Below are 57671 nucleotides of genomic sequence, written 5' to 3' on the forward strand. Positions count from 1 at the left end.
TTGCGGTTCTCCGGGACACAGTGCCGTAGTAGGCGCTGGTCGGTGTGATCCCAGTCGGGAAGAGGACCCTGGAAGTAGGAGAGGTACCGCTGCGCGTACGCGACCGCCTCGGCGTCGTCCGCTGCCAGGATGTCGATGACGCCGTTGGAGCGCTGGACCTCGGCGGGGCCGACCTCCTCCGGTTCGAACACCCCGAGACCCGCTCCCTCGATCATGGCGGGCCCACCCATGCCGATCGTGGCGTCGCCGGTGGCGATCACGACGTCGGAGCAGCCGAGGAGCGCGGCGTTTCCGGCGAAGCAGCGCCCCGAGGCGATGCCGATCAGCGGAACCGTCCCGCTCAGTGCCGCATAGCGCGCGAACGCTTCGCAGTCGAGACCGGTGAGCCAGCCGCCGTCCGTGTCACCGGGTCGGCCGCCCCCTCCCTCCGCGAAGAGCACGACGGGCAGGCCGGAGCGTTCGGCCAGCGAGAACATGCGGTCCTTCTTGATGTGTCCGCGTGTGCCCTGCGTCCCGGCAAGCACGGTGTAGTCGTAGGACAACGCGACCACACGGGAGCGCTCGGGCCCGAAAGTAGCGCCGTTGACGGAGCCGACACCGGCTACCAGGCCGTCCGCCGGAGTCCTGTCCATCAGTTCCTGTTCGGACCGGCGCGCGCGTTGCGCGGCGAGTGCGAGGCCGCCGTACTCCACGAAACTACCCTCGTCGCACAGGCGCTCGAGATTCTCGCGCGCCGTCGCTCGCCCGGCAGCGTGCCTGCGTGCCACGGCTTCCGGCCTGCCTTCATCCGTGATGCGCTCGCGACGCCGGTACAGTGCCTCCAGATCGGGGCGTACGCGTTCGGGGTCGGCTCGGTCGCCTGCCTGGACGGTGGCCTCGGACGCACGGTCCTGGTCGACGTGCGCGAGAGGTTGCCCGGCACCGACCACCTCACCCGGCCGCACAAGTACCGCGCGTAGTACCCCTCCGGAGTCCGTTGTGACCGGATACTCCATCTTCATTGCTTCGAGTACGACCAGGGTCGTGCCTGCCGGGACCCGCTCGCCCTCGGCGATGCACACCCGGCTGACGGTTCCTTCCACCGGGGCGTTCAGCGCGGCTGAGCCGTCCTGACGGGACTCCGCGTGCGTGCCTGGCTCATCCTCGGCGATCTCGGTGACCAGCTCGTCGACCAGTGTTGTGTAGGTACGTCCCGTCGCGACATCCGGCCGTGCCAGTACGGCCTCCAGCAGGGACCGGTTGGTCCGGACGCCATCGATGCGGAACTCCCGCAACGCCTGCTTCGCGCGGCGCACCGCGGCCTGCGGGTCGCTCGTGGCACCGTGCGCGATCACCTTGGCCAGCAGGGTGTCGTAGCGGGTGCTGACCCGGTACCCGGGGTAACCGCAACCATCCACGCGTACCCCGGGACCGCCGGGTGGGACATAGGCGGTCAGGGTGCCGGACTGCGGGAGCGGCGGTCCGGAGGTGGTCGGCACCTCGGTGTTGATACGGATCTGCACCGCGGAGCCGCGGGCCTCGGGGGCATGGCCGGGACGAAGTCCCAGCCGGCCGAGATCGGCGCCTGCCGCGATGAGCAGCTGTGCCTGAACCAGATCCACACCCGTGACCTCTTCGGTCACCGTGTGCTCGACCTGCAGGCGCGGGTTTGCCTCGAGGAAGTAGTGCGGCGGGGTGCCGGTTCCGCTGGTGTCCAGCAGGAACTCGATGGTGCCGAGGCCCCGGTACCCCACAGCACGCGCGAGCACGCTCGCGGACCGCGCGAGCGCGGCTCGCGTGCCGGCATCCAGATCGGGGGCGGGGGCGATCTCGATCAGCTTCCTCCCGCGGTGTTGCAGGCTGCAGTCCCTGTCGCCGAGCACCGCGACCGCTCCGCGGGCATCCGCGACGATCTGCACCTCGATGTGGCGCGCACGGGGCAGGAACTGCTCGACGAACACCTCCGTCGAGCCGAACGCGGTACGTGCCGCTGCCTGGCAGTGCCGGACTGCTTCGGCCGTCTCGGTGCGATCGCGCACGATCAGCATGCCTGTCCCGCCGCCTCCGGAACGGGGTTTGACGATCGCGGCCGAGCCACGCGGGAAATCCTCGAGCCGCCCATCGGCGTCCTCCGGCGTCGAGATCGCGGTCGTGCCTGCCAGCACAGGCACCCCGGAGCGCTCGGCGAGCTCCTTGGCCCGGGTCTTGTCGCCGAGGACCGCCACCGTCTCCGGCTCCGGTCCGACCCACACCAGCCCCGCGGCCACACAGTCACGAGCGAACTCGGCGTTCTCGGACAGGAAGCCGTATCCGGGGTGTATGGCGTCGCAACCGGCCTGGCGGGCGGTGCGGAGGATCTCCGCACCGTCGAGGTAGGCGGAAGGGCCGCTGCCCGCGAGCGCGACGGCCTCGTCGGCCAGCCACACGTGGTGGGCGCCTGCGTCGTCGGCGGCGTGTACGGCCACAGTGGTGAGTCCGAGCTCACCGGCGGCACGCACGATTCGTGCGGCGATCTCACCCCGGTTGGCAACGAGCACACGCTCCAGCACCACGGGAACGCTCACCTCCGCGGTCGGGCCGCGACGTCACCTGTAGACAACTGCACGAACCGACTAGTTGGTATCACCGAGCCTACGATGCGGGACGGAGCCGTGCAATGCGTATCCGCACCATGGACCCGGCTACGGACGCAGCGCGGACAGCAGCATGTCGGCGAAGTACCGTCCGACGTCGCCCGCGCCGAGCCACCCGTCCTTGCGGTACCAGGTGCTGAGGTGGTGCACAGCACCGAAGTGGTAGTCGACAACGAGGTCGGCGGGCACGTCGGCGCGGAACTCGCCGCTGTCCTGGCCCTCCTGGATCAGCGCCCGGAATCGCTCGTGGTAGTACCGCCGTTCCGCCCGGACCTGGGCCTGCTTGTCGGGGTGCAGCTGGTGCAGGGAGCGCCAGAAGATCTTGGTGTCGTCGAAGTTCGCGATACTGGTCTCGACGACGTCGACCGTTGCAGCGCGGATGCGTTCCGTCACGGGGAGATCGGCTGAGGCGACACGCTCGAGCTGGGCGGTCTGGACCCGGAGCATGCGCCCGTAGATCTCGTAGAGCAGGTCGTCCTTGGAGTCGAAGTAGTGGTACATCGCCCCCTTGGTGACTCCCGCGGCGTCCACGATGGATTGCACCGAGGTGCTTTCGAACCCGTGCTTGGCGAACAGCTCCGTTGCCACGGACACCAGCCGGACCGGCACGTCCCCGCTGCGTGTCGGTGTCCGGTCGCTGCCGGGGTGCTGTGCGTCGTCGGGATCGGAAGGTGTTGCACGGCTCATGGTCTCAGGCTACCGACTAGTCGGTCCCGGCGCCTGCGCGCGGGTGGCCGGAGCCGGCCGCGCGGCCTCAGGTGAACGCGCTGACGCCGGTCAGGGCCCGACCGATGAGGAGTTTCTGGATCTGGCTCGTGCCCTCGTACAGGGTCATCACACGCGCGTCGCGCAAGTACTTGCCCACCGGGTACTCGTCGATGTAGCCGTACCCCCCGAACACCTGGATCGCCTGGTTGGCGGCGTTGACGGCGTTCTCGGTCGCGTGCAGCTTGGCCATCGAGGCGGCCGTGCCGAACGGTTGCTCCCTGTCGATCAGGTCGGCGACACGCCAGACGAGCAGCCGCGCGGCGTCGGTGGCCACAGCCATGTCGGCGAGCATCTCCTGGACGAGCTGGAAGCCGGCGATCGGCTTGCCGAACTGGTCGCGCTCGGTCGCGTAGCGCACGCTCGCGTCGAGCGCAGCACGCGCGAGACCGACGCAGCCTGCCGCGACCGACATGCGCCCCTTGTCCAGCGCAGCCATCGCGATGCGGAACCCCTCACCCTCGGAACCGAGCATGGCCTCGGCCGGAACGCGCACGTTGTCCAGGGTGAGTTCGCCGGTGGATTGCCCGCGCAGCCCCAGCTTGCCCTTGATCTCTGTATGGCTGAATCCCGGCGTGCCGGTGGGGACGAGGAAGGCCGAGACCCCCTTGGGGCCCGTTCCCCCGGTGCGGGCGAAGATCAGTGCCAGATCGGCCCATGTGCCGTTGGTGATGAACATCTTCGAACCGTTGATGACCCAGTCGTCGCCGTCGCGGACCGCCTTGCTGTTGAGGTTGGCCGCATCGGAGCCGGTGTCTGGTTCGGTGAGCCCGAAACAGGCCAGCGACGCCCCGGAGCACAGGCCGGGCAGCCAGGCCTGCTTCTGCTGCTCGGTGCCGAACCTCAGCACGGTCTTGGCCACCAGCCCCAGTGAGACCGAGACGATGCCGCGCACCGAGGAGTCCCCGCGGCCGATCTCCTCCATCATCAGGCAGTAGTCCAGATGGTTCCCGCCCGAACCGCCGTAGCGCTCCGGAACCGTCAGGCCGAGGAAGCCGATATCGCCCAGCTTGCCGACGATTGCTCTGTCCACCGCCTCGGCCCGGTCCCACTCCTGGATGTTCGGGACGATCTCGGCGTCGACGAACTCGCGTGCCGTGTCGCGCAGCGCCTGCTGTTCGGTGGTCAGGGAGAGATCCATGGCGTGCCCCGCTGTCGAAGACTTACACTGTTAGGTATCTTCACCCTAGGGTGCGCGTCTGCGGTTCGGCAAGCGCGCCGCGTGTAGGTCACATCCGCCTGCTCGAGGAGGCCTCATGCCCAGCCCCTCCCGGGTCACGAGGGACACGATCCGCGAAACGGCGCTCGAGTTGATCGACAGGGACGGGCTCGCGGGGCTGTCCATGCGCAAGCTCGCCAGCGAGCTGGGTGTGCAGGCCCCGTCGCTGTACGGCCACGTCGAGACCAAGGACGACCTTCTTCACGACATCGCCGAAGGGATCATGGAGAAGGTCGATGTCAGCGACTTCGCGGGCGGCGACTGGTCCCGCGGCATCCGGACGTGGGCGCGCTCCTACCGGGCAGCGCTCGCCGAGCACCCGAACATGGTGCCGTTCCTGGCGGCCGGGCCCGCGCGCAGGGAGACCGCGCTGGCACGCGCAGATGCCGTACACGGGGGCCTTGTCGGTGCCGGTTGGCCGCCGCGGTACGCCACCATGATCGGTGCGTCGACCAAGTACCTCGTGCTCGGCGCGGCGATGGGGTCGTTCTCCCGGGGTTTCGAGGAGGACGTGCGTGTCTACCTCGAGCGGTACCCGAACCTCAGTCAGGCGCACCGCCTCGCGCGGCACGCCGAGGAGATCGACGCGGGCAGCTTCGAGCTCGCGCTCGACGCGTTCGTGCGGGGACTCGAGGCGGTGTACGCGGAGGTCGCCGGGTGAGGCGGGTGGGGCGAGCCATGGGCCTCCTTCGATACCTGTGTGGTACCCGAGGAGTCCTTCGGCTCGCGCACGCCTGCGGCTAGAGCTGCTGGGTGAGGTCCTCGGCAGCGACGAGCAGGTCGCTCGCCCAGCGCACTCCCGGCTTGCGGCCGATACGCTCCGTGGGGCCCGATATGGACACCGCGGCGACGACCGCGCCGGACGACTCGCGTACCGGTGCCGACACGCTGGCCACGCCGGGCTCGCGCTCGGCAACGCTCTGCGCCCACCCGCGGCGCCGTACTTCGATGAGGGTTCGTTCGCCGAACACCGCCTCATGCGGGACCGGCGGCTGGCTGTGCGGGTCCGCCCACGCTGCGAGAACCTTCGCGCCGGAGCCTGCCGTCATCGGCAGCCGGGCGCCGACGGGAACGGTGTCGCGCAGCCCGCTCAACGGTTCCGCGGTAGCCACGCAGACACGTTGCGTGCCGTCGCGCCGGTAGAGCTGCACGCTCTCCCCCGTGGCATCCCGCAACTTGGGCAGCACGATGCTCGCCGCGTCCAGGAGCGGGTCGGTCGCCGCGCCCGCGAGTTCGGTCAGCGCGGCACCCGGGCGCCACCGGCCGTCCGGGGTGCGACGCAGCAGGCGGTGCGCTTCCAACCCCGCGGCCAACCGATGGGCGGTCGCCCGCGGTAGGCCCGTGCGGCTGCACAGCTCGGCGAGGCCGCAGGGCTCGTTCGCCACCGTTTGCAGTACCGCGACGGCCTTGTCCAAGACACCGATGCCGCTGTACTGGTTCGACGCGCTATCCTGTCCCACAGCGCGATACTACAATCTCGTATATTGAGAAGTCCATATCGCGGGACGCTCACCGGTCGAGGCACGACCGAATCGTCAACAACATTCCCGTGCGAGGAGCCTGAGCATCGTGGCAACCCCAACAACACGGGCCGACGGGCCCGAAGACACAACAACACAGGACGGGCGGTCGAGCGGCGGACGGGGGCGCACGCTCGCGGAGAAGATCTGGGACGCACACGTCGTGCGTCACGGTGAGGGTGCCGAGCCGGACCTGCTCTACATCGATCTGCACCTGGTGCACGAGGTCACCAGCCCGCAGGCGTTCGAAGGTCTGCGACTGGCAGGCAGGAAGGTACGTCGGCCGGACCTCACCATCGCGACCGAGGATCACAACGTCCCGACCGTCGACACGCACCTGCCGATCGCCGACCCCGTCTCGCGCACACAGGTCGACACCCTGCGTTCGAACTGCGAGGAGTTCGGTGTTCGCCTGCACCCGATGGGTGACACGGAGCAGGGCATCGTGCACGTCATCGGCCCGCAGCTCGGTCTGACGCAGCCGGGCATGACCGTGGTGTGCGGCGACAGTCACACCTCGACCCACGGCGCGTTCGGTGCGATGGCGTTCGGTATCGGCACATCCGAGGTCGAGCACGTGCTGGCGACGCAGACCTTGCCGCTGCGGCCGTTCAAGACGATGGCTGTCAACGTCAACGGTGAGCTTCGCCCCGGGGTCACGGCCAAGGACATCATCCTCGCCGTCATCGCCAAGATCGGCACAGGGGGTGGCCAGGGCTACGTGCTCGAGTACCGGGGAAGCGCCATCGAGTCGCTGTCGATGGAAGCGCGGATGACGATCTGCAACATGTCCATCGAGGCAGGCGCCCGTGCGGGAATGATCGCTCCGGACGAGACCACCTTCCGCTATCTGCAGGCGCGCCCGCACGCGCCTGCGGGCGCGCAGTGGGACGACGCCGTCGCGGAGTGGCGTGCGCTGTGCACGGATCCGGATGCGGAGTTCGACGTCGAGGTCGACATCGATGCCAGCCGGCTGACGCCGTTCGTCACCTGGGGCACGAATCCCGGCCAGGGACTGCCGCTGTCCGAGTCGGTGCCGGACCCGGAGCTCATCGCCGACGAGACCGAGCGCTTCGCCGCGGAGAAGGCCTTGTCGTACATGGGTCTGGAGGCGGGCACGCCGCTGCGGGACATCGCCGTCGACACGGTCTTCCTCGGCTCGTGCACCAACGGCCGGATCGAGGACCTGCGTGCGGCCGCGGAGGTGCTGCGGGGGCACAAGGTCGCCGAGAACGTCCAGATGCTCGTCGTTCCGGGTTCGATGCGTGTTCGCGAGGCGGCAGAAGCCGAGGGGCTCGACACGGTGTTCCTCGAGGCAGGCGCACAGTGGCGGCAGGCGGGATGCTCCATGTGCCTCGGGATGAACCCGGATCAGCTGAGCCCGGGTGAACGCAGCGCGTCGACCTCCAACCGCAACTTCGAGGGCAGGCAGGGCGAGGGCGGGCGCACGCACCTCGTGTCACCCCTCGTCGCCGCGGCCACCGCGGTACGCGGGACCTTGGCCAGCCCGGAAGATCTCACCGAGTAAAAGGGGACAGCATGGAAGCATTCACCCAGCACACCGGCATCGGGGTCCCGCTCCGTAGATCCAACGTAGACACGGACCAGATCATCCCCGCGGTGTATCTCAAGCGCGTCTCGCGGACCGGCTTCGAGGACGGCCTGTTCGCCGCGTGGCGCCACGACGAGACGTTCGTGCTGAACCAGGAGGCGTTCCGTCACGGAAGCGTCCTCGTGGCCGGCCCGGACTTCGGTACCGGATCCTCCCGCGAGCACGCCGTGTGGGCCCTGATGAACTACGGCTTCCGGGTGGTCATCTCCGCGCGCTTCGCCGATATCTTCCGGGGTAACGCCGGCAAGCAGGGCCTGCTCACCGCGGAGTGCGAGCAGTCCGATGTAGAGCAGATCTGGAAGATCCTCGAGCACGAGCCGGGCACCGAGGTGGCGGTCGACCTCGCCGATATGACCGTGCGAGCGAAGGACTTCGTCACGACCTTCACCATCGACGACTACACCCGCTGGCGCCTCATGGAAGGACTCGACGACATCGCGCTGACCCTGCGCCACGCGGCGGAGATAGACGCCTTCGAAGGCACTCGGCCTGCCTGGAAACCCACGACCACCGAAGCCCACGCCGGCTGATACCGGCCGTGTTCGCCCCTCCACGCACGTTCTCCGTTCCCTCCAATGGGGGGTAGTTCGCCAAAGTTGCAGGGGATCTAGGGCCGTGTCGTGTGGAATTTGTAGGCTGTTCCTAATACCGTGGCGATTTGAGTCGGCCGGTAGGGCCGTGACAGCAAGGTTCTTCGGAGGACTGGAATGGCGAACAAGACGGATCTGGTTGAAGCGCTCTCCGAGCGCATCGGTGACAAGAAGGTTGCGAGTGAGGCCGTCGACAACCTCGTCGACATCATCATTCGTACCGTGAACAAGGGAGAGAAGGTCAACATCACCGGATTCGGGGCCTTCGAGAAGCGGTCACGCGCGGCTCGCACGGCCAGGAATCCGCAGACGGGCGAGACGGTGCGGGTGAAGAAGACCAACGTGCCTGCGTTCCGCCCTGGTACCGCGTTCAAGGAAGTCGTCAGCGGCAAGCGCAAGTTGCCGCGTGCGAGCACTCAGCGGTCGTCGTCGGCCACCAAGACGGCAGCCGCTCGTTCCTCGGCGACCCGTGCGCCGGCATCGCCGGGAACCAGCACGCGCCCGACCGCCAAGCGTGCTACGGCCGCCGGTGGCACGGCCGCCAAGACGACGGCCAGGTCGGGTCAGAAGGCCGCCGCGACGAAGAGCACGGCGAAGGGTGCGGCACAGACCGCGTCCAAGACCGGGACGAAGTCGAGCACCGCCAAGTCGAGCACCGCCAAGGCAAGCACGACGAAGGCGAGCACCGCGAAGGCGACTACCGGGAAGGCGTCCGGCACGACGGGGAAGAAGAGCTCGACGACGACGGCGGCCAAGGGGCAGTCGAAGTCGGCTCCGAAGGCGACGAGCAAGACGGCGTCCAAGTCGACGGCATCGTCGACGAATGCGTCGCCGAAGTCGACCGCGAAGAGCTCGACCAAGACGGCGACGAAGCAGTCGGCGGCGAAGCGGACGACGACCACGCGGAAGAAGTAGCACGAGCGTTCCCGCGGGGCGTGTGCCGGTCGAGTCGTGACCGTTGCCGCCCGGGAGGCGAAGGCCCCGACGCCGGTCGTGCGTTCTCGACGTCGCACGAGCCTCGGGAACGTCGGCTGGGGCTGATCGCGCAGGAGACGGGAAGACCCCGCTGTGGCGGGCCGGGATGCCACAGCGGGGCTGTTCGCGGGAGCGAGTTCTGCCTCGTTCCGGTCGTCGTCAGCGATCCGGTGCCGGTAGCGGGTTCGGCAGGTGGTGCGCGGAGCGCAGCATCGGTCCCGAACCGTCCGGATGTGGGGTGAACGTCAGCACCCACAACGATCCCTTCTTGGTAGGCGTGCTCCGCAGCGTGTGGCCGTCACGCGCTGCGAGCGTGCTCACCAGGTCCGGAATGACGCCACCCTGGCTGCACACCAGTGGCGTACCACCACCGCTGACCAGTTCGAGCAGGCGCTGCATCCCCTTGTCGGGGTCCTGCGTGTAACCTTCCTCGGACAGCAGCGGTTCGTGGACGACCTCGCACCCGATGTCGTCCGCGATACGGTGCACAGTCTGTACGCAGCGCAGGCGGGGCGCGGAATGGACACGGTCCGGGCCGAACAGCGGTAGCAGCTCCGCCAGCGCCTCGGCCTGGCGCAGGCCCGCGTTGGACAGCGGTCTGAGATCGTCGTCGCCGTCCCAGTTCTCCTTCTTGCCTGCCTTGGCATGCCGGACGAGCAGCAGGGTCGCTGAGCCGGCCGGGATCGAGGTGAACTCGTCGAGGACGCCGATCTCGGTGGAGTAGCTCAGCACGCGCCGCGCCTCGGCGACCTCCATCCAGCGCAGCTCGTCTACTTCGGAGCTGGGGACGAAGGTACCCCCTGTCGCTCTCGCGCTGTAGTAGTTCACCGACTTCGGGACCGTACCCTCGCCGTCTTCTGCCGGGATCGTGTATCCCACCGTCGTCAGGAAGCGTTCGAGGACGCAGGACCGGCCGGTCTCCTCGGCCACCTCGCGCACCGCCGCCGCCGGACTGGTCTCGTGCCGGTCGATCTTTCCTTTCGGCAGGGACCAGTCGTCATAACGCGGGCGATGCACGACCGCGATCTCGGTGCGGTCGTGCTGATCCCGTCGCCAAACGACGGCACCTGCGGCGCGAGTCGTGAGCTGTCTCTCGGGTGAACCCACCTTCTATCCTTCCCGCGGTCCGAATGACCCGTGCACTCGTTCATCGGTCGGGTTGTACTACGACATCCGGTTGCCCGGCCATCGCTTCAGCCCATCGCCTTGTGCTTGTTCAGCAGCTCTGTCTGGTGGTCGCGAACCTGCGAACCGGATGACGGTGAGGGTGTCCATTCCCCGGTGGACGTCAGTACCCAGCATCGCGTCGCCGGGTCGAGTGCGGAGTCGAGTATCTCGTCGAGCTGTTCGGTCAGCTTGGCGTCGATCACGTTGACGAGAACTTCGATACGGCGGTCGAGATTCCGGTGCATCATGTCGGCACTGCCGATCCAGTACTGGCCGGCGCCTGCGAAGTGGAAGATCCGGGAGTGCTCGAGGAACCGGCCGAGCAACGAGCGGATGTGGATGTTCTCGCTCAGTCCTGGCACTCCTGGCTTGAGCGCGCAGATGCCGCGTACGACGACGTCGACGTCGACACCTGCCTGGGAGGCCTCGTAGAGGCCGTCGATGATCTGCTCGTCCACCAGCGCGTTCACCTTGAGCCGGATACCGGCCGAAAGGCCCTGCCTGGCACGTTCGGTCTCGCCCCTGATACAGCCGAGGACGCCGCGCCGGATGCCGTGCGGTGAGGTGAGGATGTTGCGGTACTGGCCCTGTTGCGCGTACCCGGTCAGGACGTTGAACAGGTCGGTGAGGTCGGCTCCGACGCCGTCGTCGGCGGTGAGCAGGCCGAGATCCTCGTACAGGCGAGCTGTCTTGGGGTTGTAGTTGCCTGTGCCGATATGGCAGTACCGGCGGATGCGCGAGCCCTCCTGGCGAACCACGAGGGAGACCTTGCAGTGCGTTTTCAGCCCGACCAGGCCGTACACCACATGCACGCCCGCGCGTTCGAGGGTCCGTGCCCACGAGATGTTGGCTTGCTCGTCGAAGCGCGCCTTGATCTCGACGAGGGCGACGACCTGCTTACCCGCCTCGGCGGCGTTGATGAGGGCGTCGACGATCGGCGAGTCACCGGACGTGCGGTACAGCGTCTGCTTGATAGCCAGCACGCCCGGGTCGCTCGCGGCCTGCTCGATGAACCGTTGGACGCTGGTCGAGAAGGCGTCGTACGGGTGGTTGACGAGGATGTCGCCCTCGCGCAGGGTGGCGAAGACGCTCTTCGGCGTCTCCCGCTCGGCGAACGCGGGGTGGGTGGCCGGAACGAACGGCGGGAACTTCAGCTCCTTGCGGTCGAGCGCGGTGAGCTGTTCGAGACAGGTCATGTCGATCAGCCCCGGCACGGCGACGACGTCGTAGGGGTCGACCTCGAGCTCGCGCAGCAACAGCTCGAGCATGTGCTCGCTCATGTCCTTCTCGACCTCGAGCCGTACGGGACGGCCGAACCGGCGCTGGGCGAGCTCGCGTTCCAGAGCTTGCAGCAGGTCCTCGTCCCGGTCCTCCTCGACCTCGAAGTCGGCGTTGCGGGTCACGCGGAAGACGTGGTGTTCGATGACCTCCATACCGGTGAAGAGCTCGGAGAGATGCGCAGCGATCAGCTCCTCGAGGGGCAGGTAGGTCGTTCCGGGCTCGTCGTCGCCTTCCTCGACGCGGATCAACCGCAGGACGTTGTTCGGGATCTTGACCCTGGCGAAGCGTTCCGTGCCTGCTTCGGGGTCGCGCACGGTCACTGCGAGATTGAGTGACAGGCCGGAGATGTAGGGGAACGGGTGCGCCGGGTCCACCGCGAGCGGGGTCAGCACCGGGAAGATGTGGTCGTTGAAGTAGCTCGACAGCCGGGCGCGTTCGGTGTCGTCGAGCTCGTGCCAGCGGACCATCCGGATACCGACCTCCTCGAGAGCGGGTCGGAGTTGGTCCTCGAACACCGATGTCTGGCGGGAGACCAGGTCCTGGTTGCGCTTCGCGATGTAGGCGAGTTGCTCGCGAGGGGAGAGACCGTCCGCGCTGCGCACGCCCAGACCCATCTCGTGCCTGCGCTTGAGGCCCGCGACGCGGACCATGTAGAACTCATCCAGGTTGGAAGCGAAGATGGCGAGGTACTTCGCGCGTTCCAGCAGTGGCTGTGACTCGTCCTCGGCGAGGGCGAGTACGCGCGCGTTGAAGTCCTGCCACGACAGTTCCCGGTTGAGGTAACGGTCCTCCGGTAACGAGTCGAGCAGCTCGCCGGGCCCGGCGGGCGTCACGGCCGGTGGGGCCGAGGGGACCGAGTGGATGTCACCGGTGTACGGGACGGCATCGGCCCCCGGCTCCGCTGCCGCGGCTGTCTCGGGGCCCGGTTGGTGACCATCGACCTGCTCGGCGCTGTAGCCGGCCGGACCGTGCTCGCGCCGCTGCTCGGCCACCGGTTCCGCGGGTTCGCCCGCGCCGCTGTCTCCCGGCGCGGCCTCGCCGTTGTGTACCTGTGTACGGTCCTCACTGCTACCCACGACCCCAATTGTTCCGCACCAGAGCGCGGTGGGCACATCCCGTGCCGTGTGACGGTGCCCGTACGAGGGCCGCGGCGGGAGACGGGCGTGGCGTGCCTCGATCCGAGCCGCGGGATTCACCCGCGGCTCAGCGGTCAGGGAGGACAATGCAAACTTGACGGGAGCGGGTCGCAACTGCCCGGGCAGTGGTGCGGCCGTGGCAGGTCCGGTCCGTCCTGCGGACCGAGAGGCAGAAACGAGGCAGTCAGTTGGCCAGGCGAGAGAAGGGCGGGTTCTGGGTCGCCTTCACGGCGATGCTGTTCTACCCGTTGAGCGCGGTGGCGGCACGCGAGTACCGCAGGGCGGACCGGGTTCCGCGGCACGGTGCCGCGCTGTTGGTGCTCAACCACGTTTCGCACTTCGACCCCGTGACGGACGCGGTCTTCGTGCACCGGCAGCGGCGGGTGCCCCGATTCATGGCGAAGGCCAGCCTGTTCCGTACCCCGTTGCTCGGCCGGATTCTCCGTGGCTCGGCCGGGATACCCGTCTACCGCGGTACCACGGGGGCAGGTGACGCGCTGCGTGAAGCGCATCGCACGTTGCGCGAGGGAAAGGTCGTCGTGATCTATCCCGAGGGCACGATCAGCAGGGATCCGCACGGATGGCCCAAGCACGCGTTCCCGGGAGTGGCGCGGCTGGCGTTGCACAACGACGTACCGGTGATACCGATCGCGCGATGGGGAACCAACCTCGTGCTCGACGGCTACGCGAAGCGGTTCCGCCCGTTCCCGCGTAAGAAGGTGACATACAACGTGGGTAACCCTGTGGACCTGTCCGGTTATCGTGAGTTGGAAGCCAGTACGGCGACGTTGCGCGAGGTCACAGATCTGCTGATGTCGGAGGTCACCACATTGCTCGCGGAGATTCGTGGTGAGGAGCCTCCGGCGAAGGAGGAGTCAGCACAGGTGGACGATGCCTGAGTTGCCGACGAACGAAACGGTTCCGCAACGGATCACGGTGCTCGGCGCGGGCTCGTGGGGGACGAGTTTCGCCAAGGTGCTTGCCGACGCCGGCCGCGACGTGACCATGTGGGCTCGCCGCGCGGAGCTGGCCGAGGAGATCGCCGAGCGCGGCAGCAACGAACGGTACCTCCCTGGGGTGCGCCTGCCCGACAGCCTGCACGCCACGAGCGACGCCACGCGGGCGCTGGACGGCGCGGATGCGGTGGTTCTCGCCGTGCCGAGCCAGACTCTGCGGGCGAACCTGTCCGGCTGGCTGGAGCTCCTTCCGGACAGCGGGCCGTTGGTCAGCCTGGCCAAGGGGGTCGAGCTGGGCACGCTCAAGCGGATGAGCGAGGTGATCGTCGAGGTCACCGGTGTCGATGAGCGGCGTGTCGTGGTCGTGGCCGGCCCCAACCTGGCTCGCGAGATCGCCAGGGAGCAGCCATCGGCAGCCGTGCTGGCCTGCACCGATCACGAGCGGGCCGTGTCGATCCAGCGGGCCAGCTTCAACGAGTACTTCCGGCCGTACACCCACACCGACGTCATCGGCTGCGAGCTGGGCGGGTCCTGCAAGAACGTCATCGCGATGGCCTGCGGCGTCGCGGCCGGCCTCGGATACGGCACGAACACGATGGCCACGCTGATCACGCGTGGACTCGCCGAGATCGCGCGGTTGGGTGCCAAGCTCGGCGCGGACCCGTTGACGTTCTCCGGTCTCGCCGGGGTCGGCGACCTCGTGGCGACGTGCTCCTCCCCGCTGTCGCGGAACCGCACGTTCGGCGAACGGCTCGGCAAGGGGGAGTCCCTGGATCAGGCACAGCAAGCCACCGGTGGCCAGGTTGCCGAAGGCGTGAAGTCCTGCTCGTCGATCAGGGAGCTGGCCAACGAGCAAGGCGTGGACATGCCGCTGACCGACGCGATGCACCGGCTCTGCCACGACGGGCGCAGCCCTCGTCAGGTCGGCGCCGAGCTGCTCGGTCGCGCCAAGAAGCCGGAGTGGGACTGAGGTACGCGGCAGGGGCCCGGTGCGTGCGAGGTGTCCGCGATGTGGGATCGGCAACTCGGCGGGCCGTCCCGCTTGACGCTGCCGGGCAGGCCTGCGATGCTCCGGAATCGTGTACGAGCGTTTCCCGAACCACAGCGGTCCCGTCTTCCTGCGACGTGTCGCTAGCGCTCTGTGTCTCTGTCCTTGATCACGGCCAACACACGTCCGTACGTCGTGGCGATGCTCCCGCGGTGATCGTCTCACCAGAGCCGCCTTCGACTCCCGCCGTAGAACGAGGATCTCTGCTGTGTTCGCAGTCCCGGACAATACTGTCGTCGAACCCGGAAGCGGCTCGGCGCCGCGCCACCCCGTCCGCGTAGCGATGGACTTCGCCGCCGAACGCGAGCGGTGGCGTGACCTTCTCCGTTACGACCCGTCCGAACGCTTTGCCGTGCTGGTCGAGTCCGGAACGGACCAGGAAGTGTGGCTGATGAGCTGGCTTCCCGGTCAGGGCACGGACATCCACGACCACGGCGACACCAGCGGCGCGTTCACCGTCGTCAACGGCCGGCTGACCGAGGTCGTCGCGCGCAGGCGGCTCACCGACGAACTGGACGTGGACGGCGTGCACACGCACGTGCTCGACGCGGGCCAGTCCCGGGTGTTCGGGCCCGGTTACGCGCACCGGATGCGTAATGACGGTCCCGACCCGGCCGTGAGTATTCACGTCTACCGCTACGGTTCGCGTACCGTCCGCTCGCTGCGGGACTGACCCGGCACGTGCAGGCGGCTCAACCGGGCCGCCGCAGGACGTGCCGAGGAACCGGCACGTCCCCGGCAAGGTCCGTGGCCGGTACAGGGGCGTCGAACTCCCACCGCAGGGGCAGTGTGCCCGCCCAGCGCGTGCCGTCGGCGATGTCGTGGTCCTCGTCGCCCGGCCCCTCGTCGCGCACCTTGGCCGAGGCCTCGTCCAGCGGGACGGCAAGCACGGACACCGAAGCGAGCTCCTTGCGGGTCGTCTCGCGTGCGTAGTCCCAGGACCCCGGCGTGATGTTGTCGGTGATGACCCGCAGGCCCGCCAGCTTGGCGTCGCGGTCATCGACGACGTGCGCGGTTCCGTGCACGATCGCACTGCGATAGTTGAGCGTGTGATGCACGAGGCTTCGCGCGTAGACGATCCCGTCCACGTGCGTCACGGCCACGCACAGCTGCACTCCGGACGCCGCGGCGCGCAGCGAGTGCGCGCCCGTCGAGCCGTGCAGGTAGAGGGTGTCGGCGTCACGCCCGTAGCAGGTGGGCAAGGTCACAGGTGCACCGTCGCGTACCAGGCTCATGTGGCAGAGGAATCCGGCGTCGAGGATGTCGTACAGCGTCTGCCTGTCCGTGCGCGCTCGGTGCGCCGTCCGGCCGGGCGTGCTGCGTTCCGTCGGGGACAGCGGCATGTCTGGCATGTCTGCCACCGTGCGGCACGCACGTGGCATTATTGAATGGCCAGTATCAAACGATATGGGAATGCCACTTTCGTGATCAGCGGGACCGCACCCCGTACGGCCGCGTAAGGAGTCGGGATGCCGTTACTCGATACCGTGCTCCCTGTCACGCTCGACCGTGCGGCCGGTGTGCCGCTGGCCGTGCAGCTCGCGGACGCGCTGCGGGTCGCTGCGACCACCGGGCACCTGCGCAGCGGAGACCGGTTGCCGTCGACCCGGGCGTTGGCCAAGCGCCTCGGCGTGAGCCGTACCGTCACGGCGGCAGCCTACGAGCAGCTGCATGCCGAAGGATGGATCGCCGGCAGGCACGGGTCGGGAACCTACGTGACGACCACACCGTCACAGGGCGGGACCGACCCGACAGTCCAGAGTGTTGAGTCCGGTGAGGACGATGAGCTTCTCGAGCTGATCCCCGGAATGCCGTGGGCGGAAGGTATAGATCGTGCGGCGTGGCGCCGCGCCTGGCGCGCCGCTGCGGACACGCCGCCGTCGCAGTACACCCACCGGGCAGGCATCGCGGGCTACCGCGCGGCTATCGCCGAGCACCTTCTGCGTCACAGGGGGCTGCGTGCCGACACGGCGAGCGTGCTCGCGACCGCGGGCACGACGAGCGCCCTCGCCGAGCTGGCCGCGAGCGTGTTCCGCGCGGGCGAGGTGGTGGCGGTCGAGGACCCGGGCTACCAGCGCGCCGTCGAGGCGCTGCGCGCGGCAGGCGTGCGTGTCGTCTGCGTGCCGGTCGATGCGGACGGTATCCGCGTCGAGGACATCCCCCGGCAGGCGAAGGCCGTGTACTGCTCGCCGGCGCACCAGTACCCGCTGGGGAGTACGATGAGCGCCCCGCGCAGGGTCGCGCTCGTGGAACGGGCCCGTACGGAAGGTTTCCTCGTGCTCGAGGACGACTACGACGGTGAGCTGCGCTACGACGTGGCGCCGCTTCCGCTGCTCGCCGCGCTCGCCCCGGATGTGGTTGTGCATCTCGGCACGACGAGCAAGATCCTGACCCCGACGCTCGGCGCGGGTTGGATGGTCGCACCCTCGCCGGTGTTCTCGGCAGTGCTCGGGCATCGCGAGCGTACCGGCACCCGCCCGTCCCCTGCCGGGCAGCGTGTGGTCGGCGAGCTCGCCAGGAACGGCGACCTCGGCCGGCACATCAGGCGGGTGCGTAGGGAGCTGGCCGAGCGGCGCAGGATGCTCACCGCCACGTTGCGGGCGGCCGAGGTCCCCGTGCTCGGCGATGATGCCGGGGCCCACCTGCTCGTGCCGCTGGCGTCGGCGGAGGAGGAGCGCGAGCGGTTGCAGCGCGCACTCGAACGCGGCGTGCGGCTCGACGGGCTCGCCCGGCACTTCGCAGGCCCGGCCACCACGCACGGTGTCGCGGTCGGCTACGCCGGGTGTTCCCGACAGGCCTTGACCGGGGCGCTGGGTACGCTTGTCGAGGTGCTTGCCGGCTGACCCGATGGGGTGGCGAGCATCGCCACGGGTGGGCGTAAGGTCGCCCACTATGAACGAGCGCAGGACGCGGGTGGCGGTGATCTTCGGCGGGCGCAGTACCGAGCACACGATCTCGTGTGTCTCTGCGGGTAGCGTGCTGGCGAACCTGGACCGCGAGCGATTCGACGTCGTACCGATCGGTATCACGCCGGAAGGGGGATGGGTGCTCGGCACCGACGACCCGGCGGCGTTGCAGATCTCGAACAAGCAGTTGCCCAGCGTGGACGGCGGAACCGAGCTGATCCTGCGTGGCGATCCGACACGCAGGGACCTGGTGAGCCTGCCTCCTGGCGGTGAGGTCGATGTGCTGTCCTCGGTGGACGCGGTGTTCCCGCTGCTGCACGGTGCCTTCGGCGAGGACGGCACGGTTCAGGGGTTGCTGGAGCTGGCCGACCTGCCCTACGTGGGGGCGGGTGTGTTCGCCAGCGCGGCCGCTATGGACAAGGTGTTCGCGAAGAAGCTCCTCGTGGCCGAGGGTCTGCCGATCGTGGACTACGCCGAGGTGTCACGCGGTCGGTCCACTCTGGACAGACACGAATGCGAGCGCCTAGGTCTCCCCGCGTTCGTCAAGCCTGCCCGTGCCGGCTCGTCCATCGGCATCAGCAAGGTGTCCGGCTGGGAGGAGCTGCCTGCGGCCGTGGAGCTCGCGAGGCAGACGGACCCGAAGGTGCTCGTCGAGTCCGGAGTGTCCGGCAGGGAGATCGAGTGCGGCGTACTGGAGTTCCCGGACGGGCGGGTGGAGGCGTCGTTGCCTGCGGAGATCCGGGTTCTCGGCGACGACGATGCCGCGTGGTACGACTTCGAGACCAAGTACCTCGACGACGGTGCCGAGCTGGACATCCCCGCCAAGCTCGCCGACGACGTCACCGAGCGCCTACGAGCGGTAGCGGTACGCGCCTTCCGGGCGCTCGACTGCCAGGGCTTGGCGCGTGTGGACTTCTTCGTCGAGGCGAACGGCGAGCTGCGTATCAACGAGATCAACACGATGCCCGGATTCACTACCACCTCGGCGTACCCGAAGATGTGGTCGGTGACCGGGTTGGACTACCCGACCCTGCTGTCGACCCTGATCGAGACCGCGCTCGCTCGCGGAACCGGGCTGCGCTGACGGTCGCGCGAGGGCGAGCCGAGGCGCTCCTCGGGTGCGTGGTGTGTATCGAAGGAGTCCTTCGGCTCGCCCCGCGCTGTCACTCCACCTCGACGGGGCGGGCGTCGAGCGTCCCGTCGATCGTCTCGGACATCACCTGGAGAGGTCCCGTGCCCGCGCTGTCGGGAACGGTTAGTGCGATGTAGACGCCGCGGTCGACCGCGTACCAGGTGTGCGAGCCCGCACCTTCCACCGGGAGCCATTCCACCCCGTTGACCGCGCGTAACGGCGAGTCAGGCGCGAGCTCTCCCGGCTGCTCGACCCCGCACCGCAGCACGATCGGATCGTCGAGGCCCCAGGCCGTCGTAGCGGGCGGCGCCGGCTCGGCGAGCTCCCGGCGGTCGGCGGTATCGTCGCCGTCTCCGTCGATCGGGAGCCGGTCGGGTGTGGCATCCAGCACGCTGCCGCACGCCTGCGTGTCGGCATCGGGGGCCGGAACGCCGGGAACGGCGAGTGCGGAGCCGTCCCCGGCGCGCTCGTCCTCGGGTTCCGATCCGTAGACCAGCCCGATCACTGCCGCCGCGGCGGCAAGCGTCAGGGCGAGGGCGGCTGCCACGACGAGCAGGGCGCGCGGCGGCGTGCTGTCCTCGGAACGGTCCGTGTCGTCTGGCACGGAACCACTACATCACGACCTACAGGTGCACGACCGGGCAGGTCAGGGTACGGGTGATGCCACCGACGTTCTGGATGCGCGCCACCACCAGCTGGCCCATCTCGTCGACCGACTCGGCCTCGGCACGCACGATGACGTCATACGGCCCCGTGACATCTTCCGAGCTGATGACACCGGGGATCGTGGCTACCTCCGCGGCGACTGATGCTGCTTTACCGACCTCGGTCTGGATGAGGATGTATGCGTTGACCACGGCGCGTCCCTTCGTCGGATCGGGTTGGTTCACGGTAGGAACGACCCCGGAGGGTTATTCACCATCCAACAGACGCGGGCCGCCCGCAAGTGCGGCTCGCCGCTGCTGGCTACGGGTACACCGAGGACGTTACTCATATGCTGGGCTACACATCGTGCGCAGGTCACCTGGTAGCGCTGCGCGCCCGCGGTCGGCGGCCGCCTGCTGCCCGTCGCGGCCCCCTGTCCACCACCGTGTGAACAGCCCTTCGCGGCCGCCTGCTCGGCGTGCGACGGGTGGGCGATCCGACGGCAGGGCAACGTCGCGGCCCGGCGCCGTCGTGGCCGGAGCCACCGCAGTCCCCGCCCGGCGGCACGGGACCGGGAGGGGAGACGGCGCGTCGGACCGTGCGGGCCGGGCGGGGAGACTGGGGTAGTGCGACCGTGGTCATCGCGGGAGCGTCCGTCGCCGGTGACGGAGCACGGGGAGTCGAAACGGACAGGTGGGTGAGCTGTGCAGAAGCCGAGCAAGGACACAGGATCCGGAGATCGCACCGTGGCGAGTCTCGGGGAGTTCGGCACGATCGATGCGGTCACCAGCGGACGGAGCCAGCCGGAGTCGACCGTGGTCGGGCCGGGTGACGACGCGGCGGTCGTCACCGCGCCGGACGGCAGGGTGGTAGCGACCACGGACGTGATGGTGCAGGGAGTGCACTTCCGGCTCGACTGGTCGCAGCCGGAACACGTCGGGAGGAAGTCGGTCGCCGTCAACCTCGCCGATGTCGTCGCGATGGGTGCGCGCCCGTCGTCGGTGCTCGTGGGGTTGGCCTGTCCCGGCACGACCGATATCAGCACGGTTACCGAGCTCGCCGACGGGATGTGGGCCGAGGCGGCACGCGCCGGTATCGGCCTCGCAGGTGGCGACATGGTGTCCGCGGACCAGGTCGTGATCAGCGTGACAGCACTGGGTGACCTGCAGGGCCGCGCACCGGTGCTGCGCTCGGGCGCTCGCGAGGGCGACGTCCTGGCGATGTGCGGCAGGCTCGGCTGGGCCGCGGGCGGGCTGGCCGTGCTCGGTCGCGGCTTCCGTTCCCCTGTCGGTGTGGTCAACGCGCACCGGTACCCCGAGCCTCCCTACACCGAGGGGGCCGCCGCCGCAGAGGCAGGCGCCACCTCGATGATCGACGTCTCGGACGGGCTGCTCGCGGACGTCGAGCATCTCGCGACGTCCTCCGGCGTCGGGTTCGACATCCTCACGCAGAACCTGCGCGTCGACGACAGGCTGGCCGAGGTCGCCTCGGCGCTCGGCGCCGACCCGTTGCACTGGGTCCTGACCGGTGGCGAGGATCACGCGCTCGTCGCGACGTTCCCCGGGGAGGGCAGCGTGCCGCAGGGCTGGACGCGCATCGGGTCGGTCGTGCCGGCCGGATCCGGCTCGACCCCGGTGACCGTAGACGGCAGTCCCTACACCGGTGGTGACGGCGGCTGGCAGCACTGGCGCTAATCTCAGCCCATGCAGCTGCGCCTGGAGCCCCGGAGCCTCACGCACCCGGACGCCGAGAAGCTGATCTCGGAGATCCAGCAGGAGTACCTCGCCCGGTACGGGCAGGCCGATCACACGCCGGTGAGCGCTGAGCAGTTCAGTCCGCCGCGCGGCCGGTTCCTCGTGGGATATCTCGGCAACGACCCGGTGGCGTGCGGCGGGTGGCGCTCCGGCGAGGAGCTCGGAGGCGAGCTGCGCGACACGGACGCGGAGATGAAGCGGCTCTACGTGGCCGCGGGCGCGCGGGGACGGGGTTTCGCGCGGACGATCGTGCGGGTCCTGGAACGCACCGCGCGTGAGGCAGGCAAGCACAGGATGGTGCTCGAGACAGGGACCGAACAGCCGGAGGCGGTGGAGCTGTACACCTCGGTCGGCTACGCCGGTATCCCCACGTACGGGGTGCACAAGTGGGATCCGGCCAGCGTCTGCCTCGCGAAGCCGCTGCTGGATACCGCACGCGATACCGACACGCGATAACCATCCCGGGCTGCAGGGCGCGGACGACGCGCCGGTAACCTTCGGCTCGTGTCCGTCGACGAAGCTGGTGCGCCGAGACGAGGTCGGGGCGACGAACCGGGAAACGCGAGCGGGGACGGTCCAGGCCGCTCGGGACCGGTGCCTGTCCGCCCGAGCCACACCGAACCCGTGCCGCTGACGACGCTTGTCGCGCGGGCCGATGGGCGGCTGATCCCGGACAGCGGGGGCACGGAGACCGCCGTCACGGGCGCGACGCTGCGTGCCCATCAGGTGCGGCCGGGAGATCTGTACGCTGCGCTGCCCGGCGCCCACGCGCACGGGGCCGACTTCGCGGCGGAGGCGATCGCCGCGGGCGCCGCGGCGATCCTCACCGACCAGGACGGCGCCGACCGGGAAACGGTGCGCGACTGTGACCTTCCTGTCGTGCTGCACGACGACCCGCGCGCCGTGCTCGGTGACATGGCCGCCTGGATCTACGGTGAGCCGTCCCTGCAGCTGTCGGTGCTGGGTATCACGGGTACGTCGGGCAAGACCACGAGCGTGTACCTCGTGGAGTCGGGACTGCGGGCAGCCGGGCTGCGCACGGGCCTGATCGGGACCGTGGAGACCCGGGTCGCCGGCGAGCGCCTCACCAGCGCTTTCACCACGCCCGAGGCGCCGGACCTGCAAGCCCTGTTCGGCGTGATGCTCGAGCACGGGGTCACCCATGTCCCGATGGAGGTCTCCAGCCACGCGCTCTCGCTCGGCCGGGTGAGAGGTACGCGGTTCACGGTGGGTGCGTTCACCAACCTCTCGCAGGACCATCTGGACTTCCACCGGGACATGGAGGAGTACTTCGACGCCAAGGCCATCCTGTTCGACGGCCGTGCGACAACGGAGATCGTCGTCGTCGACAGCGCGTGGGGGCAGGCACTCGTCCGTCCCCATACGATCACCGTCGGGGTCGACCCGGCCACGGGCGCGGCGTGGACCGCGGAGCTGCGGGCCACGAGCAGCACGGGTGCGCAGTCCGTCGTGCTGTACGGACCGGCAGGGCAACGGATCAGCACGACGCTGAACCTGCCCGGCGAGTTCAACGTGACCAACGCGCTGCTCGCGGCCGCCGTGCTGGACTCCGTCGGGGTCGCACAGGAACACATCGCCACCGGGCTCGCCGAGGCACAGGTTCCCGGCCGGATGGAACGGGTGGACGAGGGGCAGGACTTCACGGCGGTCGTCGACTACGCGCACAAGCCGGCAGCCGTGGCGCTGTCCCTCGACGCGTTGCGCGCGCAGACGCCGGGGCGCGTCATCACGGTTCTCGGCTGCGGAGGCGACCGAGACGTCACGAAACGCCCGATGATGGGGGAGTCGGCCGTTCGTCGCAGCGACGTCCTGATCGTCACCGACGACAACCCGCGCAGCGAGGACGCAGCGGCGATCCGGTCGGCGATGCTCACCGGCGCACGGATGGTCGGACCGTCACAGGGCGGTGAGGTGGTCGAGATCGGTGACCGCCGCGAGGCGATCGGCCACGCCGTCGCGATCGCCTCGCCGGGAGACGTCGTGTTCGTCGCCGGCAAGGGACACGAGTCGGGGCAGGAGGTCGGCGGCGTCGTGCATCCGTTCTCCGATCGAGAGGAGCTCGCGGCCGCCCTGCGCAGACGAATCGAGGGGCACGAGTGATCACACTGACGCTTGCGGAGATCGCCGAGATCACCGGTGGCAGGTTGCATCGCAGCGATGGCAGCGAGCCGGTGACCGGGCCGGTCGAGTTCGACTCCAGGAAGATCGCGGCGGGAGGGTTGTTCGTCGCGCTGCCCGGTGAGCGCGTCGACGGGCACACCTTCGCCTCGGCGGCGGTCGCGGCAGGTGCGACCGGGGTGTTGGCCGCGCGCGAGGTGGATGCGCCCGCGGTCGTCGTGCCGCCGGCCCCGGAAGCGGCCGCCGGCAGCAGGTCGGTCGCGCTGGCAGGCGACACGGACGGTTCCGGCGCAGCGGTCCTCACGGCACTCGGCAAGCTCGCCAGGTACGCCGTGCTCCGGCTGTCCGCGGGCACGCTCACCGTCGTCGGAATCACCGGCTCCTCGGGAAAGACATCCACCAAGGACGTCATCGCGCAGCTGCTCGAACCGCTCGGGCCGACCATCGCCCCACCGGGGTCGTTCAACAACGAGCTCGGGCACCCGTGGACGGTGCTGCGGGCCGACGAGGCCACACGGCATCTCGTCCTGGAGCTGTCCGCGCGAGGGGTGGGACATATCGCGGAGCTGGCCGCGCTCGCCCCGCCGCGGATCGGCGTTGTGCTGAACGTCGGCAGTGCCCACGTCGGCGAGTTCGGGTCCCGTGAGGGCATCGCGGCGACCAAGGGCGAGCTCGTGGAGGCCTTGCCCGCCGCAGCCGACGGTGGGGTAGCCGTACTCAACGCCGACGACCCGCTCGTCGCGGCGATGAGCGAACGGACAGCGGCCAGGGTGGTCACGGTGGGCACCTCGGCGGGCGCCGAGATACGTGCCGAGCAGGTCCGGCTCGACGAGCATGCCCGCCCGCGCTTCGACCTCGTCACACCACAGGGCAGGGCGGCAGTCTCCCTGCCCCTGCACGGCGAGCACTACGTCGCCAACGCCCTCGCGGCCGCGGCGACCGCGCTCGAGCTGGGTAGCGACGTCGACGAGGTGGCACAGCGGCTGTCGACCGTGCGGCGACGGTCCGACCGCAGGATGCAGGTCGACACGCGGGCGGACGGCCTCACCGTGATCAACGACTCGTACAACGCCAACCCGGAGTCGGTACGCGCGGCGCTGAAGACACTCGCGTCGATGAGCGCAGCGCGCCGGTCCTCGGGTGGGCGTTCCTGGGCGGTCCTCGGCGCGATGGCCGAGCTCGGCGAGGACAGTGTCGCCGCGCACGACGAGATCGGCAGGCTCGCCGTGCGGTTGAACATCGACAGGCTCGTCGTTGTCGGGGACCAGGCGGCCGCGATGCACCAGGGAGCCTGCCACGAAGGTTCCTGGGGACGGGAGTCGATCCTCGTTCCCGACGCCGACTCCGCGACCGAGCTGCTCCGCGACGAGTTGACAGGAGATGACGTGATCCTTGTAAAGGCCTCCAAGGTAGCCGAGCTGTGGCGCGTCGCCGACGCGCTGCTGAGCTCCCCGCACGAGGTGTCGGTGCCGCGGGACGGTGGTAACGCGTGATCAGCATCCTGATCGCAGCCTCGGTGGGCCTGCTCGTCTCGATCATGTTCACCCCGTACCTGATCAGGGCGTTCTCCAAGCAGGGATTCGGTCAGGAGATCAGGGAGGAAGGCCCGGAAGGCCACCAGTCGAAGCGCGGGACGCCCACGATGGGTGGGGTCTCGATCATCGTGGCGACGGTGGTGGGCTACGGCGTGGCACACCTGCTCCGGTGGGCCGCCTCCGCCGACGGCGGTGGCCCATCAGCCTCTGGCATGCTCGTGCTGCTTCTGGCCAGCGGCCTGGGACTGGTCGGTTTCCTCGACGACTTCATCAAGGTACGCAGGCAGCGCAACCTCGGGCTGAACAAGACGTCGAAGCTGGTCGGCCAGCTGGTTGTGGCGGTGGCCTTCGCGATCCTGGCGATCCAGTTCGCCGACCAGCGCGGGCTGTCCCCCGCGTCGACCAACCTGTCCTACGTGCGTGACCTCGCGGTGATCGCGTTCCCGATCCCGGTGTTCGTCCTCTTCTGCTACCTGCTGATCGCCGCATGGTCGAACGCGGTGAACTTCACGGACGGGCTCGACGGGCTCGCCGGTGGTGCGGCGTCGATGGTGCTCGGTACCTACGTGGTGATCTCGTTCTGGCAGGCACGCCTGGCCTGCGCGGAGACCCCGCAGCCTGCGTGCTACGACGTGCGTGACCCCCTCGACCTCGCCGTGGTCGCTGCCGCGGCGACCGGAGCGTGTATCGGCTTCCTGTGGTGGAACGCCGCACCGGCGAAGATCTTCATGGGCGACACCGGGTCCCTCTCGCTGGGTGGTCTGATCGCCGGCCTGTCGGTGACCACGCGGACCGAGCTGCTCGCGATCGTGATCGGCGGGCTGTTCGTGGTCGAGATGGTGTCGGTTGTCGTGCAGATCGCGGTCTTTCGCAGCACGCGACGGCGGCTGTTCCGGATGGCGCCGTTCCACCACCACTTCGAGCTCGCAGGCTGGGCGGAGACGACCGTGATCATCCGGTTCTGGTTGCTGGCCGCGATCTGCTGCATGTTCGGGCTCGGCCTGTTCTACAGCGAGCAGCTCGCTGCCGTGGGTGGGTGAGCTCGTGGACAGCTGGACGGGTCGTCGGGTCCTGGTGGCCGGGGCGGGAGTGACCGGGCTGTCGGTGGCGCGCGCGCTCGTGGAGTCCGGTGCGCTTGTCACGGTGACCGACGAGAACGAGGAGCGGCTGGCCTCGGTGGCGGGCACCGGTGCCGAGTGCCTCCCGCGACTGGCTTCGCCCGCCGAGGGGACGGACCTCGTGGTGACCAGCCCGGGCTGGCGGCCGTCGAGCCCGTTGCTGCGGGCGGCTCGCGATGCCGGGATCGACGTGATAGGCGACGTCGAGCTGGCCTGGCGCCTCGGGCGCACGGCCGAGCAGCCCCCGACATGGCTGGTCGTGACCGGGACCAACGGCAAGTCCACAACGGTGAGCATGCTCGCCGAGATGCTTCGCGCTGCGGGGCTGCAAGCCGTGGCCTGCGGCAATGTCGGTTTCGCTGTCACAGACGCCGTGCGGGCGGGCTACCCGGTCCTTGCCGTCGAGCTGTCCAGCTTCCAGCTGCATTGGAGTCGAAGCCTCGCACCGTACGCCTCCGTCGTGCTCAACGTGGCCGAGGACCATCTCGACTGGCACGGGTCCTTCGACGACTACGCAGCGGCGAAGGGGCGGATTCACGAGCGGACCACGATCGCCGTCCACAACGCCGATGACCCGGTCTCCCGGAGGCTGGCCGGGGAGTACGCACCCGCGGGCGCCGGTCGGGTCGGGTTCACCGGAGCCGTGCCGCGGGCGGGAGAGCTCGGGGTCGACGAGGAGATGCTCGTCGACCGCGCGTTCGACGACACAGGGCTCGCTCACCCGGTGCCCGGGAGTGGCTCCGGGGGAGGTGCCCCTGCCGGGGGTGAGCTGTGCGCGGTGTCCGAGGTGATGCCGCCGGGGCCGCACAACGTACTCAACGCGCTCGCCGCGGCGGCACTGGCACGCTCGTACGGCGTCGGCCGCGGGGCGGTCCGCGCGGGGCTGCTGGCCTTCCAGCCAGGTGATCACCGGTCCGTGCAGGTCGCGGAGATCGGCGGGGTGCGCTTCGTCAACGACTCCAAGGCGACGAACCCGCACGCGGCCGCCGGGTCGTTGCCTGCCTACGAGCATGTCGTGTGGATCGCGGGCGGGCAGCTCAAGGGGGCCTCTGTGGCCACGGTCGATGCCCTTGTCGCCTCGAACGCCCACCGGCTGCGTGGCGCGGTCCTGATCGGGGCGGACGCCGAGGTCATCGCCGAAGCACTCGCGCGACACGCGCCGGATGTTCCCGTGAATCGCTGCCGTTCGGGTGACGATGGAACCATGAACGCGGCAGTGCGTGCGGCAAGCTCGATGGCTCGGCCAGGTGACGTCGTGCTGCTGGCTCCCGCCGCCGCATCACTGGACATGTTCCACAGCTACGCACACCGCGGTGAGGCGTTCGCTGAGGCGGTACGTGCGCTGGGCGGGTAAGGCCAGTGGCCGCGGAGAGACGAAACGCGCAGGGGAAGACGGTGCGGAACCGGAGGTCCCGCGGGCCGGTCGCGACGCGACTGGTGGCCGTGCGCACCGTGCTGACGGCATGGTTGTCCCGGCCGCTTGCGTCGTTCCACCTGGTGCTAGCGCTCAGTGGGCTGCTCACCGTGATCGGCATCGTGATGGTGCTGTCCGCCTCCTCACCGACATCGGGGGCAGGCGGCCACGTCTACGAGCTGTTCGGCAGGCACGTGATGTACGTGGGCGTTGGCGCGGTCGTGTTCTGGGTCGGCCTGCGGGTACGGCTACGCCTGATCCGGCAGATGGCTCCTGTCCTGCTGCTGCTCAGCGTCGGCATGCTCGCGCTCGTGCTGAGCCCGATGGGCACGGTCGCGTTCGGCGCACAGCGCTCGTTCGCGTTCGGCCCGGTGTCCGTGCAGCCGGTGGAGATCGCCAAGCTGGCTCTGGCGTTGTGGGGTGCGCACATCCTGGTCAGCAAGTCCACCCTGCTGCACCAGTGGCGGCATCTGCTCGTCCCCCTCGTGCCGGTGGCACTGGTGATGTTCGCTCTGGTGATCGCCCAACCCGACCTGGGAAGCACGGTCAGCCTCGGTGTCGTCCTGCTGGCGTTGCTCTGGTTCGCGGGCGCGCCGAAGCGGCTGTTCGCGATCGTGGCAGGCGCGGCTGTGCTCGGCGTGGCCGTACTCGCAGTGGTGGCGCCGTACCGGCTCGCCAGGGTGATGAGCTTCCTGAACCCGGACGCGGACCCGCAGGGTACCGGGTGGCAGGCGACGCAGGCGATGTTCGCGCTGGCGGACGGCGGACTGTTCGGCGCGGGGCTCGGGCAGGGTGCCTCGAAGTGGCAGTACCTGCCGAACGTGCATCACGACTTCATCTTCGCGCTCATCGGTGAGGAGCTCGGGCTCATCGGTGCCGCTGTGGTCATCGGGTTGTACGCTGCGGTGGCGATCGTCGGCCTGCGGGTGGCGGCACGCAACCTCGACCCGTGGATCCGTATCGTCGCGGGAACCCTGACGGTCTGGATCGTCGGGCAGGCCGGGATCAACATCGGCTACGTCGTGGGGCTGCTGCCCATCACGGGAATCCCGCTACCGATGATCTCCTACGGCGGTACCTCCCTCGTCGCCACGATGTTCGTGTTCGGTGTGCTCGCCAACTGTGCCCGCCACGAACCCGAGGCAGTGGCCGCGCTGCGCAACCAGGGACCGGGCAAGTTCGGTAGGCTGCTGCGGCTGCCCGCTCCCGAGCCGTACCGCCCGCAGTCGCGACGGAAGGCGACGAGCCGCGCGGGTGGCCAGCGGGGCGGTCAGCGGGGTGGGGGCCCGGCGAAGAAGGCTCCCACCACTGCGCAGCGGCGCCGTGGCCCCGGGAGCCATACGGGCAGGCAGGCCAGGAGCGCGCCGTACTCGCGGTCGGGCAGGCGGGGACGCCCCTGACGGAGGCGGGTGTGCCGGGTGGAACGCGCGGGCCCGGGGCATGATGGCACGGCAACGACGACGAGGACGTGGAGGACGGACGTGACGGCGCCCACAGTGGTTGTAGCCGGCGGCGGAACAGCTGGTCATATCGAGCCCGCGCTCGCGCTGGCCGACGCGGTACGGCGGCTGCGCCCCGAGGCGAGGGTGGTCGCCCTGGGGACCGAGCGCGGGTTGGAGACCACCCTGGTACCCGACCGCGGCTACCCCCTCGAGCTGATCCCCCCGGTGCCGATGCCCCGCAAACTCGGTGCGGAGCTGCTGCGCATGCCTGCGAAGGTGCGCCGGTCGGTGCGTGCGACCCGGGAGGTGCTCAACAGGGTGGGCGCCGACGTGGTCGTCGGTTTCGGTGGCTACGTGGCGCTGCCGGCCTACCTCGCCGCGCGGGGACGGGTCCCCATCGTGGTGCACGAGGCGAACCAGCGGCCCGGCCTGGCCAATCGTGTCGGAGCGCGCCTTGCCGAACGGGTCGCGGTTGCCGTGCCGGGTACGCCGCTGCGGGGCGCCGAGCTTGTCGGGATGCCGCTGCGGGAGTCCATCACGGGGCTGGACCGGGTGGGCCTGCGGGCGCAGGCACGGGAGCACTTCGGGCTCGACCAGGACGCTCCCACCCTGCTCGTCGTCGGCGGCTCGCAGGGCGCTCGCTCCCTGAACGAGGCAGTCTCCGGTGCGGCAACCGCGCTCGGCGAGGCCGGTATCGGCGTGCTGCACGCGCACGGCCCGAAGAACACGTTGACCGTTTCCGCGGCCCCGGGTGCGCCCGCGTACGTCACGGTGCCCTACCTCGAACGCATGGACCTGGCCTACGCGGCGGCCGATGCGGTGCTGTGCCGTTCCGGGGCGATGACGGTGGCCGAGGTCTCTGCCGTCGGGCTTCCGGCGATCTTCGTTCCGCTGCCGCACGGGAATCGTGAGCAGGAGGTCAACGCGCGACCCGCGGTGCGCGCAGGCGCGGCGATCACCGTTGACGACGCCGAGCTCGGTCCGGACTGGGTGGCCGAGCACGTGGTGCCGATGGTGGCCGATGCGGGCCGATTGGGGACAATGAGTGATGCGGCGGCGGGTCTCGGCCACCGCAGCGCCGACCGGGCGCTGGCAACAATGGTTCTGGAGGCCTGCTGTGCCTGACTCGAGTCGCGATGTGAGGAGTTCCACGATGCCAGTCCCCGAGCGCCTGCGGCGTGCACACCTGATCGGCATCGGTGGGGCGGGAATGAGCGGTATCGCCCGCATCCTGCTGGCACGGGGCGGTACCGTCAGCGGTTCGGACGCGAAGGACTCCCGAGCCTTCATGACCCTGCGCGCGCAGGGTGCGGCGATCGCGATCGGTCAGGACGCGCGGAACCTCGACGGCTCCGGCGACGAGCCGACCGCCGTGATCGTCTCCACAGCCATCAAGGAGAGCAACCCGGAGCTGGCCGCGGCCCGCGCTCGTGGCATCCCGGTGCTGCACCGGGCCGACGCGCTCGCGCTGCTGATGGACGGTCACACCGTCGCGTGCATCACCGGAACGCACGGCAAGACGTCCACGACGTCGATGCTGACCGTGGCGTTGCAGCACTGCCGCCTCGATCCGTCCTTCGCGATCGGCGCCGACCTCAACGAGTCGGGAGCCAACGCGCATCACGGCAGCGGCGGGATGTTCGTCGCCGAGGCCGACGAGAGCGACGGCTCCTTCCTGTCGTACGCGCCGTCCGTCGCGGTGATCACCAACATCGAGCCCGATCACCTGGACCACCACGGAACGTCGGAGGCGTACGGGGCGACCTTCGACGGGTTCGTCAGCCGTATCCGCGCCGACGGCGTGCTCGTGGTGTGCTCGGACGACCCGGCTGCCGAGCGACTGGCAGGCGAGGCCGAGTCGCGGGGCCTGCTCGCCGACGGGGTACGGGTGCGGCGGTACGGCCGGACAGCCACGGGTTTCACCGACGCCCGCGTGCTGGACTACACGGCAGGCGGTGACGAAGGGGGGACCGTGCGCCTGGAGATGCGTGGCGAGGAGATCGACCTCATCGTCCCCGTGGCCGGCGAGCACATGGCGTTCAACGCCGTCGCCGCGTTGCTCGCGGGGGAGGAGCTCGGTGCCCCGCAGCACGAGCTTCTGGAGGGTTTGGCCGCGTTCTCGGGCGTGAGCAGGCGTTTCGAGTTCAAGGGCCGCGCGGGGGCGGTCCGGGTCTACGACGACTACGCGCACCACCCGACGGAGGTGGCGGCCCAGCTGCGCGCTGCCCGGCACGCTGCCGACCGCGGGCGCGTGCTTGTCGTGTTCCAGCCGCACCTGTACTCACGCACCGCGGCGTTCGCCGAGGAGTTCGCCGCCGCGCTCGGCCTCGCCGACGAGGTGGTGACACTCGACGTCTACGGGGCACGGGAGGAACCGGTGCCCGGTGTGACCGGCGCGCTGATCTCGGAGCGGATCACCGGTGCCGTGGCGCACTACGAGCCGGCGTTCGACCGGGCCGCCGAGCTGGCGGCCGGGCTGGCGCGACCGGGCGACCTGCTGATCACCATGGGCGCCGGGGACGTCACCCAGCTCGGCCCGGAGATCATCAGGCAGTTGGACGACCGCGATACGGCCCCGGCGGTCGCACACGCCCGCGAGGAGTAACCGGTGGCGAGCACGCGCCGACGTGGGGCCGCTACACGTAAGGCTCGGGCGCGCCCGTCGCGGGGCCGGATCTTCCTGCGCCGGGCTGTGGCCGTGCTGTGCGTGCTCGCGGTCGGCGGCCTCGGCTACGTATTGCTGTTCACCTCGCTGCTCGGAGTCCGTGACGTCGAGGTGACGGGGCTCGACCGGGTCGACGAGGAGGCGGTCGTCGAGCTCGCGGCGATCCCGGATCAGCGTCCTATGCTGCGCGTGGACACCGACGAGGTGGCCGAGCGCGTCGTCGAGCTGGACGAGCTCGAACTCGCCGAGGTGTCGCGCTCCTGGCCGGCCACCATCTCGATCGAGGTCGTCGAACGGGAGCCGGTGGCGTTCTTCTCCGCGTTCGACGGCACCCGCCTGGTCGACAAGCACGGCGTGCCGTTCCACGAGGTCGACTCGGCCCCGTCCGGGCTTCCCGAGCTGGACCTGGATTCGGTGTCCTCGGAGGACGACACGACGCGTGCTGTGATGGACGTGCTGACGGGGTTGCCGAAGGAGCTCCGCGAGTCGGTCGAGGTGATCGGCGCGGACTCTCCCGGCAGCATCGAGTTCGGGCTCGCCGGTGGGGATACGGTGCGCTGGGGTGACAGGGAGCAGATGGAGCGCAAGGTCAAGGTTCTCGACGCCATTCTTGCCCGGCCCGGCGAGGTCTACGACGTCTCGAGCCCCGAGCTGCCCACTGTCTCGTAGGCACCGGACGGCGGCGAGCCGCGAGGGCAGGCGCGGGGCGACACGGGGTGGTGGTCGAGTGAGTGTCGTCATAGCAACAACTTTCAGGCGCGACACCCGGCGTGGCTGCTGGATTCACCGGAAATCGATGCTTACCGTCCAGAACCAGCGTCAGAAGTTGACATAATTCTGAACCTCATGTTGAGGTCGAGGGTTTTCCCGGGCGTCACAGCTCCGGGGTGGTCGACTTCGGACGTCGAAGCAGCGGAGACCTCAAGCCACGATCAGGAAGGCGGACCCGATGACGCCCCCGCACAACTACCTCGCGGTGATCAAAGTCGTCGGTATCGGCGGCGGTGGTGTGAATGCTGTGAACCGCATGATCGAGGTCGGCCTCAAGGGGGTCGAGTTCATCGCGGTGAACACCGACGCCCAAGCATTGCTGATGTCGGACGCCGACGTGAAGCTGGACATCGGCAGGGAGCTCACGCGCGGTCTCGGCGCCGGTGCCGCCCCGGACGTCGGTCAGCGTGCCGCCGAGGACCATCGTGACGAGATCGAGGAGGTCCTCAAGGGCGCGGACATGGTGTTCGTGACCGCGGGCGAAGGCGGCGGTACCGGCACCGGGGGAGCGCCGGTCGTCGCTCAGGTGGCGCGCAAGCTCGGCGCACTGACCATCGGCGTGGTGACGCGCCCGTTCTCCTTCGAGGGCAAACGGCGCGGCTCGCAGGCCGAGGACGGGATCCAGGAGCTGCGCAACGAGTGCGACACGCTGATCGTGATACCGAACGACCGGCTGCTGCAGCTCGGCGACATCGGCGTCTCGCTGATGGATGCCTTCCGCTCGGCCGATGAGGTCCTGCTGTCGGGTGTGCAGGGCATCACCGACCTGATCACCACGCCGGGCCTGATCAACCTCGACTTCGCAGACGTGAAGAGCGTGATGTCGGGCGCGGGCAGCGCGCTGATGGGGATCGGTTCCGCGCGCGGCGAGGGCAGGGCCGTGCAGGCCGCGGAGAAGGCGATCAACTCCCCGCTGCTCGAGGCGTCGATGGACGGGGCGCACGGGGCACTGCTGTCCATCGCGGGCGGCTCGGACCTGGGGCTGTTCGAGATCAACGAGGCCGCGTCGCTGGTGCAGGAGTCCGCGCACCCGGAAGCGAACATCATCTTCGGCACGATCATCGACGACTCGCTCGGTGACGAGGTCCGTGTCACGGTGATAGCCGCAGGTTTCGACGCAGGCGCACCGACGCACAAGAAGTTGGATCCACCGGCAGTGGCCTCCTCCACGTCGACGTCCACGGCATCGGCGGAGTCCGGCACGGTCGGCGGCGGCGCGGAACGTTCCTCCGGGTCCCGCCAGGCCGAGCAGGGTAGGCCCGCCGCGCGGCAGGAGCCCGCTGCGGGCGGCGGTGCGGGTGCCGCGAGCTCGACCGGATCCACCGGATCCACCGGATCCACGGGGGCTGCTGCGCAAGGCAGTGGCTTGCCCCAGCACGGGGCAGGCGGTGCGGTGAGTAACGGTGGTTCGCGGGGGAGCCTGCCCAACAGGGCTGTTCCGGTTACCGATGACTCCGAGGACGACGACGTGGACGTCCCGCCCTTCATGCGGCGTTAGGATCAGCCGGCCCCCGGTTCCGCAGCGGCGGCCGGTGGCACATCCGGCAGTCGCCTCGAGTAGCACGCTCGCCGCGAGCCGTGCGTCCTGTTCGCGCGTCCCCTTGCTGCGTGCCCTGTCCACCGGCTCTGTCCACCGGCTCTGTCCACCGGCCCTGTCCACCGGCCCTGTCCACCGGGTCGGTGCGCGCAGCCGATTAAGGTGTGAGGCAGCGGCGAAGGGCTCCAGACAGCGAGCTCCAGAAGCAAGCTCCAGACAGCGAGCTTCAGACAGCGAGCCGCACGAGTGAGGAACGCGACCGGGAGGCAGGGCGTGCGGATACGTCGAGTGGTCACGACGCGCGCGGGTGGGTACTCGAGCCCACCGTACGACTCGTTCAACCTCGGCGACGAGGTCGGCGACGACCCGGACGCGGTGACTGCCAACCGCAAGCGCCTGGCGACCGAGCTCGGTCTCGCCGAGGACCGCGTCACGTGGATGGAGCAGGTGCACGGCCGGACGGTCCGCATCGTCGACGGCCCCCTCGACGGCCCCGCGGAGGCGACGGATGTGCTGGTGACGGCCGAACGGGACCTCGCGGTCGTGGCGCTGGTCGCCGACTGCGTACCGGTCCTGCTCGCCGACCCCGAAGCGGGCGTGGCCGCATCGGCGCACGCCGGTCGTGTCGGCGCGCGTGTCGGTGTGGTGCCGGCGGCGCTGGAGGCGATGTACTCGCTCGGAGCGCAGGCATCCCGCGTCGAGGTACTGCTCGGGCCTGCGATCTGCGGGCAGTGCTACGAGGTTCCACGCGAGATGGCAGCCGATGTCGAGCGGCACCTTCCGGGTAGCGCGTGTCGCACCGCGAAGGGGACGGCCGGTATCGACCTGCGGTCCGGGCTCTGGAACCAGCTCGCGGCGGCCGGTATCGGCAGTGTCGGGGTCGACCCTCGCTGTACCGCGGAGGATGACTCGCTGTTCAGCTACCGCAGGCAGGGCACGACCGGCCGGATCGCCGCGGTGACGTGGGTCGATTCCGCGTGACCGGCACAGCGGGCGAGCGGAAGGCGCAGCTGCGCGCGGCGCTGGAATCGGTGCGCGCGCGGGTCGACAGGGCGTGCCTGGCGGCGGGCAGGGACCCCGGTGAGGTCCGGTTGCTGGCTGTCACCAAGACGTTCCCGGCATCCGATGTCGCGCTGCTGTCCGACCTGGGTCTGCGTGACTTCGCGGAGAACAAGGACCAGGAGGCCGGTGCCAAGGCCGCCGAGCTCGCTTCGCTGCGACCGGACGCGGACGTGCGGTGGCACATGGTCGGCCGGCTGCAGCGCAACAAGGCGCGCACGGTCGTACGGTGGGCCGACGAGGTGCAGTCCGTCGATTCGGTGAGGTTGGCTACCGCACTCGATCGGGCAGTCGCCACCGCTAGGGAGCGCGGGTCACGTACGCGACCGCTGGACGTGCTGGTGCAGGTGAGCCTGGATGATGCGCCGCATCGCGGTGGTTGCCCAGAGGAAGAACTACCGGAACTAGTGAGTAAAATCACTCAACTGAATGAATTGCGTGTTCGCGGAGTGATGACTGTTGCCCCGTATGGGGTGGATCACAGTGCCACTTTTGCGCGATTCGCAAGAATTTACCGCCGACTTCGTGAGGATTATCCCAATCTCGACGAGGTCTCGGCCGGGATGAGCGGAGATCTCGAGGCGGCCGTGGCACACGGCTCCACGTGTGTGCGTGTCGGAACAGCGTTGCTCGGGGGTCGAGAGCTAGCCTCGCGTGAGTGACGGTGGGGCGCTACCCCGAAATCGCGGAGGAGAGCATGAGCACGCTGCAGAGGCTGAAAGCCTACTTCGGGATGATCCCAGCCGACGATGAGGGGTACGACGACTACCCAGCTCACCAGGGCTACCGGTACGACTACCGGGAGGACTACCGGGACGAAGAAGGATACATGGCGGAGGAGCCGCCACACCGGGGGCGCGGCGGCTACCGCATGCGCGCCGACCCGCTCGACGAACCGAACGTGCCTGTCCGTGGCCGAGGCCGCGGGTCAGGCGGCGAGCCGGCGGTGGCCGGGGCGTTGGCGATGGACCGGCAGCCGGAGCAGGTCACCAGGCTGCGTTCGGTGCCGGAGTACAGTGCCCAGCCGGCCGCCCCACCCGCCCGCGACCCGCTGAGCAGGATCGTGACCCTGCATCCGAGTGGCTACAGTGAGGCGCGTGAGATCGGCGAGCACTTCCGGGACGGTAGCCCGGTGATCATGAATCTCACCGAGATGGAGAACGCGGACGCCAAGCGGCTTGTGGACTTCGCCGCTGGTCTCGCCTTCGCTCTCCAAGGCTCGATCGACAAGGTCACGAACAAGGTCTTCCTGCTCTCGCCCCCCGACATCGATGTCTCGGCAGAGGATCGTCGGCGGATTGCCGAGGGCGGGTTGTTCCTCCGTCGCTGAGAAGTGGCAGAGTTAGGCGCGTGGAACTGGTCTTTCAAGTCGTCTACTATGTGCTGTTCGTCTACTGGCTCATCCTCCTGGCGCGAGTGGTGGCCGAGCTCGTACGGGCGTTCGCCCGTGAGTGGCGTCCAGCGGGAGGGGTTGCGGTAACGCTCGAGACCATCTACACAGTTACCGACCCACCTGTCCGAGCGCTCCGTCGGATCATTCCGACTGTGCGGATCGGCAACGTGGGGCTGGACTTATCGATTATGGTGCTGTTGTTGGTTGTGTTCATACTGATGCAACTGGCGTCATCCGGTGCCCAGTGAAGGGACCGGGTATCGTGCAGGCCTGGAGTGCGTGAGGTGATCAGATGTCCTTGACCCCCGCTGACGTGCACAATGTCGCGTTCAGCAAGCCACCGATTGGCAAACGGGGCTACAACGAGGACGAGGTGGACGCCTTCCTCGACCTGGTGGAGACCGAACTTGCCCGCTTGATCGAGGAAAACAACGAGCTGCGTCAACAGGTCGAACAGCTCGATGCCGAGCTGCAGTCGGCACGCAGTGAGGTTCAGCAGGGCGCGAACTCGGGCGCTCCGGCTGCACAGCCGGCTCGTCAAGAGCCTGCGCAGCACGAACCTGCGCGTCAGGAGGAGCCCGCGCGGCGCCTCACCTCGGTCCCGGCCCCTTCGGCGTTGGAGCAGACCCAGGAGCACGCCGGGCTGGGCGGTGACGGTGGCGAACCGAACGTGCAGGCGGCGAAGGTGCTCGGGCTCGCCCAGGAGATGGCCGACCGGTTGACGGTCGAGGCCAAGGCCGAGTCCGATGGCATGCTCGCCGAGGCGCGCACCAAGTCGGAGCAGTTGCTCTCCGAGGCTCGCTCGAAGGCCGACTCGATGGTCAACGAGGCCCGGACCCGGGCGGAGACGATGCTCAACGACGCACGTACCCGAGCGGAGACGATCGAGCGGCAGTCCAGGGACAAGGCCGCGACCATGGAGCGCGAGGCGCAGCGCAAGTACACCGAGTCGATGAACGCGCTGACAGCGGAGAAGGATGCCCTGAGCAAGAAGATCGACGAGCTGCGCACGATCGAGCGTGAGTACCGTACGAGGCTTCGGGGCTTCTTGGAGTCCCAGCTGCGCGAGCTGGACGACCGTGGTTCGGCCGCGCCGTCCTCGGCACCGTCGTCCGGCGGGTCGACGGGTGAGTCCAACTCGTCGTCCGCGGGCGGTGGTGCGAGCAACCAGGGGTTCTCGTTCGGCCCGCGCGCCGAGGCAGGCTAGCGGGAACCGGGCGAAGCCGTGCCGGAAACCTCCTCACGTCCGAGCTGAGTCGTCGTGCTCTACATCGTTCTCGTCCTGGTACTCGGTGCTCTTGGCCTGCTGGTAGCCGCACTGGTCACGGGCTCGTCCCTGTGGGCATGGATCTCGATCGGCTGTTCGGCCGTGGCTGCACTGCTGCTGGTCGTGGACTGGCTGCGCAGGCGTGGCAAGCAGGCGCCCGCCGGCGAGACCGCCGAGGTCACGGCAGCTGCCGGGCAGGGTGCGGATGCGGAACGTCCCGCCACCGAGGGGGAGAACGCCGCGGCCGGCAGCGACGGGGACGAGCCCGGCCGTGACCCCGATGAGGAGGAGACGGACGCGGCGGACCTGCTGATCGTCGCAGAGCTGCAGGACGAGGTGCTGGTCGTCGACGAGCATCCCCGTTACCACCTCGAGGTGTGCTCGTGGTTGGCCGATCGCGACACGATGCCGATCTCCGTGGCCGAGGCGCGGGAGCTGGGATTCACGCCGTGCGCGCGGTGTGGTCCGGACGGGCGGCTCGCCGCACAGCACCGGAGCGCGAGCACGTAGGGCGCGCAAGGAGCGTCACCGGCGGTGTCCGGGGCTCGCCCGGGGTCCCCCGCCGGATGCCGGCTGCCGGTCGACCGCCCGGGGTGCGTACGAAGACCTCCCGCGGCACGCGTGGTGTGGGGTCGGCCCGTCCCGAGGGACCCTGGGGGAACGGTGCGCCGTCCCGAGGCGTTAACCTGGAGCCAGCACCAAACCTCGAACGGCGTTGATCCGGCGATCACCGGGGAGCCTCCGGAAGAACGGGCCGGTCGCGTGACCGGCCTTAGTAGAACCGGACGGGGCCGGCCCGTCACAGCCGGACGACGAGTGGCCCGCCGTAGCGGCGGGCAAACGGGGTGGTACCGCGGTACGCCGAATGACCAGTCGCGCGCCGGCGCGCCCGTGAGCGGGCGGGGCGGGCGACGGGTGGGCGTGTCGTCCCCGTGTGGGTCGAACAGACCCGTGCGAGCGACGGAACGACCGCGAGGAGTACCAGGATGGCCTATCCCAAGGCAGCGCATGGAAGCGGCACGGGCGAGGAAGGCGTGCCCGCCCAGCCGTCGTTTCCGGCACTGGAAGGCGAGGTTTTCGAGTACTGGGACGCCGACGGTACGTTCGAGGCCAGTGTTGAGTCCCGTGACCCGGGCGTGAACGGGGCGAACGAGTTCGTTTTCTACGACGGGCCTCCGTTCGCGAACGGGCTGCCGCACTACGGGCACCTGCTGACCGGCTACGTCAAGGACGTGGTGCCGCGGTACAAGACGATGCGTGGCGCACGGGTCGAGCGCCGTTTCGGCTGGGACTGCCACGGCCTGCCTGCCGAGGTGGAGGCGGAGAAGCAGCTCGGCATCTCGCACAAGAACGAGATCGAGGCCATGGGGGTGGCCGAGTTCAACGACGCGTGCCGTGCGTCGGTGCTGCGCTACACCGGCGAGTGGCGTGACTACGTGACCCGCCAGGCGCGATGGGTGGACTTCGACAACGACTACAAGACGCTCGATCTGGACTACATGGAAAGCGTCATGTGGGCGTTCAAGACCCTCTGGGACAAGGGTCTGGTCTACGAGGGCTTCCGGGTGCTCTGGTACTGCTGGCGCTGCGAGACGCCGCTGTCCAACACCGAGACGAAGATGGACGACGTCTACCGGAGCCGGCAGGACCCCGCCGTCACCGTCGGGCTACGGCTGCACGCCTCCGGCGACGAGCTGGACGGCGCGTACGCGCTCGTCTGGACGACCACACCGTGGACACTGCCGTCCAACCTGGCCGCCGCCGTGCACCCCGATCTCGACTACGTCGTGGTGGAGGCGACCGGTGAGCGGTACCTGCTGGCCGAGGCGACGCTGGGTGCGTACGCGGCCGAGCTCGGGGAGAGCCCGCGGGTGCTGGCCAGGTACAACGGCAGCGACCTGCTCGGCATCCGCTACACGCCGCCCTTCGACTTCTTCGCGGGCCGCCGCAACGCGCATCAGCTGCTGGCTGCCGACTACGTCACCACCGACAACGGCACAGGCGTCGTGCACATCGCTCCCGCCTACGGTGAGGAGGACAAGGTCGTCACCGACGCCGCAGGGATCGAGCCTGCGACCCCGGTCGACGCGCGCGGGGAGTTCGGCCCGGAGGTCCCCCCGTACGAGGGGCTGAACATCTTCGAGGCGAACAAGCCGATCATCCGTGATCTGAAGGCCTCGGGGCTGCTGCTGCGCCACGACACCTACGAGCACCCGTACCCGCATTGCTGGCGGTGCGACAACCCGCTGATCCAGCGTGCGGTGTCCTCCTGGTTCGTCGCGGTCACCCGGTTCCGCGACCGTATGGTCGAGCTCAACCAGCAGATCAACTGGGTGCCCGAGTCGATCAGGGACGGGCAGTTCGGGCGGTGGCTGGAGAACGCCAGGGACTGGGGCATCTCCCGTAACCGGTTCTGGGGGTCGCCGATCCCGGTCTGGGTCTCCGACGACCCCGCCTACCCCCGCGTCGACGTCTACGGCTCGCTCGACGAGCTCGAGCGCGACTTCGGGGTGCGGCCCACGGACCTGCACCGCCCCTACATCGACGAGCTGACCAGGCCCAACCCCGACGATCCGACCGGCGCTTCGACGATGCGCCGGGTCCCGGAGGTGCTGGACTGCTGGTTCGAGTCCGGCTCGATGCCGTTCGCCCAGGTGCACTACCCGTTCGAGAACGCGAACTGGTTCGAGCACCACTTCCCCGGAGACTTCATCGTCGAGTACAGCGGGCAGACGCGGGGCTGGTTCTACACCCTGCACGTGCTCGCGACCGCGCTGTTCGACCGCCCGGCGTTTCGTAACTGCGTGGTACACGGCATCGTGCTCGGCGACGACGGGCAGAAGATGTCCAAGTCCAGGAATAACTACCCGGACGTCAACGAGGTCTTCGCGCGGGACGGGGCCGATGCGATGCGCTGGTTCCTGATGGCCAGCCCGATCCTGCGCGGGGGCGACCTGATCGTCACGGAGCGGGGCATCCGCGACGCGGTGCGGCAGGCCGTGCTGCCGCTGTGGAACTCCTGGTACTTCCTGGCGCTGTACGCCAACGCCGAGGGGGTCGAGGGCCGGTTCCGCACCTCCTCCGAGCACGTGCTCGACCGCTACATCCTGGCCAAGGCGCACGAGCTGGCCACGGGTGTTGCCGAGCAGATGGACGAGTACGACCTCGCAGGCGCGTGCTACTCCATCCGCGAGTTCCTCGAGGTGCTGACCAACTGGTACGTGCGCCGTTCCAGGGAGCGCTTCTGGGCAGGCGACCGCGCGGCCATCGACACCCTGCACACCGTGCTCGAGGTCACCTGCAGGGTTGCGGCGCCGCTGCTTCCGCTGACCACAGAGGCCGTCTGGCGTGGCCTGACGGGTGGGCGTTCGGTGCACCTGTGCGACTGGCCGTCCTCCGAAGAGCTGCGCGGTGACCCCGCACTGGTCGGGACGATGGACCGGGTCCGCCAGGTGTGCTCGGCGGCACTCGGCCTGCGCAAGTCCAACAAACTCCGCGTGCGCATGCCGCTGGCCAAGCTTCTCGTCGCCGCCGCAGACGCCGAGCAACTCGCCGGGTTCAGCGACATCATCCGCGACGAGGTCAACGTCAAGGACGTCGAGCTCACCACAGATGTCGCCGCCTACGGCGGGTTCGAGGTGGCGGTCAACGCGCGGGCTGCGGGCCCGCGCCTCGGCAAGGACGTACAGAAGGTGATCAAGGCGGTCAAGTCGGGGGAGTGGCACACCAGCCCCGACGGCCACGTCGTCGCGGCAGGGATCGAGCTGATGGACGGGGAGTACGAGCGGCGGTTCGTGGCGAAGGACCATGCTGCCGCGGCCGAGCTCCCGTCCGGTTCAGGCCTTGTGCTGCTGGACACCGACGTCACACCTGAGCTGGCCGAGGAGGGCGTTGCCAGGGACCTGGTACGGGTGATCCAGCAAGCGCGCAGGGACGCCGGACTCTACGTGGCCGACAGGATCTCGCTGCGGGTGGACGCAGGCGAGGACGTGATCGCGGCCGCACGGAATCATCAGGACTTCATCGCCGGTGAGACGTTGGCCGACGAGGTCGGATTCGCCGGTGTGGACGGCGGTTACGAGGGCACGGTCGGGGACGGTCACGCGGTCCGGGTAGCGGTGTCCAAGCGCTCCGTAGGCTGACGTGCCGCGCAGGCAGCCGGTGCCCGGCCGTTACGATCGCGGGGTGTCCGATACGTTGCGCTTCGCCGTCCGGGTCAGGCCCGGAGCGAAACGCGATCTCGTGGACGGCAGCCGGGAGGGCGCGCTCGGTACCGCGCTCGTGGTGTCCGTGTCCGCCCCCGCGAACGACGGTAAGGCCAACGATGCGGTGCGCAAGACCCTTGCCGAGGCGCTCGGGGTGCGTGCGCGGGAGCTGGTGATCGTACGGGGGCGGCGCAGCAGGGACAAGGTCATCGAGCTGTCGGCGAGCGCCGCCGGCGCGGCTGACGCCGCCGAGCGGCTGACGGCGCTGTACTGAGCACGCGCCGGCGGGGTGCCTGCGTTCGTGACCCGTCACGGTATGCGTCACCCGACGTGTCGAGCCATCGTGCGAGGCGTTCACCTGCCACACCGCGCGGGTACGTCACAATGTGAGTTCGGAGTCTGCGGCGAGGTGGAGGTGTTGTGGAGCAGCTCCCTGTCATTCTCGGCGTTGGTGCTGCCGTGCTGCTCGCCGGTGTCGTCGCGGTCGGGTTCTCCACGCGCCTCGGGCTGCCGACCCTGCTGGTCTACCTCGCGATCGGTGTCCTGCTCGGCGAGGAAGGCCTGGGTATCCAGTTCGACGATGCCGAGCTCACGCAGGCTCTCGGTATCGCAGCGCTGGTACTGATCCTCGCGGAAGGCGGCCTCGGCACGCGCTGGAGCGTCGTCCGGCCCGCCCTCGGACCGGGGATCGCCCTTGCCACGGTCTCGGTCGCGATCAGCATCGCTGTCGTGGGTACGGCGATGTACCTCGTGCTGGACTTCGACTGGCGCACCGCCCTGCTGTGGGGCGCCGTGCTGTCCTCGACGGACGCGGCCGCGGTGTTCAGCGTGCTGCGCGGGAAGGGTATCCGCAAGCGCCTGTCCGGGGCTGTGGAGCTGGAGTCGGGGCTCAACGACGCCCCCGTCTACATCATGGTCATCCTGCTGGCCGGGACCGACCCGATCACGTGGCTGTTACCGCTGGATGTGGTCTACCAGCTCGTGTTCGGCGCGCTGGTGGGGCTCGGGCTCGGCTGGCTGGGCGCCCAGGCCCTGCGCAGGGCCGCGCTGCCCGCGACGGGCCTCTACCCGCTGGCCACCGTCGCGGTGTGCGTGTTCGCGTTCGCCGCCGGTCAGCTCGCCGAGGCCTCCGGGTTGATGGCGACGTACATCGCAGGCGTGGTGCTGGGCAACTCACGCCTGCCGCACCGTTCGGACACGCTGTCGTTCGCCGAGGGGATCGGCTGGCTGGCCCAGATCGGTCTGTTCGTGTTGCTGGGGCTGTTCGCCGCTCCCGCGCGGCTGCTGGATTTGCATACCGTGTTGGCGGGACTGTTCGCCGGGGCCGTCCTCCTGTTCGTCGCGCGGCCACTGTCCGTGGTCCCGTCGCTGGCGCCGTTCAAGATCCCGTGGCGGGAGCAGATATTCATCTCCTGGGCGGGCCTGCGCGGGGCCGTCCCGATCGTGCTCGCCTCCATCCCGCTGGCACAGGGCAGGCCAGGAGCCGACCTGTTGCTGGATATCGTGTTCGTCCTGGTCGTCGTCTTCACCCTGCTGCAGGGGCTGACGATGACGCCGCTGGCGAAGGCACTGGGTATCGCACGTGCGGCCGAGCCACGTGAGGTGCAGGTGGACGCGGCGCCGCTGGATCATCTCGACGCGAACCTCCTGCAGGTGCGTATCCAGCCGGGCTCGAAGCTGCACGGTGTCTACATCGCCGAGCTGCGACTGCCGAAGGGTGCGACGGTGAGCCTGGTGGTGCGCAACGACACCGGGTTCACCCCGAACGAGTCGACCCGGCTCGCGGAGAACGACGACCTGTTGATCGTCACGACGGAGTCGGTCCGCGCGGCGGTGGAACGCCGGATCAGGGCCGTGGACCGGGCCGGACGGTTGGCTCGCTGGAAGGGCGAGACCGGCCGGTGACGCCTCGTGCATGGGCTGGGCGCACGGGCAGGACGAGGCGCGGGACAATGGCCGGGTGACTACTGAGCAGTTGCCGCCCCGGCGTATCGGCATCGTGACGGCCGTGACGGTCCTGGTGTTCGCGCTGGATGTGCTGACGAAGGTCCTCGTCGTGGCGACGCTGGAGGGACGCGAGCCGGTCCGGGTGCTGGGCGGTGCCGTGTACCTCCAGCTGATTCGTAACCCTGGCGCGGCGTTCTCCCTGGCCAGCGGGCTGACCTGGCTACTGGCACTGATCGCGATCGGCGTGGTGGTCGCGATCATCTGGATCGCCCGCAAGCTACGTTCGAAGGCGTGGGCGGTCGGTCTGGGCCTGGTGCTGGCGGGCGCCCTCGGTAACCTGGTCGACCGCATCTTCCGGGAGCCTGCCGTGCTGCGGGGGCACGTGGTGGACTTCGTGTCGGTGTTCGCTCCGGACGGCCGGATCTGGCCGGTTTTCAACGTCGCGGACTCGGCGATCGTCGTCGGTGCGGTGCTGATCGTGATCCTGACGTTGCTCGGCAGGGACTACGACAGCGCAGGCCCCCCGGCCGATCGCCTGCCGGACGATGCCACGAGGGAGGGTCGTGAATGAGCGAGCGGATGCTGCCCGTCCCGGACGGCCTCGACGGGATGCGCGTCGACGCGGGGCTGGCGAAGCTGCTCGGTATGTCGCGTACCGCGGTGGCGGAGCTCGCAGCGGACGGCAAGGTACTTCTCGACGGTGAGCGGGTCGGTAAGTCGGACCGCATGGTGGCGGCCAGCGTGCTCGAGGTGACGCTGCCGGAGGCGGACCGGCAGGCCGCCGTCACCGGGGTGGAGGAGGTTCCCGTCCCCGGGCTGCGTGTGCTGCACTCCGACGATCACATCGCCGTCGTCGACAAGCCGGTCGGGGTGGCTGCCCATCCCAGCCCTGGTTGGGATGGGCCGACCGTGATCGGCGGGCTCGCGGCCGCCGGTGTCCGTGTATCCACCTCGGGGGCGGAGGAGCGCAGGGGTGTGGTGCATCGCCTGGATGTCGGTACCACCGGTGTGATGGTCGTAGCCAAGAGCGAGCACGCCTACAGCGTGCTCAAGCGCGCGTTCAAGGAACGCACCGTCGACAAGGGGTATCACGCCCTCGTGCAGGGGCATCCCGATCCGAGCAAGGGGACGATCGATGCGCCGATCGACCGGCATCCCAAGCACGACTACAAGTTCGCGGTGGTATCAGGCGGCAGGCCGAGCGTGACGCACTACGAGGTGATCGAGGCGTTCCGGTCGGCATCGCTTGTGCAGATCAAGCTGGAGTCGGGACGCACCCACCAGATCAGGGTGCATTTCGCGGCACTGAAGCACCCGTGCGTCGGGGACCTTACCTACGGAGCCGACCCGGCCCTGGCCAAGTCGCTCGATGTCCCGAGGCAGTGGCTGCACGCCCGGTCGCTGGGGTTCGCGCACCCCGAGGACGGCCGATGGGTCGAGTTCACATCGGACTATCCGGAAGACCTGGCGAACGCGGTGGAGATCCTGCGGGCCCAGAACTGACGGTCACTCGTCGACGGTCCAGGTCACGGTGCGTTCGTCGGGCTCAGGCCGGGTACTCCAGCGCACCGAGGCCAACCGGGCGGACCCGGGCAGTACGTAGACGGTGTGCCCGCCGACGGTCTGCCCGGGTCCCACCCCGATCCGACGGGGTGGACGGGACGTCAACGAGACCGGGGCCTTCGCCACCGCCGTGCCCTCGGCGGTGACCAGTTCCAGGAAGTCGTCCGGCAGGTACCCGAAGGCGGTGGTACCGGTGTTGGTGACCTCTGTGTGTACGACACCGGCACGCTCACCCGGGGCGAGCTGGTCACCGCCCGCCCCGAACAGGAAGTCTGCAGGGTCCTGGACCTCCAGCAGCCGGATCGACAGCTGTTCGGCCTCCAGCCCTCCGGTGCGCCGGGCAGTCCGTGGGGTCCGCCAGCTAAGCTCGGGCAGGCGAGGTTGCCGTACGGGATGTGCCGGACAGGGAGGGCGCCGCATGACCGAAGTCGCACAGCTGGCCGACGAGCTGCTCGAGGTCCAGTTCGATGCCGATCCACTGTGGCCGGCCCTTCTCGGGGTGGACATGACGCGCCCCGGACTCGGCGATATGAGCGAGGAGGCCGAGCGGCGCACGGCCGATCGGATGCGCGATATCCTCGACCGCGCGTCGGCCCTCGAGCCCGCCGAGCTCGCCGCCGACGACCGCACCACCCGGGACGTGGTGATCGCGCACGCTCGGGCGGCGCTGGACGAGTTCGGCGTCGGGCTGGCCGAGCTGACCGTCACCGACCTGTTCGTCGCGCCCGCCGCGCAGCTGCTGTCGTTGCTGCCGATGCACAGCGTGGGCGACGAGACGGCGATGCGGGCCTACCTCGACAGGCTGGCCGCGGTGCCGGACCATTTCGAGCAGGCGCTCGACCGTCACCGCGCGGGTGTGCGAGCCGGAAGGACCCCGGTGAAACACCTGGTCGAGGCGGCGATAGCGCACCTCGACAGGTACCTTTCCGAGAGCGAGGCCGATCCGCTGCTGCAGCCGCAGGCGCCGGCGTCCCTGGCGGAGGAGTTCGACGCCGTGCGAGCGAGCCTGCTCACCGAGGTCGTGCGTCCCGCCTTCGCGACGTACCGGGACGGGCTCGCTCACGAGATCGCCCCGCACGCCCGTAGCTCGGACCGGCCGGGGCTGTGCTGGCTGCCAGGGGGTGAGGACGCCTACCGCACGCTCGCCAGGGTGCACACCACGACGACCAGGTCCCCTGCGGAGCTGCATGACACCGGGCGTGCGCTGATCGACGAGCTGGCGGGCGAGTACACCGAGGTCGGGGCGCGGGTCTTCGGCACACGCGCACTCGACGAGATCTTCGATCGACTGCGCACCGACCCGGAACTGCGCTGGTCGAGTGCCGACGAGCTGCTCGACGACGCGCGCGAGGCGATCGGCAGGGCCGAGCGCGAGGCGCCACGCTGGTTCGGCAGCATCCCGCCGCAGCCCTGGGTCGTCGACGAGATTCCAGCGGCCGCCGCGCCCGGCGCCCCCGCGGCGTACTACATGCAGCCTGCCACCGACGGGTCCCGTCCCGGCACGTACTTCGCCAACACCTACAAGGTCACCGAGCGCTTCAAGCACACATCGGAGGCGACGGCGTTCCACGAGGTCATCCCCGGGCACCATTTCCAGCTCAGCACCGCGCAGCTGCTCGAGCACCTGCCGCTGCTGCGCAAGCTCGGCGGGTTCACGGCCTATATCGAGGGGTGGGGCCTCTACACCGAACGGCTGGCGCGCGAGATGGATCTGTACTCCGATGACGTCGCGGTGCTCGGCATGCTGGCGAACGACTCGATGCGGGCAGGAAGGCTCGTGGTGGACACGGGATTGCACGCCAAGGGCTGGAGCAGGCAACAGGCCGTCGACTACCTGGCGGCGAACACCCCGATGCCGAAGGTCGAGGTGGAGTCCGAGGTGGATCGTTACATCGCCTACCCGGGGCAGGCGCTGTCCTATATGGTGGGGCGCTTGGAGATCCAGCGGGTTCGAGCCATGGCGGAGCGCTCGCTCGGCGCGGACTTCGACGTCCGCGAGTTCCACGACCACGTACTCGGGTGCGGCGCGGTCCCACTCGCCGTGCTGGAGCGTGTGATCGGCAGCTGGGCATCCGGAGAAGCATGAACGAGACGCAGGCGGTGACCTCTCAAATCGCCGCGCTCGCCGACGAGCTCGTCGCTGCCCGGTTCGAAGCCGATCCCGTCGAGGCATCCCTTCTGGGGCTGGAGGGGCCTCATCACAGGTTGGTCGACTACGACGAGACGGCACGGCAGCGCTGCAGGGACCAGATGTTCGCCGTGGCCCGAGCCGCCACAGCAGTGGATCCCGTGCGGCTGGAGCCGACGGATCGCATCACACGCGAGCTCGTCGTGCAGCAGGCCTGCGCGCTGGCGGCACATATCGAGGTACGGACCGAGGAGTTCTCGGTCAGTGACGGGCTGTCGGCCCCGGCGCTGTGGCCCCTGGTGGCCCTGCCGATGATCTCGCTGGGCAGTGCACGGATGGCGCACGGTTACCTGGACCGGCTCGCCGCGCTGCCCGGGTACCTTGCCACGATCACCGAACGGCAGCGGTCCGGTCTGGCACGCGGGTTGGCGCCGCCCGCGTTCCTGGTGCGTGCCGGTCTCGACTACATCGACCGGTACCTGTCGAACTACGACGCGGACCCGTTGCGGAACGTCCCGGCACAGGTCCCTGTGCCGGACTTCGCACGACACCGGGACGCGCTGGTGGACGACAAGGTTCGTCCGGCGTACGCGCGCTACCGGATGTTCCTGGCTACCGAGGTCGCACCGCGGGCGAGGCCGGACGCGCAGGCGGGGCTGTGGTGGCAACCAGGTGGGGAGCACCGGTACGCGGCGCTGACGAGCGTGCACACCACCACCGAACGCGGCGCCGACGAGCTGCACGAGACGGGTATGGCGGTCCTCGGGGAGCTGGCGGGGGAGTACGCCGAGATCGGTGCGGCCGCGTTCGGGACGAGCGATGTCCCGGAGATCTTCCAGCGCCTGCGCCATGACCGCGCGCTTCGCTGGTCGAGCGGTGCCGAGCTGCTGGATGCCGCTCGTGCCGCGATCCGCAGGGCCGAGGCGGTCGCGCCGGGCTGGTTCGATCGACTACCTGCCGACCCCGTCGAGGTCAGGCCCGTTCCGGACGCGGAGGCCGGTGGCGGGGCGGCCGCGTACTACACCCCACCGTCGCTCGACGGGACGCGGCCGGGCACCTACTTCGCCAACACCTCCGAGCCGGGGTCGCGGTGCAGGCACCTCGCAGAGGCGATCGCGTTTCACGAGGTCATCCCGGGGCATCACTTCCAGACCACGACCGCGCTCGGGCTGGACCGGCTCCCGCTTATACGCAGGATCGCCGACGTGAACGCCTACGCCGAGGGGTGGGCGCTGTACGCCGAACGCCTCGCCGACGAGATGGGGCTGTACTCGGGACCGCTGAGCAGGTTGGGCATGCTCGCCCAGGACTCTCTGCGTGCCGCGCGGCTGGTGGTGGACACGGGCTTGCACGCGTACGGCTGGAGCCGGCAGCGGGCTGTCGACTTCCTCACCGAGTACACGCCGCTGACCCCCGCCGAGGTCGGCCCCGAGGTGGACCGCTACGCGGCGGTACCGGGCCAGGCACTGTCGTACATGGTGGGCAGGCAGGAGATACGCCGGCTGCGCGCGGAAGCGGAGCGCAGGCTGGGGCCCGCGTTCGACATCAGGCGATTCCACGAAGCCGTGCTCGACTGCGGGCCGGTCCCGCTGTCCTTGCTGTCTACTGTGGTGGGTGACTGGATCGCTGAGCGGGAGCGTTGAGTGGTGATCACCGCTACCGGTGACCACCACCGACACGCCCTACCCGTAGAGGCGCTCGACGGCATCCGCGTAGTGCGCGGCCACCACGTCCCGCTTGAGCTTCAGGCTCGGCGTGATCTCGCCCGCGGCCTCGGTGAAATCCTCGGGCAGCACGGTGAATTTCCGGATGGCCTCAGCCTGGGACACGTGCCCGTTCGCCTCGTCGACCGCGCGTTGCACGGTGGCGCGCAGGTCCGGGTCGTCGGCCAGCTCGGCGACGGTCGCCTCGGGCCGCTTGCCGTTCCGCTCCTTCCATGTGCCGAAGAACTCCTCGTCGACGGTGACGAGCGCTGCTACGTACGGCCGCTGGTCACCGACCACCATGGCCTGGCTGACCAGTGGTGTCGCCTTGACGGTGTCCTCGAGCCGCGCGGGTGCGACGTTCTTGCCGCCCGCGGTGACGATGATCTCCTTCTTGCGGCCGGTGATCTTCAGGAATCCCTCGTCGTCGAGCTCGCCGAGGTCTCCGGTGTGGAACCATCCGGCCTCGAGTGCCTGGGACGTGGCCTCCTCGTTCTTCCAGTACCCGGAGAACACGACGTCGCCCGCGAGCAGTACCTCCCCGTCGTCGGCGATCCGTACCGACGTCCCGGCCACCGGCTTGCCGACCGTGCCTATCTTGATGTCCCGCTCGGTGTTGACGCACGCGGCCGCCGAGGTCTCGGTCAGGCCGTAACCCTCGTAGACGGTGATGCCGGCTCCGCGGAAGAAGTGCGCCAGCCTGCCGCCGAGCGGTGCGCCACCCGAGACCGCACCGATGCAGCGGCCGCCGAGAGCATCGCGCAGCTTGCCGTACACGAGTTTGTCGAACAGCGCGTGCTTGACCCGCAGCGGCAGTGGCACCGAGCCCGCGTCGAGCGCCTCGCTGTAGGCGATCGCGGTGCGCTCCGCGGCATCGAAGATCTTGCCCTTACCCGCCGAGTGGGCCTTGAGCTTCGAGCTGTTGTAGACCTTCTCGAACACGCGGGGTACGGCCACGACGCTGCTCGGCCGGAACGCGGCGAGATCGTCGAGCAGGGTCGTCGGGTCGGGCGTGTGCCCCAGGGTCACGCGGCCGTGCACGGCCATCAGGCTGATGGCGCGGGCGAACACGTGTGCCAGCGGCAGGAACACCAGCAGCGAGTTCCCCTCCCGCAGTACCTGCGGCATCGCACGTAGACACGCCCTGACCTCGGCCAGCAGGTTGCGATGGGTGAGCGCGACGCCCTTCGGCCTTCCCGTCGTTCCCGAGGTGTAGACCAGTGTGGCCGTGTCGTCGGCGCGGACCGCCTCGCGGCGCGCGTGCAGTTCGGAGTCGGCCATGTCGCCACCGAGGTCGCTGAGCGCCTCGACGGCCGGCTTGCCTTCGGCGGGCGCTTCGATCTGCCAGACGTGTTCGAGCTCGGCCAGTTCCCCGCGAACCTCGGCGAGGCGCAGGCGATGCTCGTCGGTTTCCACGATGACCGCCTTGGCGCCCGCGTCGGACAGTATCCAGTGGATCTGGTCGGAGGCCGACGTCTCGTAGATGGGGACCGTGGCACCACCGGCTGCCCAGATCGCGAAGTCGAGCAGGGTCCACTCGTACCGGGTCCTGGCGAGCAGACCCACGCGGTCACCCGGGGAGATCCCCGCGGCCATCAGCCCCTTGGCCACCGCAAGCACCTCTGCGGTGAACTCCTTGGCGGTGACATCGAGCCACGTGCCGTCGACGAGCCGCCGGAAACTGATGTTGTCCCCGAACCGCTCGGCGTTGGCCCAGATGACGTCGGTCAGGTTCTCGTCATCGGCAACCTCGGGTGGCGATGGGGCGGTGTACTCACGCAACTGTGACCTCCGTCTCGGCCAGAACCGGTGAGGGCCTGATCGGGGCGCCTCAAGTTACTGGCGAGTCACTCTACCGCCGGCGGTTCGTCGAACGGTGGGTCCCTCACCCCGCGCGTGACTGCCTGCGCAGCGGTGAACGGGCCGTACGCCCACGCGAGGTGTGGGGCGTGAGATTCTGCACCCGTGAGTGAGACCGACGCCACGCTCGTTCCCGACGGACCCGCGATCGACGTCGTCGACGAGACGTTCATCGCGGTACCACAAGCCACCGTGGCTGCCGCCTTCGGCGATCCGCGTTCGTGGGCGAGGTACTGGCCGGACCTGGTGCTCGTGGTCTATACCGACCGCGGGGACGAAGGGCTGCGCTGGACCGTGCGCGGGGCGCTGGTCGGGACCATGGAGGTCTGGCTGGAGCCCGTGCTCGACGGGACGATCCTGCACTACTTCCTGCGTGCCACCCCGGTCGACCCGGCCGGCCGCGCGCTCCGCCTCGGCCCGCGTGACCACGCCCGCGAGTACGATCGCCGGGCGCGGGCCGCGAAGGCTGTCGCGTTGGAACTGAAGAACCTGCTCGAGGACGGCAGGAAGCCGGGTGTCCCCCCGCGACACGCGTAGGGCGTGCGCAGGCGAAACCGTGCCGCGGGCGCACCCCGTCCCGCTCTCGACGGGGGGTCCCGGCGGAAACGTTCTAGAGTGGGACGTGATGCGGGTTCACGTGGTCTCCGATGTGCACGGCAACGCCGAGGCGTTGGCCAGGGCGGGCGATGGTGCCGATGCGCTTGTCGTACTGGGTGATCTGATCGACTTCGTCGACTACACCGACTACAGCGGAGGCATCCTCGGCAGGTTGTTCGGCGCGGACAACGTCGCCACGTTCGCCACGCTGCGCAGCCGTGGTGACAAGGAGGCGCTGGCCTCGTTCGCGCAGTCGCTGTGGAACAGCGTGGACGAGCCCCGTACCGCCGTCGACGACGCCATTCGCGAGCAGTACGCCGAGCTGTTCGGCGCCGTCACGGCACCGACGTACGCCACACCGGGCAACGTCGACGCGCCGGAGCTGTGGAAGGAGCTCGCAGGCGACCTCGTGGAGACGCTGGACGGGGACGTCGTCAAGATCGGCGGGTTGCGGTTCGGGTTCATCGGTGGCGCGTTGCGGCCGCCGGGGGCATGGCCGCGGCGGGACGCCGCGTGGCGGCCGTACCTGCGCACCGACGAGGAGTTCGACGCGGCCGTCGCGGGCCTGGGAGAGGTGGACGTGCTGTGCAGCCACGTACCGCCGGACATCGCCGACCTGACCTATGACGTGGTGGCGCGCCGGGAGGAGCGCGGCTCGGCCGGGCTGCTCGACCACATCCGTCGTCACTGCCCGCGCTGGTCACTGTTCGGCCACGTGCACCAGCCGCTGGCCCACCGCTACCGCCTCGGTAAGACCGAATGCCGCAATGTCGGGTACTTCAAGTACAGCGCACAGCCCTACGTGCTGCGCTGGTGAGCCCCGTCGACCGGAGTGCGTGGAGACACCTCCCTGTGGGTGTCGCTGACCGGGAACGCCGCGCGAGGACGTGTCGGCACCGGCCCGGCACGATCTGCCGTGGGCGAGGCGCGCACCCGAAGGTATCCCGGCTACCCTGTTGACCCATGGCCGAGGAGTCCACTCAGTCGATCGTCGTCGACGCACCGCCGGAGCGGATCATGGCTGTCATCGCCGACCTCGAGGCCTACCCGGAATGGGCCAAGGCCGTCCAGCAGACGGAGATCCTGGAGACCGGCGACGACGGCAAACCCCAACAGGTCCGGTTCACACTCGATGCCGGGCCCGTCAAGGATGTCTACACGCTCAGCTACGACTGGGCCTGCGACGGCCTTTCGGTGAGCTGGCAGCTGGTCAAGGGGCAGATGCAGCGTTCCCAGAACGGCCAGTACGTGCTGCGGCCACTGGGGGGCGGGGAGCGGACCGAGGTGACCTACACGTTGTCGGTCGAGCTGATGCTGCCCATGATCGGCTTGCTCAGGCGCAAGGCGGAAAAGATGATCATGGATACCGCGTTGAAGGAGCTCAAGCGCCGGGTGGAGGGTGAACGCTGAGTTGAGGCTCCTGCTGTTCACCGGGAAAGGCGGGGTCGGTAAGACGACCCTGGCCGCGGCCACGGGGACGACCCTGGCCGAGCACGGCAGGCGCACTCTCGTGGTGTCCACCGACCCCGCTCACTCGCTGGCCGACTCGTTCGGAACCGAGCTCGGCCGTGAGCCGACAGGGGTGGGGCCACGGCTGTCGGCCGTCCAGCTCGACCCGCGGGGCCTGGTGGACACCGCGTGGCAGGAGCTGCGCGGCCAGCTGCGTAGCGCGCTTACCGGCGCAGGCGTGGAAGCACTCGACGCCGCGGAGCTGACGGTGCTGCCCGGGGTCGACGAGCTGCTCGCGCTCAGCGAGGTGCAGCGTCTCGCCGAGACCGGGTACTGGCACGTGGTCGTCGTCGACTGTGGCCCCACAGCGGAGACGCTGCGCCTGCTCGCGTTGCCGGAAGCGATCTCCGGCTACCTCCGCAGGCTCTACGGCTGGAATCGTGCCCCGCGGACGGCACGCGGGCTCGGGGACGCCGTGTCGTCGATACGCAGGCTGGGTGAGCATCTGGAGTCGTTGCGGGACCTGCTCACCGACAAGGACACGACCACGGTCCGCCTGGTGCTGACACCGGAACGCATGGTCGTGGCCGAGACACGTCGTACGCTGACCGCGCTGGCCTTGCGGGGTATCCGTGTCGACGGGCTGGTCGCGAACCGGTTGATGCCTGCGCCGGGCTTCTGGCGTGGCGGTGCGGCGAGCTGGTTGCGCAAGCGCAGGGACGAGCAGGATGCCGTGCTCGCCGAGATGCGGGACGCGGGGCTGACGGCGTTACGCTCGGTGGAGCACTGCGCGGTGGAACCGGTCGGTACGGCAGCGCTCACCGAGATCGCGCGCGAGCTCTACGACGGGGGCGACCCGCTCGCCGGGGACTCGCCGGGCGAGGCCGAGTTACTGCAGATTTCCGACGGTGGCGAGGGCGGGTATCGTCTGCGCGTAGCGTTGCCACTCGGCACGGATTCCGCGATCGAGCTCGCCAGGGTCGACGACGACCTGGCGATCACCGTCGACGGTAACCGCAGGTTGATCGCGTTACCGGAACTGTTGCGCTCATGCGAGGTCACGGGGGCCGAGTTCGACTCGGAGGGCCTCGTGGTGAGCCTCGCCCAGCCAGGGAGTGTGCACTGATGACCAGCCAGCACGAGCAGTCGTACGACCACGACGGGGTCGCAAGCCTCACCCAGGAGATCCGGTTGCTCGTCGAGATGGTCGCCGAGCATGCGTCCCCGTGGCTGGACAGCATCCTCGCGGCCGGGCACGGAACCGGCTTCGGCGCCGGAAGTCCTGGTGCGGGAGGTGACGAAGGGCCCTTCGGGGCAGGCGAGTCCGGATGGTGCCCACTGTGCGCGGTCATCGCGATTCTGCGCGGGGAACGCCCCGAGTTCGCGGCGCGGCTCGCCGAGCAGATGGCGCGGCTGGTCGCGCTGCTGCGTGCCGTGCTCGCCGACCGGTGGTCCCCGGAAAGCGGCGTGCACATGCCGGGTTTCGTCCCGCCGGACCCGCCGTCCGGTGCGTCCACGGCGGACGGTGATCTCCGCGGGCGGCGGCAGGAGGGGCAGGCGAGGGTCCAGCACATCCCGGTCCGCATGCGAGGCGCGGAGGCCTCCGACAACGTCGGGGAGCGGTAGTGTGCTGACGGTCGGTGTCGACGTCGGAGGAACGAGCGTGCAGGCAGGCGTGATCGACAAGGTCGGCGCCGTCATCGACACCGCGCGCGTGGCCACGCCCGGCGAGGAAGGTGCGCTCGAAGACGCGATCGCCGGTGTTGTCGACCAGCTGGGGCAGCGGCACCAGGTCCGCGCCGTCGGGCTCGCGGTCGCGGGGTTCATCGCAGCGGACCGTCGTACCGTGATGTACGCCCCGCACCTGGCGTGGCGGGACGCACCCGTGGTCGAGCGCGTGCGCAGCCGGACCGGGTTGCCGGTTGTGCTGGAGCACGACGCCAACGCCGCTGCCGTCGCCGAGCACAGGTACGGAACCGGGCGGGGTGCACGGGTGATGACGCTGATCGCTCTCGGCACCGGGATCGGCGGTGCCGTCGTGCTGGACGGCGAGATCTTCCGGGGTGCCCATGGCGTCGCGCCGGAGCTGGGCCACCTGCGGGTCGTCTCGCACGGACGCCCGTGCTCCTGCGGCAAGCAGGGCTGCTGGGAACGGTACTGCAGCGGAACGGGCCTTGCGACAACGGCGATCGAGCTACTCGCGCGTCACCCTGGCCGGTCCACGGTGCTGGCGCGCGAGGCGACAGGCGACCCGGGCTCCGTCACCGGCAGGCGCGTCGCCGCGGCCGCGCGGGACGGGGACCCCATCGCGCGGCAGGCCATGGCCGAGCTGGCGCGCTGGCTCGGCGACGGGCTCGCCCTTGTCGCCGATGTCTACGATCCCGACCTGATCGTGATCGCCGGCGGCGTGTCGGAGTCGGCGCCGCTGTTCCTCGACGACGCGCGTGACCACTACCGGACGGTGCTGACCGGAATGGGACACCGGCCCCTCGCGCGGATCCGCACGGCTCAGCTCGCCGACGAGGCCGGGATGGTCGGCGCGGGCGTGCTCGCCAGAGAAGGCTTGGCGGCCGCACGTCCGACTGTGCGAAGCTGGTCGGGTGTTTTTCGACGACGGTGACGGCTTCGTCAAGTGTTCGTGCGGCCGCCGTCACTGGGGGGTACACGGTGCGGCCGGCCTGCTGATCGTCGACCCCGCGCGCGGGGTGTTGCTGCAGCGCAGGGCATGGTGGTTGCATCACGGCCGCACGTGGGCCATCCCTGGCGGTGCGCTGCGCAGTACCGAGTCAGCCCTACAGGCCGCGATGCGCGAGGCCACCGAGGAGGCCGCTGTGCCGCGCGAGGCCGTGCGGTTCACCGCGAGCTCGATCGACGATCACGGGACGTGGAGCTACACGACCGTGCTCGCGGCGACGCGTACCCGGGTGAGCGAGCGCACGAGCAGTGCCGAAACCGCCGAGCTGAGCTGGATCGCGCCGGACGAGGTCGACGGCTACCGCCTGCACCGTGACTTCGCGGCGGCCTGGCCGGAGCTGCGCGCCCAGCTCCGGCGCAGTCTGGTGCTCGTCGTCGACGGTGACACGGTCGCCCGGGTGCCGGGTACCGCACCCGGACCGCGGGGCGCACCGCGACCGGAGCTCACGTGGCAGGAGCTGACCGGACTGGTACGGGACGGTATCGGCGCGCGGGACGTCGGTATCGGACCGGGCCCGCACTGGCGGTGGTGGCCACGAGTCGAGCTGGCCGTGCCTGGCGACGGCGCACCGACCGACCGTGCGGGGATCGAGGTGGTGCCCGCCGGACACGGCATCGGTGCTGCCGAGCACACCCTGCGCATGGCAGACCGCGCGGTGCGCTCGGGCGAGCACGTTGTGGTGGTCACGGCGGACGACAGGGTGCGTGCCGGGGCACACCGTGCAGGCGCACGCACGCTCGACCCGCGTGCGCTGCGCGCGCTGGCGCGCGCCACCGGCTAGACCTGCGCTCCGTTCTCCGGGTCCGATCCCGGCGGTGGACCGTCCTTGATGCGCATGAGCAGCAGGCCGAGACCGGCGGATATGGACAGGATGCCGAACGGCAAGCTCACCGCCGGAGACATCCCGATGACTCCGGGAGCGATCAGCATGAGCACGCCCGCGGCGAGGAACAACCAGGACACGACCGTGCCGTGCGTGGGCTTCTGGACCGGCGATGGCTCAGGGGGAACGAAGTGCTCGTCCTCGTCGAGCCCGGAGATGTCGTCGAGGTCGCCCTCGGCGAGCATGGTGGAGTCCCAGCCGGTCTCGCTGGCCCGCCAGTCACTGGCCGCCGTCGCGGTGGAGCCGGCACCCTCGGCGGGATCGCTGCCGGCGTCCTCGTCCGGCCCGCCTTGCTCGGCGTCGGCCGTGGGGTCGGCCGTGGGGTCGGCCGTGGGGTCGGCCGCGGAGTCGGGCTCGCTCGCATCCAGCTCATCCTCGGCGCGTCTGTCACCGCCGCGCTTGTCGCGCGAGCGCTTGCCGGGCTCGGCCTCGGCTCCGATGCCTTCCGCGCGAAGATCCGCGACGATCTCGCTGAATGCCGCGTCGAGGTCGTCCGGGCCGTCGGGACCGTTCGGGCTGCCTGTCTTACTCATGCTGTTGCTTCCACTCGGGACTGCTGTAGGCGCGAGATGAACGCGACGCTCTCCGTGAATATCAACGGTGCGTCGTGATCCAGGGTTGCGACGTGAAAGCTGTCGCGGAGCACGAAGTCGGTGATGTCGGTGCTACTCACCCGCTCAATGATGATCGCCGAGTTCGCGGGTTCCACAACGTGGTCAACGATCGAATGGAACAGGAGTATCGGCTGGCTGATCCGGGGAAGGTCGGCCAGCACGTGTTTCCAGAGCTGGGCGAGGCTGGCTGCCGCGCGCAGCGGTACTCGCGGGTAGGTGAACTCGCCTGCGCCTTCCTTGGCGATGTCCCCGCCGAGCCCGGCCACGGACGGCACGAACGGTGCCAGCAACGGAAGCAACGCCATCTTCCTGCGCAGGGTCGTCACGGCCGGGTTGACCAGGGCCAAGCCGGCTATGCGGTCGCCGAAC

Annotated in this window: 53 protein-coding genes and 1 pseudogene (2 of these 54 running past the window's edge); 40 read left to right on the forward strand and 14 right to left on the reverse strand. The window is 69.5% G+C overall.

All coding sequences use genetic code 11. The annotated features are described in order from the left end of the window. The 3 genes from CHB84_RS03275 to CHB84_RS03285 form a co-directional block, all read right to left on the reverse strand. Positions 1-2543, reverse strand: partial view of a carboxyl transferase domain-containing protein gene (locus CHB84_RS03275; RefSeq protein ID WP_245818521.1) — the 5' portion only. Its footprint begins 712 nt before the window's first position; the window shows 2543 of its 3255 coding nt (coding positions 1-2543); the start codon lies at positions 2541-2543; the stop codon falls past the left edge of the window. 117 nt (positions 2544-2660) lie between these two features. After that, on the reverse strand, positions 2661-3299 hold the full coding sequence (locus tag CHB84_RS03280) for a TetR/AcrR family transcriptional regulator (protein WP_089299971.1): 639 nt from the start codon (positions 3297-3299) through the stop codon (positions 2661-2663). Positions 3300-3366: 67 nt separating this feature from the next. Further along, on the reverse strand, positions 3367-4518 hold the full coding sequence (locus CHB84_RS03285; RefSeq protein ID WP_089299972.1) for an acyl-CoA dehydrogenase family protein: 1152 nt from the start codon (positions 4516-4518) through the stop codon (positions 3367-3369). A 115-nt stretch (positions 4519-4633) separates the two neighbouring features. On the opposite strand from CHB84_RS03285, the gene CHB84_RS03290 reads away from it, so the two are divergent. Then, positions 4634-5257, forward strand: coding sequence for a TetR family transcriptional regulator (locus CHB84_RS03290; protein ID WP_089299973.1), 624 nt, complete (start codon positions 4634-4636; stop codon positions 5255-5257). 79 nt (positions 5258-5336) lie between these two features. On the opposite strand, the gene CHB84_RS03295 is transcribed toward CHB84_RS03290, so the two are convergent. After that, positions 5337-6056, reverse strand: coding sequence for an IclR family transcriptional regulator (locus CHB84_RS03295; protein ID WP_089299974.1), 720 nt, complete (start codon positions 6054-6056; stop codon positions 5337-5339). Positions 6057-6165: 109 nt separating this feature from the next. Here CHB84_RS03295 and leuC point away from each other — a divergent pair, with 109 nt between their 5' ends. The 3 genes and pseudogenes from leuC to CHB84_RS23410 all read left to right on the forward strand — a co-directional run. Continuing rightward, a complete protein-coding gene (gene leuC, locus CHB84_RS03300; RefSeq protein ID WP_089299975.1) occupies positions 6166-7644 on the forward strand; it encodes a 3-isopropylmalate dehydratase large subunit in 1479 nt (492 codons plus the stop codon). A gap of 11 nt (positions 7645-7655) precedes the next feature. Next, on the forward strand, positions 7656-8258 hold the full coding sequence (gene leuD / locus CHB84_RS03305; RefSeq protein ID WP_089299976.1) for a 3-isopropylmalate dehydratase small subunit: 603 nt from the start codon (positions 7656-7658) through the stop codon (positions 8256-8258). Positions 8259-8435: 177 nt separating this feature from the next. Beyond that, a pseudogene (locus tag CHB84_RS23410) lies at positions 8436-8690 on the forward strand (HU family DNA-binding protein); the annotation flags it as partial. Here the strand turns inward: CHB84_RS23410 and CHB84_RS23975 are convergent. From CHB84_RS23975 to CHB84_RS03320, 3 genes are all read right to left on the reverse strand, one after another. Then, the gene (locus CHB84_RS23975; RefSeq protein WP_425432272.1) at positions 8595-9236 is read right to left on the reverse strand and encodes a pentapeptide repeat-containing protein; all 642 of its coding nucleotides are present in this window, start codon (positions 9234-9236) and stop codon (positions 8595-8597) included. The pseudogene CHB84_RS23410 and the gene CHB84_RS23975 sit on opposite strands and share 96 nt — an antisense overlap. Positions 9237-9452: 216 nt before the next feature. Next, positions 9453-10400, reverse strand: a complete 948-nt coding sequence (locus CHB84_RS03315; protein WP_089299978.1) for an NUDIX hydrolase — start codon at positions 10398-10400, stop codon at positions 9453-9455. Positions 10401-10486: 86 nt separating this feature from the next. Continuing rightward, entirely contained in the window at positions 10487-12817 is a 2331-nt protein-coding gene (locus CHB84_RS03320) for an RNA degradosome polyphosphate kinase (protein WP_245818522.1), read from the reverse strand. Positions 12818-13065: 248 nt separating this feature from the next. Here CHB84_RS03320 and CHB84_RS03325 point away from each other — a divergent pair, with 248 nt between their 5' ends. The 3 genes from CHB84_RS03325 to CHB84_RS03335 all read left to right on the forward strand — a co-directional run bounded on the left by CHB84_RS03325 (position 13066) and on the right by CHB84_RS03335 (position 15554). Next, complete coding sequence (locus tag CHB84_RS03325; protein WP_089300105.1) at positions 13066-13776, forward strand: lysophospholipid acyltransferase family protein; 711 nt, start codon at positions 13066-13068, stop codon at positions 13774-13776. Between the two features lies 1 nt (position 13777). After that, positions 13778-14803, forward strand: a complete 1026-nt coding sequence (locus tag CHB84_RS03330; protein ID WP_245818523.1) for an NAD(P)H-dependent glycerol-3-phosphate dehydrogenase — start codon at positions 13778-13780, stop codon at positions 14801-14803. 286 nt (positions 14804-15089) lie between these two features. Further along, a complete protein-coding gene (locus CHB84_RS03335) occupies positions 15090-15554 on the forward strand; it encodes a cysteine dioxygenase (protein ID WP_089299980.1) in 465 nt (154 codons plus the stop codon). 19 nt (positions 15555-15573) lie between these two features. On the opposite strand, the gene CHB84_RS03340 is transcribed toward CHB84_RS03335, so the two are convergent. Beyond that, positions 15574-16233, reverse strand: coding sequence for a pyridoxamine 5'-phosphate oxidase family protein (locus CHB84_RS03340; protein ID WP_089299981.1), 660 nt, complete (start codon positions 16231-16233; stop codon positions 15574-15576). A gap of 117 nt (positions 16234-16350) precedes the next feature. Here CHB84_RS03340 and pdxR point away from each other — a divergent pair, with 117 nt between their 5' ends. After that, on the forward strand, positions 16351-17724 hold the full coding sequence (gene pdxR / locus CHB84_RS03345) for a MocR-like pyridoxine biosynthesis transcription factor PdxR (protein WP_089299982.1): 1374 nt from the start codon (positions 16351-16353) through the stop codon (positions 17722-17724). A 49-nt stretch (positions 17725-17773) separates the two neighbouring features. Then, positions 17774-18871: a D-alanine--D-alanine ligase family protein gene (locus tag CHB84_RS03350; RefSeq protein ID WP_089299983.1), complete on the forward strand. Its 1098-nt coding sequence runs from the start codon at positions 17774-17776 to the stop codon at positions 18869-18871. A 79-nt stretch (positions 18872-18950) separates the two neighbouring features. Here the strand turns inward: CHB84_RS03350 and CHB84_RS03355 are convergent, their stop codons facing one another. Together CHB84_RS03355 and CHB84_RS03360 are read right to left on the reverse strand one after the other, a co-directional pair. Next, entirely contained in the window at positions 18951-19523 is a 573-nt protein-coding gene (locus CHB84_RS03355) for a DUF3515 domain-containing protein (protein WP_089299984.1), read from the reverse strand. Between the two features lie 19 nt (positions 19524-19542). After that, positions 19543-19776, reverse strand: coding sequence for an Lrp/AsnC family transcriptional regulator (locus CHB84_RS03360; protein WP_089300106.1), 234 nt, complete (start codon positions 19774-19776; stop codon positions 19543-19545). A gap of 492 nt (positions 19777-20268) precedes the next feature. On the opposite strand from CHB84_RS03360, the gene CHB84_RS03365 reads away from it, so the two are divergent. The 22 genes from CHB84_RS03365 (at position 20269) to CHB84_RS03470 (ending at position 45313) form a co-directional block, all read left to right on the forward strand. Beyond that, positions 20269-21258: a thiamine-phosphate kinase gene (locus CHB84_RS03365; RefSeq protein WP_089299985.1), complete on the forward strand. Its 990-nt coding sequence runs from the start codon at positions 20269-20271 to the stop codon at positions 21256-21258. A 9-nt stretch (positions 21259-21267) separates the two neighbouring features. Next, a complete protein-coding gene (locus CHB84_RS03370) occupies positions 21268-21774 on the forward strand; it encodes a GNAT family N-acetyltransferase (RefSeq protein WP_089299986.1) in 507 nt (168 codons plus the stop codon). A 138-nt stretch (positions 21775-21912) separates the two neighbouring features. Further along, entirely contained in the window at positions 21913-23439 is a 1527-nt protein-coding gene (locus CHB84_RS03375; RefSeq protein ID WP_089299987.1) for a UDP-N-acetylmuramoyl-L-alanyl-D-glutamate--2,6-diaminopimelate ligase, read from the forward strand. Then, positions 23436-24950 carry a UDP-N-acetylmuramoyl-tripeptide--D-alanyl-D-alanine ligase gene (locus CHB84_RS03380; RefSeq protein ID WP_089299988.1) on the forward strand — a complete coding sequence of 505 codons (1515 nt, stop codon included), beginning with the start codon at positions 23436-23438 and terminating at the stop codon, positions 24948-24950. Before CHB84_RS03375 ends, CHB84_RS03380 begins: the two co-directional genes overlap by 4 nt. Then, complete coding sequence (gene mraY / locus CHB84_RS03385; RefSeq protein WP_089299989.1) at positions 24947-26032, forward strand: phospho-N-acetylmuramoyl-pentapeptide-transferase; 1086 nt, start codon at positions 24947-24949, stop codon at positions 26030-26032. Before CHB84_RS03380 ends, mraY begins: the two co-directional genes overlap by 4 nt. A gap of 4 nt (positions 26033-26036) precedes the next feature. After that, complete coding sequence (murD, locus tag CHB84_RS03390; protein WP_089300107.1) at positions 26037-27464, forward strand: UDP-N-acetylmuramoyl-L-alanine--D-glutamate ligase; 1428 nt, start codon at positions 26037-26039, stop codon at positions 27462-27464. A 41-nt stretch (positions 27465-27505) separates the two neighbouring features. Next, positions 27506-28924 (forward strand): putative lipid II flippase FtsW, encoded by a 1419-nt coding sequence (ftsW, locus tag CHB84_RS03395; protein ID WP_245818524.1) that lies wholly within the window; start codon positions 27506-27508, stop codon positions 28922-28924. A gap of 81 nt (positions 28925-29005) precedes the next feature. After that, entirely contained in the window at positions 29006-30091 is a 1086-nt protein-coding gene (gene murG / locus CHB84_RS03400; RefSeq protein ID WP_245818525.1) for an undecaprenyldiphospho-muramoylpentapeptide beta-N-acetylglucosaminyltransferase, read from the forward strand. Between the two features lie 28 nt (positions 30092-30119). Further along, positions 30120-31571, forward strand: coding sequence for a UDP-N-acetylmuramate--L-alanine ligase (gene murC / locus CHB84_RS03405; protein ID WP_089299992.1), 1452 nt, complete (start codon positions 30120-30122; stop codon positions 31569-31571). 3 nt (positions 31572-31574) lie between these two features. Beyond that, positions 31575-32300 (forward strand): cell division protein FtsQ/DivIB, encoded by a 726-nt coding sequence (locus tag CHB84_RS03410; protein WP_089299993.1) that lies wholly within the window; start codon positions 31575-31577, stop codon positions 32298-32300. A gap of 280 nt (positions 32301-32580) precedes the next feature. Then, the gene (ftsZ, locus tag CHB84_RS03415) at positions 32581-33900 is read left to right on the forward strand and encodes a cell division protein FtsZ (protein WP_089299994.1); all 1320 of its coding nucleotides are present in this window, start codon (positions 32581-32583) and stop codon (positions 33898-33900) included. 312 nt (positions 33901-34212) lie between these two features. Continuing rightward, positions 34213-34920: a peptidoglycan editing factor PgeF gene (gene pgeF, locus CHB84_RS03420; protein ID WP_089299995.1), complete on the forward strand. Its 708-nt coding sequence runs from the start codon at positions 34213-34215 to the stop codon at positions 34918-34920. After that, the gene (locus CHB84_RS03425) at positions 34917-35660 is read left to right on the forward strand and encodes a YggS family pyridoxal phosphate-dependent enzyme (protein WP_089299996.1); all 744 of its coding nucleotides are present in this window, start codon (positions 34917-34919) and stop codon (positions 35658-35660) included. Before pgeF ends, CHB84_RS03425 begins: the two co-directional genes overlap by 4 nt. Before the next feature lie 35 nt (positions 35661-35695). Beyond that, complete coding sequence (locus tag CHB84_RS03430; RefSeq protein ID WP_089300108.1) at positions 35696-36328, forward strand: cell division protein SepF; 633 nt, start codon at positions 35696-35698, stop codon at positions 36326-36328. A 20-nt stretch (positions 36329-36348) separates the two neighbouring features. Continuing rightward, the gene (locus CHB84_RS03435) at positions 36349-36639 is read left to right on the forward strand and encodes a YggT family protein (protein WP_089299997.1); all 291 of its coding nucleotides are present in this window, start codon (positions 36349-36351) and stop codon (positions 36637-36639) included. Between the two features lie 44 nt (positions 36640-36683). Further along, on the forward strand, positions 36684-37598 hold the full coding sequence (wag31, locus tag CHB84_RS03440; protein WP_089299998.1) for a DivIVA-like cell division protein Wag31: 915 nt from the start codon (positions 36684-36686) through the stop codon (positions 37596-37598). 54 nt (positions 37599-37652) lie between these two features. After that, positions 37653-38168, forward strand: coding sequence for a hypothetical protein (locus tag CHB84_RS03445; RefSeq protein ID WP_089299999.1), 516 nt, complete (start codon positions 37653-37655; stop codon positions 38166-38168). Positions 38169-38644: 476 nt separating this feature from the next. Continuing rightward, entirely contained in the window at positions 38645-41800 is a 3156-nt protein-coding gene (ileS, locus tag CHB84_RS03450) for an isoleucine--tRNA ligase (protein WP_089300000.1), read from the forward strand. 55 nt (positions 41801-41855) lie between these two features. Beyond that, positions 41856-42137 (forward strand): DUF167 domain-containing protein, encoded by a 282-nt coding sequence (locus tag CHB84_RS03455; protein ID WP_089300109.1) that lies wholly within the window; start codon positions 41856-41858, stop codon positions 42135-42137. 146 nt (positions 42138-42283) lie between these two features. After that, positions 42284-43768, forward strand: coding sequence for a potassium/proton antiporter (locus tag CHB84_RS03460; protein ID WP_089300001.1), 1485 nt, complete (start codon positions 42284-42286; stop codon positions 43766-43768). A gap of 55 nt (positions 43769-43823) precedes the next feature. Next, the gene (gene lspA, locus CHB84_RS03465; RefSeq protein WP_245818526.1) at positions 43824-44381 is read left to right on the forward strand and encodes a signal peptidase II; all 558 of its coding nucleotides are present in this window, start codon (positions 43824-43826) and stop codon (positions 44379-44381) included. Further along, positions 44378-45313: an RluA family pseudouridine synthase gene (locus tag CHB84_RS03470; protein WP_176439762.1), complete on the forward strand. Its 936-nt coding sequence runs from the start codon at positions 44378-44380 to the stop codon at positions 45311-45313. The genes lspA and CHB84_RS03470 overlap by 4 nt, the downstream gene beginning before the upstream one ends. Before the next feature lie 3 nt (positions 45314-45316). Here CHB84_RS03470 and CHB84_RS03475 read toward each other — a convergent pair whose 3' ends face one another. Then, the gene (locus CHB84_RS03475; RefSeq protein ID WP_089300003.1) at positions 45317-45793 is read right to left on the reverse strand and encodes a hypothetical protein; all 477 of its coding nucleotides are present in this window, start codon (positions 45791-45793) and stop codon (positions 45317-45319) included. Here CHB84_RS03475 and CHB84_RS03480 point away from each other — a divergent pair. Further along, positions 45792-47459, forward strand: a complete 1668-nt coding sequence (locus tag CHB84_RS03480) for a DUF885 domain-containing protein (protein ID WP_089300004.1) — start codon at positions 45792-45794, stop codon at positions 47457-47459. The two genes, CHB84_RS03475 and CHB84_RS03480, sit on opposite strands and share 2 nt — an antisense overlap. After that, positions 47456-49144, forward strand: a complete 1689-nt coding sequence (locus CHB84_RS03485) for a DUF885 domain-containing protein (RefSeq protein WP_089300005.1) — start codon at positions 47456-47458, stop codon at positions 49142-49144. Before CHB84_RS03480 ends, CHB84_RS03485 begins: the two co-directional genes overlap by 4 nt. A gap of 39 nt (positions 49145-49183) precedes the next feature. On the opposite strand, the gene CHB84_RS03490 is transcribed toward CHB84_RS03485, so the two are convergent. Then, positions 49184-50986, reverse strand: a complete 1803-nt coding sequence (locus tag CHB84_RS03490) for an AMP-dependent synthetase/ligase (RefSeq protein ID WP_089300006.1) — start codon at positions 50984-50986, stop codon at positions 49184-49186. 183 nt (positions 50987-51169) lie between these two features. Between CHB84_RS03490 and CHB84_RS03495 the strand changes: the two genes are divergently transcribed. From CHB84_RS03495 to CHB84_RS03525, 7 genes are all read left to right on the forward strand, one after another. Then, positions 51170-51601, forward strand: a complete 432-nt coding sequence (locus CHB84_RS03495; RefSeq protein WP_089300007.1) for a polyketide cyclase / dehydrase and lipid transport — start codon at positions 51170-51172, stop codon at positions 51599-51601. 88 nt (positions 51602-51689) lie between these two features. Further along, positions 51690-52478 carry a metallophosphoesterase family protein gene (locus CHB84_RS03500; protein ID WP_089300111.1) on the forward strand — a complete coding sequence of 263 codons (789 nt, stop codon included), beginning with the start codon at positions 51690-51692 and terminating at the stop codon, positions 52476-52478. Between the two features lie 146 nt (positions 52479-52624). Further along, positions 52625-53071 carry an SRPBCC family protein gene (locus tag CHB84_RS03505; RefSeq protein ID WP_089300008.1) on the forward strand — a complete coding sequence of 149 codons (447 nt, stop codon included), beginning with the start codon at positions 52625-52627 and terminating at the stop codon, positions 53069-53071. Between the two features lies 1 nt (position 53072). Then, a complete protein-coding gene (locus tag CHB84_RS03510) occupies positions 53073-54236 on the forward strand; it encodes an ArsA family ATPase (protein ID WP_089300112.1) in 1164 nt (387 codons plus the stop codon). After that, a complete protein-coding gene (locus CHB84_RS03515) occupies positions 54236-54736 on the forward strand; it encodes a hypothetical protein (protein WP_176439763.1) in 501 nt (166 codons plus the stop codon). The genes CHB84_RS03510 and CHB84_RS03515 overlap by 1 nt, the downstream gene beginning before the upstream one ends. Position 54737: 1 nt before the next feature. After that, on the forward strand, positions 54738-55730 hold the full coding sequence (locus CHB84_RS03520; RefSeq protein WP_089300009.1) for an ROK family protein: 993 nt from the start codon (positions 54738-54740) through the stop codon (positions 55728-55730). After that, on the forward strand, positions 55711-56586 hold the full coding sequence (locus CHB84_RS03525) for an NUDIX domain-containing protein (protein WP_089300010.1): 876 nt from the start codon (positions 55711-55713) through the stop codon (positions 56584-56586). The genes CHB84_RS03520 and CHB84_RS03525 overlap by 20 nt, the downstream gene beginning before the upstream one ends. Here CHB84_RS03525 and CHB84_RS03530 read toward each other — a convergent pair. Beyond that, positions 56583-57221 (reverse strand): hypothetical protein, encoded by a 639-nt coding sequence (locus CHB84_RS03530; RefSeq protein WP_089300011.1) that lies wholly within the window; start codon positions 57219-57221, stop codon positions 56583-56585. The two genes, CHB84_RS03525 and CHB84_RS03530, sit on opposite strands and share 4 nt — an antisense overlap. Beyond that, positions 57218-57671, reverse strand: partial view of an alpha/beta hydrolase gene (locus CHB84_RS03535; RefSeq protein WP_089300012.1) — the 3' portion only. 317 nt of this gene lie beyond the right edge of the window; the window shows 454 of its 771 coding nt (coding positions 318-771); the start codon falls outside the window, past its right edge; its stop codon occupies positions 57218-57220. The genes CHB84_RS03530 and CHB84_RS03535 overlap by 4 nt, the downstream gene beginning before the upstream one ends.

Origin of the sequence: Haloechinothrix alba (assembly GCF_900188115.1) — a bacterium.
Classification (GTDB): Bacteria; Actinomycetota; Actinomycetes; order Mycobacteriales; family Pseudonocardiaceae; genus Haloechinothrix; species Haloechinothrix alba.

Excerpts from the sequence above, each read along its gene's own strand:
- CHB84_RS03485 (WP_089300005.1), top strand. The coding sequence starts at position 47,456 with ATGAACGAGACGCAGGCGGTGACCTCTCAAATCGCCGCGCTCGCCGAC.
- CHB84_RS03515 (WP_176439763.1), top strand. The coding sequence starts at position 54,236 with ATGACCAGCCAGCACGAGCAGTCGTACGACCACGACGGGGTCGCAAGC.
- CHB84_RS03370 (WP_089299986.1), top strand. The coding sequence starts at position 21,268 with ATGCAGCTGCGCCTGGAGCCCCGGAGCCTCACGCACCCGGACGCCGAG.
- ftsZ (WP_089299994.1), top strand. The coding sequence starts at position 32,581 with ATGACGCCCCCGCACAACTACCTCGCGGTGATCAAAGTCGTCGGTATC.
- CHB84_RS03475 (WP_089300003.1), bottom strand. The coding sequence starts at position 45,793 with ATGCGGCGCCCTCCCTGTCCGGCACATCCCGTACGGCAACCTCGCCTG.
- CHB84_RS03350 (WP_089299983.1), top strand. The coding sequence starts at position 17,774 with ATGAACGAGCGCAGGACGCGGGTGGCGGTGATCTTCGGCGGGCGCAGT.
- CHB84_RS03505 (WP_089300008.1), top strand. The coding sequence starts at position 52,625 with ATGGCCGAGGAGTCCACTCAGTCGATCGTCGTCGACGCACCGCCGGAG.
- CHB84_RS03430 (WP_089300108.1), top strand. The coding sequence starts at position 35,696 with ATGAGCACGCTGCAGAGGCTGAAAGCCTACTTCGGGATGATCCCAGCC.
- CHB84_RS03285 (WP_089299972.1), bottom strand. The coding sequence starts at position 4,518 with ATGGATCTCTCCCTGACCACCGAACAGCAGGCGCTGCGCGACACGGCA.
- CHB84_RS03280 (WP_089299971.1), bottom strand. The coding sequence starts at position 3,299 with ATGAGCCGTGCAACACCTTCCGATCCCGACGACGCACAGCACCCCGGC.
- CHB84_RS03480 (WP_089300004.1), top strand. The coding sequence starts at position 45,792 with ATGACCGAAGTCGCACAGCTGGCCGACGAGCTGCTCGAGGTCCAGTTC.
- murC (WP_089299992.1), top strand. The coding sequence starts at position 30,120 with ATGCCAGTCCCCGAGCGCCTGCGGCGTGCACACCTGATCGGCATCGGT.
- CHB84_RS03290 (WP_089299973.1), top strand. The coding sequence starts at position 4,634 with ATGCCCAGCCCCTCCCGGGTCACGAGGGACACGATCCGCGAAACGGCG.
- CHB84_RS03530 (WP_089300011.1), bottom strand. The coding sequence starts at position 57,221 with ATGAGTAAGACAGGCAGCCCGAACGGTCCCGACGGCCCGGACGACCTC.
- CHB84_RS03340 (WP_089299981.1), bottom strand. The coding sequence starts at position 16,233 with ATGCCAGACATGCCGCTGTCCCCGACGGAACGCAGCACGCCCGGCCGG.
- CHB84_RS03470 (WP_176439762.1), top strand. The coding sequence starts at position 44,378 with ATGAGCGAGCGGATGCTGCCCGTCCCGGACGGCCTCGACGGGATGCGC.
- leuD (WP_089299976.1), top strand. The coding sequence starts at position 7,656 with ATGGAAGCATTCACCCAGCACACCGGCATCGGGGTCCCGCTCCGTAGA.
- wag31 (WP_089299998.1), top strand. The coding sequence starts at position 36,684 with ATGTCCTTGACCCCCGCTGACGTGCACAATGTCGCGTTCAGCAAGCCA.
- ileS (WP_089300000.1), top strand. The coding sequence starts at position 38,645 with ATGGCCTATCCCAAGGCAGCGCATGGAAGCGGCACGGGCGAGGAAGGC.
- CHB84_RS03500 (WP_089300111.1), top strand. The coding sequence starts at position 51,690 with ATGCGGGTTCACGTGGTCTCCGATGTGCACGGCAACGCCGAGGCGTTG.
- pdxR (WP_089299982.1), top strand. The coding sequence starts at position 16,351 with ATGCCGTTACTCGATACCGTGCTCCCTGTCACGCTCGACCGTGCGGCC.